Annotated in this window: 51 protein-coding genes and 1 riboswitch (2 of these 52 cut by a window edge); of the genes, 24 read left to right on the top strand and 27 right to left on the bottom strand. The window is 42.6% G+C overall.

What is annotated here, in order from left to right:
- Nucleotides 1-1,022 carry the 3' portion of a TonB-dependent receptor family protein gene (locus AAEY99_RS03595; protein WP_351009208.1) on the top strand. The gene continues 1,114 nt to the left of window position 1, outside the view, so 1,022 of the gene's 2,136 nt are visible here — the last part of the coding sequence; its start codon lies beyond the left edge, outside the window; it ends in the stop codon at nt 1,020-1,022.
- Between the two features lie 302 nt (nt 1,023-1,324).
- Here AAEY99_RS03595 and AAEY99_RS03590 read toward each other — a convergent pair whose 3' ends face one another.
- Together AAEY99_RS03590 and AAEY99_RS03585 are read right to left on the bottom strand one after the other, a co-directional pair.
- A complete protein-coding gene (locus AAEY99_RS03590) occupies nt 1,325-2,728 on the bottom strand; it encodes a methyl-accepting chemotaxis protein (RefSeq protein WP_162024110.1) in 1,404 nt (467 codons plus the stop codon).
- 359 nt (nt 2,729-3,087) lie between these two features.
- Nucleotides 3,088-3,876, bottom strand: a complete 789-nt coding sequence (locus tag AAEY99_RS03585; protein WP_162024111.1) for an AraC family transcriptional regulator — start codon at nt 3,874-3,876, stop codon at nt 3,088-3,090.
- Between the two features lie 103 nt (nt 3,877-3,979).
- On the opposite strand from AAEY99_RS03585, the gene AAEY99_RS03580 reads away from it, so the two are divergent.
- The gene (locus AAEY99_RS03580; protein ID WP_182744062.1) at nt 3,980-5,188 is read left to right on the top strand and encodes an MFS transporter; all 1,209 of its coding nucleotides are present in this window, start codon (nt 3,980-3,982) and stop codon (nt 5,186-5,188) included.
- Nucleotides 5,189-5,372: 184 nt separating this feature from the next.
- Here the strand turns inward: AAEY99_RS03580 and AAEY99_RS03575 are convergent, their stop codons facing one another.
- From AAEY99_RS03575 to AAEY99_RS03565, 3 genes are all read right to left on the bottom strand, one after another.
- Nucleotides 5,373-5,921 (bottom strand): HPP family protein, encoded by a 549-nt coding sequence (locus AAEY99_RS03575; RefSeq protein ID WP_101088546.1) that lies wholly within the window; start codon nt 5,919-5,921, stop codon nt 5,373-5,375.
- A gap of 176 nt (nt 5,922-6,097) precedes the next feature.
- Complete coding sequence (gene yddG / locus AAEY99_RS03570) at nt 6,098-7,006, bottom strand: aromatic amino acid DMT transporter YddG (RefSeq protein WP_351009204.1); 909 nt, start codon at nt 7,004-7,006, stop codon at nt 6,098-6,100.
- An 11-nt stretch (nt 7,007-7,017) separates the two neighbouring features.
- A complete protein-coding gene (locus AAEY99_RS03565; protein WP_182744085.1) occupies nt 7,018-7,794 on the bottom strand; it encodes a class I SAM-dependent methyltransferase in 777 nt (258 codons plus the stop codon).
- Nucleotides 7,795-7,924: 130 nt separating this feature from the next.
- Between AAEY99_RS03565 and AAEY99_RS03560 the strand changes: the two genes are divergently transcribed.
- Nucleotides 7,925-8,770: a 23S rRNA (adenine(2030)-N(6))-methyltransferase RlmJ gene (locus AAEY99_RS03560; RefSeq protein WP_351009201.1), complete on the top strand. Its 846-nt coding sequence runs from the start codon at nt 7,925-7,927 to the stop codon at nt 8,768-8,770.
- 355 nt (nt 8,771-9,125) lie between these two features.
- On the opposite strand, the gene AAEY99_RS03555 is transcribed toward AAEY99_RS03560, so the two are convergent.
- The 6 genes from AAEY99_RS03555 to AAEY99_RS03530 form a co-directional block, all read right to left on the bottom strand.
- Nucleotides 9,126-10,487, bottom strand: coding sequence for a M28 family peptidase (locus AAEY99_RS03555; RefSeq protein WP_392341773.1), 1,362 nt, complete (start codon nt 10,485-10,487; stop codon nt 9,126-9,128).
- Between the two features lie 91 nt (nt 10,488-10,578).
- Nucleotides 10,579-11,274: a lytic transglycosylase domain-containing protein gene (locus AAEY99_RS03550; RefSeq protein ID WP_392341772.1), complete on the bottom strand. Its 696-nt coding sequence runs from the start codon at nt 11,272-11,274 to the stop codon at nt 10,579-10,581.
- Between the two features lie 298 nt (nt 11,275-11,572).
- Nucleotides 11,573-12,112, bottom strand: coding sequence for a hypothetical protein (locus AAEY99_RS03545; RefSeq protein ID WP_162024116.1), 540 nt, complete (start codon nt 12,110-12,112; stop codon nt 11,573-11,575).
- 418 nt (nt 12,113-12,530) lie between these two features.
- Nucleotides 12,531-15,686, bottom strand: coding sequence for an efflux RND transporter permease subunit (locus tag AAEY99_RS03540; protein ID WP_101088551.1), 3,156 nt, complete (start codon nt 15,684-15,686; stop codon nt 12,531-12,533).
- A gap of 9 nt (nt 15,687-15,695) precedes the next feature.
- A complete protein-coding gene (locus AAEY99_RS03535; RefSeq protein WP_101088552.1) occupies nt 15,696-16,844 on the bottom strand; it encodes an efflux RND transporter periplasmic adaptor subunit in 1,149 nt (382 codons plus the stop codon).
- Between the two features lie 327 nt (nt 16,845-17,171).
- Nucleotides 17,172-18,281 (bottom strand): MBL fold metallo-hydrolase, encoded by a 1,110-nt coding sequence (locus tag AAEY99_RS03530; RefSeq protein WP_351009199.1) that lies wholly within the window; start codon nt 18,279-18,281, stop codon nt 17,172-17,174.
- Between the two features lie 96 nt (nt 18,282-18,377).
- Here AAEY99_RS03530 and AAEY99_RS03525 point away from each other — a divergent pair, with 96 nt between their 5' ends.
- On the top strand, nt 18,378-18,995 hold the full coding sequence (locus AAEY99_RS03525) for a TetR/AcrR family transcriptional regulator (protein ID WP_192116172.1): 618 nt from the start codon (nt 18,378-18,380) through the stop codon (nt 18,993-18,995).
- A 17-nt stretch (nt 18,996-19,012) separates the two neighbouring features.
- On the opposite strand, the gene AAEY99_RS03520 is transcribed toward AAEY99_RS03525, so the two are convergent.
- Both AAEY99_RS03520 and AAEY99_RS03515 read right to left on the bottom strand, forming a co-directional pair.
- Nucleotides 19,013-19,699: a DNA-3-methyladenine glycosylase I gene (locus AAEY99_RS03520; protein ID WP_351009196.1), complete on the bottom strand. Its 687-nt coding sequence runs from the start codon at nt 19,697-19,699 to the stop codon at nt 19,013-19,015.
- Between the two features lie 97 nt (nt 19,700-19,796).
- Nucleotides 19,797-20,327: a thioesterase family protein gene (locus AAEY99_RS03515; RefSeq protein ID WP_101088556.1), complete on the bottom strand. Its 531-nt coding sequence runs from the start codon at nt 20,325-20,327 to the stop codon at nt 19,797-19,799.
- Between the two features lie 275 nt (nt 20,328-20,602).
- Nucleotides 20,603-20,773: riboswitch (FMN riboswitch) on the top strand.
- A 94-nt stretch (nt 20,774-20,867) separates the two neighbouring features.
- Here AAEY99_RS03515 and ribB point away from each other — a divergent pair.
- The 3 genes from ribB to AAEY99_RS03500 all read left to right on the top strand — a co-directional run bounded on the left by ribB (nt 20,868) and on the right by AAEY99_RS03500 (nt 22,682).
- Entirely contained in the window at nt 20,868-21,524 is a 657-nt protein-coding gene (gene ribB, locus AAEY99_RS03510; protein ID WP_182744069.1) for a 3,4-dihydroxy-2-butanone-4-phosphate synthase, read from the top strand.
- Nucleotides 21,525-21,723: 199 nt separating this feature from the next.
- Complete coding sequence (locus tag AAEY99_RS03505; protein ID WP_101088558.1) at nt 21,724-22,152, top strand: GNAT family N-acetyltransferase; 429 nt, start codon at nt 21,724-21,726, stop codon at nt 22,150-22,152.
- A gap of 143 nt (nt 22,153-22,295) precedes the next feature.
- The gene (locus AAEY99_RS03500; protein ID WP_101088559.1) at nt 22,296-22,682 is read left to right on the top strand and encodes a VOC family protein; all 387 of its coding nucleotides are present in this window, start codon (nt 22,296-22,298) and stop codon (nt 22,680-22,682) included.
- A gap of 63 nt (nt 22,683-22,745) precedes the next feature.
- On the opposite strand, the gene AAEY99_RS03495 is transcribed toward AAEY99_RS03500, so the two are convergent.
- The 4 genes from AAEY99_RS03495 to prlC form a co-directional block, all read right to left on the bottom strand.
- Nucleotides 22,746-23,609 carry an alpha/beta hydrolase gene (locus AAEY99_RS03495; protein WP_350998241.1) on the bottom strand — a complete coding sequence of 288 codons (864 nt, stop codon included), beginning with the start codon at nt 23,607-23,609 and terminating at the stop codon, nt 22,746-22,748.
- Between the two features lie 15 nt (nt 23,610-23,624).
- Nucleotides 23,625-23,834 (bottom strand): helix-turn-helix domain-containing protein, encoded by a 210-nt coding sequence (locus AAEY99_RS03490; RefSeq protein WP_011639279.1) that lies wholly within the window; start codon nt 23,832-23,834, stop codon nt 23,625-23,627.
- Nucleotides 23,834-24,409 (bottom strand): DUF2975 domain-containing protein, encoded by a 576-nt coding sequence (locus AAEY99_RS03485; protein WP_351009191.1) that lies wholly within the window; start codon nt 24,407-24,409, stop codon nt 23,834-23,836. The genes AAEY99_RS03490 and AAEY99_RS03485 overlap by 1 nt, the downstream gene beginning before the upstream one ends.
- Before the next feature lie 281 nt (nt 24,410-24,690).
- Nucleotides 24,691-26,730 carry an oligopeptidase A gene (gene prlC, locus AAEY99_RS03480; protein ID WP_351009188.1) on the bottom strand — a complete coding sequence of 680 codons (2,040 nt, stop codon included), beginning with the start codon at nt 26,728-26,730 and terminating at the stop codon, nt 24,691-24,693.
- A gap of 368 nt (nt 26,731-27,098) precedes the next feature.
- Between prlC and AAEY99_RS03475 the strand changes: the two genes are divergently transcribed.
- The 3 genes from AAEY99_RS03475 to gorA all read left to right on the top strand — a co-directional run bounded on the left by AAEY99_RS03475 (nt 27,099) and on the right by gorA (nt 29,919).
- Nucleotides 27,099-27,863: a hypothetical protein gene (locus AAEY99_RS03475; RefSeq protein WP_351009185.1), complete on the top strand. Its 765-nt coding sequence runs from the start codon at nt 27,099-27,101 to the stop codon at nt 27,861-27,863.
- A gap of 78 nt (nt 27,864-27,941) precedes the next feature.
- Nucleotides 27,942-28,487, top strand: coding sequence for a hypothetical protein (locus AAEY99_RS03470; protein ID WP_351009184.1), 546 nt, complete (start codon nt 27,942-27,944; stop codon nt 28,485-28,487).
- Nucleotides 28,488-28,563: 76 nt separating this feature from the next.
- Nucleotides 28,564-29,919: a glutathione-disulfide reductase gene (gene gorA, locus AAEY99_RS03465; RefSeq protein ID WP_351009181.1), complete on the top strand. Its 1,356-nt coding sequence runs from the start codon at nt 28,564-28,566 to the stop codon at nt 29,917-29,919.
- Nucleotides 29,920-29,964: 45 nt separating this feature from the next.
- Here gorA and AAEY99_RS03460 read toward each other — a convergent pair whose 3' ends face one another.
- A complete protein-coding gene (locus AAEY99_RS03460; RefSeq protein ID WP_101088566.1) occupies nt 29,965-30,597 on the bottom strand; it encodes a TetR/AcrR family transcriptional regulator in 633 nt (210 codons plus the stop codon).
- Nucleotides 30,598-30,718: 121 nt separating this feature from the next.
- Here AAEY99_RS03460 and AAEY99_RS03455 point away from each other — a divergent pair, with 121 nt between their 5' ends.
- Entirely contained in the window at nt 30,719-31,585 is an 867-nt protein-coding gene (locus AAEY99_RS03455) for a LysR family transcriptional regulator (RefSeq protein WP_101088567.1), read from the top strand.
- Nucleotides 31,586-31,685: 100 nt separating this feature from the next.
- On the opposite strand, the gene AAEY99_RS03450 is transcribed toward AAEY99_RS03455, so the two are convergent.
- The 3 genes from AAEY99_RS03450 to ardA all read right to left on the bottom strand — a co-directional run bounded on the left by AAEY99_RS03450 (nt 31,686) and on the right by ardA (nt 35,165).
- A complete protein-coding gene (locus tag AAEY99_RS03450; RefSeq protein ID WP_351009177.1) occupies nt 31,686-32,987 on the bottom strand; it encodes an anaerobic C4-dicarboxylate transporter in 1,302 nt (433 codons plus the stop codon).
- A 275-nt stretch (nt 32,988-33,262) separates the two neighbouring features.
- Nucleotides 33,263-33,616, bottom strand: coding sequence for an acrylate reductase cytochrome subunit ArdB (ardB, locus tag AAEY99_RS03445; RefSeq protein ID WP_124016726.1), 354 nt, complete (start codon nt 33,614-33,616; stop codon nt 33,263-33,265).
- A 28-nt stretch (nt 33,617-33,644) separates the two neighbouring features.
- The gene (gene ardA, locus AAEY99_RS03440; RefSeq protein WP_351009174.1) at nt 33,645-35,165 is read right to left on the bottom strand and encodes an acrylate reductase flavoprotein subunit ArdA; all 1,521 of its coding nucleotides are present in this window, start codon (nt 35,163-35,165) and stop codon (nt 33,645-33,647) included.
- A 331-nt stretch (nt 35,166-35,496) separates the two neighbouring features.
- Here ardA and AAEY99_RS03435 point away from each other — a divergent pair, with 331 nt between their 5' ends.
- The 6 genes from AAEY99_RS03435 (at nt 35,497) to AAEY99_RS03410 (ending at nt 40,877) form a co-directional block, all read left to right on the top strand.
- Nucleotides 35,497-36,354, top strand: a complete 858-nt coding sequence (locus tag AAEY99_RS03435) for a hypothetical protein (protein WP_351009171.1) — start codon at nt 35,497-35,499, stop codon at nt 36,352-36,354.
- Nucleotides 36,351-36,983 carry a type 1 glutamine amidotransferase gene (locus AAEY99_RS03430; RefSeq protein WP_182744920.1) on the top strand — a complete coding sequence of 211 codons (633 nt, stop codon included), beginning with the start codon at nt 36,351-36,353 and terminating at the stop codon, nt 36,981-36,983. The genes AAEY99_RS03435 and AAEY99_RS03430 overlap by 4 nt, the downstream gene beginning before the upstream one ends.
- A 275-nt stretch (nt 36,984-37,258) precedes the next feature.
- Nucleotides 37,259-38,068, top strand: a complete 810-nt coding sequence (locus AAEY99_RS03425; RefSeq protein ID WP_351009168.1) for a COG4705 family protein — start codon at nt 37,259-37,261, stop codon at nt 38,066-38,068.
- Nucleotides 38,069-38,093: 25 nt separating this feature from the next.
- Nucleotides 38,094-38,852 (top strand): COG4705 family protein, encoded by a 759-nt coding sequence (locus AAEY99_RS03420; protein WP_351009165.1) that lies wholly within the window; start codon nt 38,094-38,096, stop codon nt 38,850-38,852.
- Between the two features lie 43 nt (nt 38,853-38,895).
- Complete coding sequence (locus tag AAEY99_RS03415; RefSeq protein ID WP_351009163.1) at nt 38,896-39,573, top strand: response regulator transcription factor; 678 nt, start codon at nt 38,896-38,898, stop codon at nt 39,571-39,573.
- Nucleotides 39,537-40,877 (top strand): sensor histidine kinase, encoded by a 1,341-nt coding sequence (locus tag AAEY99_RS03410; protein ID WP_351009160.1) that lies wholly within the window; start codon nt 39,537-39,539, stop codon nt 40,875-40,877. The genes AAEY99_RS03415 and AAEY99_RS03410 overlap by 37 nt, the downstream gene beginning before the upstream one ends.
- A gap of 76 nt (nt 40,878-40,953) precedes the next feature.
- Here the strand turns inward: AAEY99_RS03410 and AAEY99_RS03405 are convergent, their stop codons facing one another.
- Entirely contained in the window at nt 40,954-42,489 is a 1,536-nt protein-coding gene (locus tag AAEY99_RS03405) for a DUF3612 domain-containing protein (RefSeq protein ID WP_101088576.1), read from the bottom strand.
- Nucleotides 42,490-42,642: 153 nt separating this feature from the next.
- On the opposite strand from AAEY99_RS03405, the gene AAEY99_RS03400 reads away from it, so the two are divergent.
- Nucleotides 42,643-43,155 (top strand): aldolase/citrate lyase/malate synthase family protein, encoded by a 513-nt coding sequence (locus tag AAEY99_RS03400; protein ID WP_049763561.1) that lies wholly within the window; start codon nt 42,643-42,645, stop codon nt 43,153-43,155.
- Between the two features lie 172 nt (nt 43,156-43,327).
- Here AAEY99_RS03400 and ccoG read toward each other — a convergent pair whose 3' ends face one another.
- The 3 genes from ccoG to AAEY99_RS03385 all read right to left on the bottom strand — a co-directional run bounded on the left by ccoG (nt 43,328) and on the right by AAEY99_RS03385 (nt 47,253).
- Nucleotides 43,328-44,791 (bottom strand): cytochrome c oxidase accessory protein CcoG, encoded by a 1,464-nt coding sequence (ccoG, locus tag AAEY99_RS03395; protein WP_351009157.1) that lies wholly within the window; start codon nt 44,789-44,791, stop codon nt 43,328-43,330.
- A gap of 172 nt (nt 44,792-44,963) precedes the next feature.
- A complete protein-coding gene (locus AAEY99_RS03390) occupies nt 44,964-46,406 on the bottom strand; it encodes a sigma-54 interaction domain-containing protein (protein ID WP_351009155.1) in 1,443 nt (480 codons plus the stop codon).
- A gap of 208 nt (nt 46,407-46,614) precedes the next feature.
- Nucleotides 46,615-47,253: a paraquat-inducible protein A gene (locus tag AAEY99_RS03385; RefSeq protein WP_351009152.1), complete on the bottom strand. Its 639-nt coding sequence runs from the start codon at nt 47,251-47,253 to the stop codon at nt 46,615-46,617.
- 154 nt (nt 47,254-47,407) lie between these two features.
- On the opposite strand from AAEY99_RS03385, the gene AAEY99_RS03380 reads away from it, so the two are divergent.
- From AAEY99_RS03380 to AAEY99_RS03365, 4 genes are read left to right on the top strand one after another with little or no spacing between them, the layout of a single operon-like run.
- Nucleotides 47,408-48,079: a methylamine utilization protein gene (locus AAEY99_RS03380; protein ID WP_162024143.1), complete on the top strand. Its 672-nt coding sequence runs from the start codon at nt 47,408-47,410 to the stop codon at nt 48,077-48,079.
- Nucleotide 48,080: 1 nt separating this feature from the next.
- Nucleotides 48,081-50,396 (top strand): putative bifunctional diguanylate cyclase/phosphodiesterase, encoded by a 2,316-nt coding sequence (locus tag AAEY99_RS03375; RefSeq protein WP_351009149.1) that lies wholly within the window; start codon nt 48,081-48,083, stop codon nt 50,394-50,396.
- 15 nt (nt 50,397-50,411) lie between these two features.
- Nucleotides 50,412-51,254 carry a DUF3034 family protein gene (locus tag AAEY99_RS03370; protein ID WP_351009146.1) on the top strand — a complete coding sequence of 281 codons (843 nt, stop codon included), beginning with the start codon at nt 50,412-50,414 and terminating at the stop codon, nt 51,252-51,254.
- Entirely contained in the window at nt 51,254-51,685 is a 432-nt protein-coding gene (locus AAEY99_RS03365; RefSeq protein ID WP_101088583.1) for a group I truncated hemoglobin, read from the top strand. The genes AAEY99_RS03370 and AAEY99_RS03365 overlap by 1 nt, the downstream gene beginning before the upstream one ends.
- Nucleotides 51,686-51,713: 28 nt before the next feature.
- On the opposite strand, the gene AAEY99_RS03360 is transcribed toward AAEY99_RS03365, so the two are convergent.
- Nucleotides 51,714-52,907 carry a cyclic di-GMP phosphodiesterase gene (locus tag AAEY99_RS03360; RefSeq protein ID WP_101088584.1) on the bottom strand — a complete coding sequence of 398 codons (1,194 nt, stop codon included), beginning with the start codon at nt 52,905-52,907 and terminating at the stop codon, nt 51,714-51,716.
- 318 nt (nt 52,908-53,225) lie between these two features.
- Here AAEY99_RS03360 and AAEY99_RS03355 point away from each other — a divergent pair, with 318 nt between their 5' ends.
- Nucleotides 53,226-54,608 carry an isochorismate synthase gene (locus AAEY99_RS03355; RefSeq protein WP_351009142.1) on the top strand — a complete coding sequence of 461 codons (1,383 nt, stop codon included), beginning with the start codon at nt 53,226-53,228 and terminating at the stop codon, nt 54,606-54,608.
- 306 nt (nt 54,609-54,914) lie between these two features.
- Complete coding sequence (locus tag AAEY99_RS03350; RefSeq protein WP_101088586.1) at nt 54,915-55,595, top strand: 7-cyano-7-deazaguanine/7-aminomethyl-7-deazaguanine transporter; 681 nt, start codon at nt 54,915-54,917, stop codon at nt 55,593-55,595.
- A 714-nt stretch (nt 55,596-56,309) separates the two neighbouring features.
- Here AAEY99_RS03350 and AAEY99_RS03345 read toward each other — a convergent pair.
- A protein-coding gene (locus tag AAEY99_RS03345) for a sensor histidine kinase (protein WP_351009244.1) crosses the window boundary here: on the bottom strand, nt 56,310-57,671 show its 3' portion. 729 nt of this gene lie beyond the right edge of the window; 1,362 of the gene's 2,091 nt are visible here — the last part of the coding sequence; its start codon lies off the right edge, out of view; the stop codon is at nt 56,310-56,312.

Here is a 57,671-nt window from a genome sequence, read left to right as displayed (position 1 = left end):
TGCTTATTGATGGTGATATTAGTCAGCACATTATCGCCGGCGCTCGTTATATTAATGAAGACATTAGCTACCAACTCAACCACATAGAAAAATCGACTCAAACAGCAACTCGTCCGCGTGACTGGCAAATGGATACCAATGCCATGGCCTATTATGTGAGTAATAAAGTGGGATTCTTTGACGACACACTTTCGGTTACCCCTGGCATAAGATATGAAGATGTGCGCATGACCTTCACCAATGTTGGCCAAGATTATAGCCAAGATAATCACGTAACCGAGTGGCTTCCTGGCATCACCTTGGGTTATGAGTTCAGTTCAAATTGGTTTGCGTATACTAATGCTCAACGCTCATTGAGAACCCCGCAGATTTCGCAATTATGGCCTAAAGATCAAACTCTAGAATCAGAGCTATCTTGGAACTATGAAGCAGGCGTACGCTTTACCCCAACAGAACGCAGTAATTTAAGTATTGCCGCTTACCGTATCGATTTTGAAAATAAAATCGAGTACGACGGTGACGTTAGTCTGTTCGTCAATATTGGCCAAACTCGTAATCAAGGTATTGAGCTAGAAGGCACTTACTCACCGATGTCGCTACCAGATCTGGTTCTAACGGGTGCCTACAACTATTTAGATACTGAACAACTTGATGGAGAATTTGCCGGTAACGAATTGGCTTATGTGTCTAAACATCAACTTTCTGCCAGCGCTTTATACAGTATTAAGGATGTCGATTTAGGATTAATGGCATTTTATTACAGCAAATCATTTGCCGACCTGGCTAACACAGTTGCAGAGAATGTATCTGGTACATCGGGTGAAGTGCCTGCGTATACCGTGGTTAACTTCAATATTGGGACTGAGTTTTTCAAACAAGATAATCACGGCCTAAAAGTGGGATTATCCGTCAATAATCTATTTGATAACGAATACTACTTTAGAGGCTTAGATGTGTCTCCTGCAGGACGAGTGCCTGCATCAGGAAGATCACTGAGCTTAGATGTCGGTTACACCTTCTAATCGAGCAAGGTTGTTAAGATGGATGTCTTTAGCTTTAACTGAATAATAGTCAGCATGTTGTAAACCAACAAAGCCTCAACATTAATGTTGAGGCTTTGTTTTGTTGATGATCGTATTGATTGTCGTATTGATGGTCGTATTGATGGTCTTAATGGTTATCGAAACGAGGACATCCAGCTCTTTCATCAATGATAAATAGAAACGGAATTGCCGCCGAGCAGATTTAGATGGCCACTACAGCCACGGTAAGATTAGCAACACACATGCATGCAGCCAATCTAAATAACACCGCCCAATAAACGTTAAACAATCAAATCCTTCATCAACTCTTCCAGCACATCTGCCTGACGGCTCAAACTCTCGATTTCCTTTGCCGTCATATTCACTAGCTCCATCACTTGAATAGAGCTACTTCTAACAGAGTCGACATCATTGGCAATATTATCAGCCACAGCCCCTTGTTCCTCGGCAGCCGCTGCAATTTCCAAGCTTCTATCCGAAATATGCTGGTTTTGCTCTGCTATTTCATTAATATTTTGACTTGCACTTGTCATTAGCTGTTCACTTGATTCAGCTTCTTTTACCGTTTTAGCCATTACGTTCATCACACCACGACTATTGGTCTGCAGCGTTTCAATAATTTTTTGAATTTCAACCGTAGCAGCTTGAGTTCTACCCGCTAAGGTTCTTACTTCATCTGCAACCACTGAGAATCCACGCCCCTGCTCACCGGCTCTTGCCGCTTCAATCGCGGCATTAAGGGCGAGCAAGTTGGTTTGATCAGAGATGGCATTAATTGTTGCTATTACCTCACCAATTTCAGTCGCGCTAGAATCAAGTTCTGCAACAGCAACTGAGGTACCACGAACTTCCCCTGCTAATTGATTAATCTCAACCAAGGTTTTTTTAATCTGAGCTTGGCCTTGTGTGGTTTTCTCAGTGGCGCGCGATATTTGTGTAGATGATTCTTGCGCGTGGCTAGCCACTTCTCGAATCGATACCGCCATCTCTTCCGTTGCGCTCGCTAACGAATCAATACGGTCTTGCTGCACGCTGGCTAACTGAGTATTTTCATCACTACGAACACGTAACTGAGCACTAATTTGTTGGATCAAAGCAACTGCTTCCTGGGTGGTTTTCACCAACAGATGTTCACGTTCTGTGACTCTATCAACCGTTCTTGCAATCAAATTAAATTCATTACGAGCAGGTGTGTAACCAATGCGAGACGCAAGGTCACCCTCGGCTAACCTTCTCAATGCTCCATAAATATCGAATAGACTGCCACCGATGAAGGTATTTACATAATAAGAGCAAACAAACATCAACAATAAACTCAAGCTAATGGCAGTGATGTGCCATAAACCTAACCCAGTCAGAAAACTAGTGTCATCAACATAACTCAATGAATAGTCCAGCCCTGAAACCTGTGCGGATATATCTGTATTACGGCCAATATTAATCGCTGTATTTTGCAGTAAGGGCGCCAAATCAGATGCAGATAGCTGAGTCGCCGATGCCAATTTGGCAATCACATCCACTTGTTTTTGTGCTTCTACTGTTCTTTGTGAAGATGCCGCATCGACAAAACAAACACCCATGACAACAACGGCAAGCACAGCCGTAAAAAAAAGAACAAGAAAATTTTCATGTAATTTTACGTTAATTAAATACTTATCTATCCAACGAAATGCAACTTGTTTCACGATGATATCTCCAATAAAAATGATCAGTGATTACCGAGAGTGGCGCATTACCTATCTTGTTCAGCAGGTAATATTGATATAAGAGAAGACGTCATTCGGTCAATTATCAGAAATAATATATGACTGTCGTTAGCAGGTATTTCTAAATGACAAAACTGGCATCTAGATCACGCAAAAAACGGAAAAAAAGACACTTAATGCAACTGAAAAATTACACATTGATAACCTTGCTCAAAAAATCGGCTGAAGTTGTCGTATGACGACCGTTGTTGGTTAAGGAGTAATTGTAAATGTAGATAAATACCGACATAGCTAAACACAAAATAACAATCACCTAGCCAACTTGTGCATACTTATTATCAGTAAGCATTTAACTCGTTCATGTATTTCATCGGTGATATTTTCATTACTTTTTTAAACATGGTAATAAATGCGCTTACCGACTCATAGCCTAATAACTCAGACACCTGTTGCACACTCTGTTTATCTGAAAGCGCTTGCAGTGAAATAATGATATGCAGTTGAGTGCGCCATTTTCCAAATGTCATCCCGGTTTCTTTTGTGATCAGTCGCGCCAATGTACGCTCTGTTAAGGCAAATTGTTTGGCCCATTGCGGCAGTGTTTTTCTATCGTTAGGCTGATTTATCAATTGCTGGCTCATCGCTTGAATCACCACATTTTTAGACAGAACAAAGTCTAAATGTTGAATAGGCATCTCAATGAGTTGCTCAAATAGTACCTGTGCAAGCCGTGCGGTTTTACTGTCTACACGATAATGCTGATCGCTACCAGCAAGCGTGCACATCAACTCTTTAACTAAAGGCGTAATAGCCAATGTACAGGTATTTTGCGGCATTCCTTGCATGCTGCCATCAATAAATACATGACAGAGCTCAGCATTATCTGAGGCGCGATTACTGTGAACTTTATTTGCAGGGATCCAGATAGCGCTATGAGTTGGCACCATCCACATTTTTGCCGATACCTCACAGGTAACATAACCATGCAAAGCTAAAATTAACTGGCCTTTAGGGTGAGTGTGTAAAGGGATCTCATGGCTGGCACAGGCGTGCTCTATCTTGGCAATAATGGGTTGCGGCATATATTCAAAATTCTTTATTTCATCCCAGCCAATTGCTTCAAACATAATTTTGTCAGTTTTTCGTTATTTAATGTCACTATCTCTAAATTATATCGTTCGACAAATCTTTATACTAGCAACCATTATTAAGTGAAATCTAAAGCAGCTAATGACGTTACAAACTGACAATACTAAACCACAGTCTCGATTCTCTGGCGCATTACTCGTCATAGGAATTTTGCTTATTGCAGCTAATTTACGCGCGCCTTTTACCGGCATTGCTCCTGTGCTGGAGCAAATTATTAGTCACTTTGGCCTAAGCGGATCTCAAGCTGGATTTTTAACCACTCTGCCACTAATTGCCTTTGCGATTGTTTCACCTATGGCGGCTTTTTTTGCCCGAAAACAAGGATTAGAACATGCCTTGTTTGCCGCGCTAATACTGATATTGCTCGGTATTGGAGCTCGATTTGTCGACTCATCAGCCATGTTACTCATTGGTACTGCCATTATTGGCGTCGGTATCGCAATTGCAAACGTGTTACTACCCAGTCTGATAAAACGAGATTTTGCCACTAAAATTGCGCTCATGACCTCAGCCTACGTGCTCACGATGGGAGTGGTATCAGGTGGGTTTTCGGCTCTGGTATTTCCGCTTAGTCAACTCAATGGCTTAGGCTGGCAACTGGCACTGGGCTCGGCAGCCATCATCACAGTTGCCAGCTTAATTGTGTGGAGCGCTCAGCTGGGTAAACACACGAAACCAACTTATTCTGCACATCAATCGGCACCCTCGAAAAGTGTATGGCGCTATCTACTAGCCTGGCAAATTAGCTTGTTATTAGGCCTAAACTCATTTCTGAATTACATCATCATTACGTGGTTACCAAGCATATTGACCGACACCGGCCACTCGGCCGTTGAAGCGGGGGCGTATCATGGTGCCTTTCAAATTGCGACAGCACTTCCTGGCTTAATATTAATTCCGTTACTGGCTAAATTAAAAGATCAAAGCGCGCTAAGTTTTATTTTGGCACTACTCAGTGCAGGCAGTGCACTTGGGCTGCTTTACATGCCTCACTTTGCTTTTGTATGGACACTAATGCTGGGGTTTTGCTCTGGGGCCTGTTTTATTTTGGGACTATCGTTTATTAGTTTACGCACCGATGATCCGCACCAAGCCGCATCGCTTTCTGGTATGTCACAAAGTGTGGGCTATTTACTGGCAGCCGTTGGGCCTATGGTGGCGGGCGCGTTGCACACTTCAACAGGCAGTTGGGATGCGCCATTATGGTTATGTGCGATTGCTGGTGTGTTGTGTGCATTATGTGGTTTAGGTGGCGGCAGAAACACCACATTACATAAGTCGGTTAACTAGAAATACACGGCTTGATTACTGAGTGATACACTTAATATCACTATCCCGATCAAGCAAACTTCATTGGAGAAAAACGATATTGAGCAACATCAGGTCAAGCCGAAAATGTTGTAGGTCACTTCAAAAATAAATCATTGAGATAAACGAGTTGCGGTCACGACAGAGTATCTACCGCACCGGACGCTTATACCCAATAAACAGGATAGTGACGCTTGGGGTCTGTGGAAAGGTTATTGACCACTAACGCGACGATCAGGAGTAATACTGTACCTAAAAAAACTGGCATTAAGGCATAAAGAAAGCCTAGCTGATGAACGTTTTCACCACCAATAACAGCAATCAATGCTGTGGCACCGCCGGGCGGATGAAGGGTTCTGGTAAAGTACATTAACGCAATAGATAGTGATACAGCCAAAGCGCAGGCAAGCACGATATAATCAGTAAAGACTTGATAAACTGCAACACCAATTAACGCTGATATTACGCTACCACCTATTAAATTACGGGGCTGAGAAAACTCCGCTAAGGGGGCACCGTAAACCAACACTGCTGAAGCACCAAAAGACCCTATTACAAACATGCTCCCCATAGGATTCGCGGCCGTATAAAACGCTAAGCCTGCAACTAAATAAATACCACAAAATGCGCCAATCCATGACCAAATAATTTTCTTAAGCGGTTGCCTGGGAGGACAAATATCCTTTGATCGCATGCGAGTAAAATAGAATCTCATTATGTTAATCCGAGTGAAATAGAGTGATGCGTTATTAGTGTGTGATCTGCGAAATACGGTTGCGAGCAGCAAATTAGCGCTAAAGAAACACAATTGCAATTACACCTAATCAAAATCCTCTTGGAAATAAGGTAATGCTACTTTAGTGATCTCGTGATGATCTAATGATGTGAATATTAATGAGATAAAGACGGTTTTTTGGTTCTAGTGACTAAAAAACAAATAAGAGAGCCTAACGTGACCAATGCTACGCCCTGCCAAAATGACCCCGTGAGCGAAATCGACAAATAGACAGAAGCAAACATGGTCGAAAACACTGGGGTAAAATATGACAAGGTGCCTAACAATATAATATTTCCACCAATAATGGCTTGGTTCCACAAAGCATAACCGGTGCCGATTACCATACCAGCAAGTAATAGTGTAAAAGTTGATGGTAAGGTGAAGTGTAAACTGGGTTCATTACTTAAAAAATATTGTATCCATAACGTTGTCGCTGTCGCACTAAAAAACAGTGTAATGGCATTTTTTCCGTTACTGATTTTTTGAGTGACTACGCAATAAATCGCCCAAATAAATGCCGCAGAAAAGGCCATAGAATAGGTTAATGGGTTGTCCGAAATATTACTTAACAACAGACTAAGTGAAATACCCTGGTCGCCAGCAATACACCAAGCAACGCCTGTAAATGCCAACAAAATACTCGGGTAAATCAAAACATTCACTTTATTACGACTAATAATAACGCTTAACAATATCGTCAGCGCAGGCCATAAGTAGTTAATAATCGACATTTCCATTGCTTGAAGTCGGCTATTGGCCATGCCTAAAGATAATGCGAGGCAGATTTCATAAGTGACAAATAACCCGCCGCCGATAAATAAATATCGTTTAGGGTAATCTTTTATTTTGGGTATTCCCATAACCGACATTAGAAATAACGCACTGACGGTATACATCATTGCAGCACCAGCAATGGGACTAAATAATTCGGATAAATCGCGGATTAATGCCGTGACGGTACTCCACAGCAAAATGGCAATAACGCCATAAAACGTATACTTATTGTCGCGAATATAAGACACCAAACCTACCGTTATTTCATCGCGGATTTTACATAGACATCAAAGCGGTTTTTTTTCTGCGCTAACACCATACTCGGTTTAACACCATTCAAGTCTTCTGCGTAATCAGGACGCTTTACTACCACGCGCTTAGTGGCGAGTGCTATTGCGGGTGTTAACAGCCCATCGGCATCTAAGTCTGCGCCGACCAGAGTTTGAAACACGCGCATTTCTTTTTTAACCAGTGCTGATTTTTCGCGGTGTGGGTACATAGGATCAAGATAAACAACATCGATCTCGGTGCCAGACGACTTCGCGGCGTCGGCTAACGCGCTGATACTTGAGCCGTGAAATAAGCTCATCAAATCGCGCATCCACTCGCCTATTTCAGCGTCTTCATAAGCGCGGCGTAAACCATCTTCAAGCAATGCAGCCACTACAGGATGACGTTCAACCATAATCACTTTACAGCCTAGGCTTGCCAGTACAAAAGCATCTCGACCAAGCCCTGCGGTGCCATCAACTACGGTGGGCGTTACGCCTTGCTTTAGCCCGACAGCTTTAGCAATCGATTGACCGCGTCCACCACCAAACTTACGTCGATGCGCCACAGCACCAGACACAAAGTCAACGCTAATGCCGTCAAGCTTAGGCTCATCTCGCTTATGCAAACTCAAGCAGTTTTGCTCGAAACGCAATTCAAAAGCGGCGTCTTTGTCCCACACCAACTGCCAGCGCTGGGCTATATCGACTAATGAGGGATACTGCTGATTAAAGAAGATAGGTGTCTGCAACAAGATGATTACCATGTCAATGTAAGAAACTACGCCATTATGCCAAAAGCCATCACCAGTGAACACCTATACCTCGCGCGCTAGAAAACTTATAATGTCGCTATTACACAGTTTTTGCTGTCTCATTTAGTAAATGGAAATGCCCATGCTCAGTTATCGCCACGGTTATCATGCAGGCAATTATGCCGATGTACTTAAGCACTCTATGCTTATTCAAGTATTAAAAGCCATGCAGAAAAAAGATAAACCTTATGTGTATATCGATACTCATGCAGGCGCGGGTGCCTACTCATTAACCGATGAGTTCGCCCAAAAAACCGGAGAGTATCTAGAGGGTGTTGCCAAGCTATGGGACCACGCTAATTTACCCACCGCATTGGCCAACTATGTTGAAACTGTGCAGCACTTTAACGCTGAGTTTGATGGCGAGTTAACCGTGTACCCTGGCTCACCCGCTATAGTAGATGTTGAGCTTCGTCCGCAAGATCGTATGGTGTTACACGAACTCCACGGTACTGACCATGAATTACTGGCAGATTATTTTGTTGAAGACAAACAAGTCAAAGTCATTAAAGGTGATGGTTTACAGGGTTTAATTGCCGCGGTACCGCCATTAGAACGTCGTGGAGTGATATTAATCGACCCAAGTTATGAAATGAAAACCGACTATCAAGATGTTGCTCAAGCCATCATTAAAGCCCACAAACGCTTTGCAACTGGGACATTTCTTTTATGGTATCCAGTGGTCAAACGTGAGCAAACAGAAGCTATGTTAACGCTGCTCAAAAATAGTGGCATTAAGAAACAACTGCGTATTGAGCAAGGCATTAGCGCCGACAGTGACGAGTTTGGTATGACAGCTGCGGGTTTGTGGGTAATTAACCCACCTTGGCAAATGGATGTATTGGCTAAAGAGGCGTTAGATTATTTGACGCCACTATTAGGCCGTGCTGACGGTCATACTACTGTGAAGTGGGAAGTGGACGAGTAAGACTTTCTACCCGCAAAAGATGTGAGTTTATTGTCGTATCAGATCCTAACTATCTTTATTGAAATAAAACACAAATTTCAAATGGAATTAACCTGCAGGCTCAATGGTTCTCCGTCCGAAGTGTCCGAAATAGTGTGATGAAAATGCCGTAGTGACATCATGGATGATGGCACAGGCTCAGGGGTACATGGATGTACCATCTGAGCCGTTAGGCGATTTTTATTATGCTATGAGGATCAACACTTTGTCGGAGCTGTGGGGGAGATCCAAGAGGGGGAAGCAGTTTCCCCCTTCTTGGTCAGGTGTGGGCGAAGCGCCACGACCTTGATGTTATTTATTGACGTATGACTGAGCATTACTTAAAAAACGCGCCTGCCGCACCAGGGAATACCACTGGGCTAACATTGCCATTCGCGGCAACACTCGCAACACCATACAAATAATTGTCGATAACCATATTATCTAACGTGAACTGATTAACCTTGCCGACATAGCGGCTATGAGTCCATTCCGCTACCGTTGTTGAGCGCCAATATACGCGATAACCGACAACGGTTTTGTCGTCACTACTGGCCCAACTTAAGGTGGTACTCGGCGATACTTGCCCTGCAATGGTCACCTTGGTTGGTGGCGCGGGTGCCCATGCTTGTGACGCTAAACTTAGCGCATTAAGTGCAGTCAGTTTGGCGGTAAATCCAAAATCAACACCTTCAATCACATCACCATACGCAATACCATTTTCTACCCGTATATCTTGATGCTGACGATTATAGTTCTCGTTGGTTTCCATAATCCGCACGGCAGGCAAACCAGCCTGATTAAACGGTAAATGATGCCCACCACGACCAAAACGATCGAGTCGATACACCAACATCACCTCTAAATTAGTCATGTACTGGTCGGCTAGCGATTTAATTTTACGAGCTAAATTGCGTGAAGCAGAATCATTTTCGCCGCCACTAAAATAGCGTTCTTTGGCTTCATCTGCGGTTTCGGCAAAACGTACGCCTTCAGAAAACACCCGTACACTGCTGTTATTCACCACGCCATTAATGCCAGATATATTGCCAATCATGTCATTATTTAATACTGCTTGAACCTGCCAATTTTGCGTTTTGGCATAGTCAGCTAAAATATTGCCGCCATACAAACCTTGCTCTTCGCCCGACAATGCAGCATAAACGATAGTGCCGTTAAATTGATATTTTGATAATACTCGTGCAGCTTCTAGCGCCCCAGCCACACCCGATGCATTGTCGTTAGCACCAGGAGAAATTGAGGTGGCATCCAACACATCGCTAACGCGAGAATCAATGTCGCCACTCATCATCACCACACGCTTAGGATCCGTTTTACCACGCTGAATCGCGATAACGTTAACCACTTCGGTTGGATTTTCGATTCGTTTACCTTGAACAGTGTCACTAACCGTTACCACTTCTAAACAGCCACCACACTCTTTGGATATACGATTAAACTCAGCTTCAATCCAGCGCCTAGCGGCACCAATACCTTGGGTATCAGATTGGGTATCCGACAAGGTATGACGGGTCCCGAAGCCAACTAAAGTACGAATATCTTGTTCAATCCGCTTAGCTTGTGGTGCGGTAGCAATGTCGTATAAACGCACATCTTCTTGTGATGGGGCAACAAACGTTGATTTGTCGGCAGCAAATGCTGGCACTGTTACAGCACCCAATATCAGCAACCCGGCCATACCCGCTAAACAATAACCGTTGTTACGACTGAGTTTGACCCGCTTAGGTTGTACTTTATGAATTACATGGTTCATTAATAAATACCTTAAATTAACTGGCTAATGCTTTTTGGTAGCGTTTTAATAATATTTTTACGCGCTTCACATAAGCTTGTGTTTCAGGATAGGGCGGTATACCGCGGTATTGCATCACCGTCGTTGGGCCGGCATTGTATGCCGCACAAGCAAGGTCAATGTCGCCGTTAAATTGGCTTAATAGCTGCGCAAGATAACGACTGCCACCACGAATATTCTGTTGAGCATTGAAAGGATCATCGACGTCCATATCGCTAGCAGTACCTGGCATTAATTGCATTAGGCCTTTGGCACCTGCTTTGGATAATGCGCCAATTTTAAACGCTGATTCTGCATGGATCACTGCTCGAATAAGTGCAGGGTCAAGCTGATACTGCCGCGCGGCTAAAGCGACGTCGGCGGCGAAATGTGAGGTAAATAATGGGATCTTATACCAATCGATAACCGAATCGACCCGGCATGCAAAACATTCATACAATAACACTTGATAGTCTGCATCCAGCGGTTGTTGGTCGCTAAACACCATCACCCCATTGGTTTGTTTGTATTGAAACACTTTACGCTTTTCAACGCCTAAATCACTGACAATACCATTTTCGGAGTAACTGGCTTTAACACGAGGCTTACTCGATACTGTGCCCGCTTTCGTTAACGCATAATTATTGGTTAAGGTACGCGGTTTCTGTTTGTTTCCTACATAGCCTGCATTCAACGACAGCTGATCATTAATTGATTGCTCATCGGCAGGCTTAGTGTTGCGGCGACTCAACACGTTATATGTTTCTATAGTCGGCGCTGGGTGATTTTCAGCTGTGGTAGTTTGAGATTGCTGTAACGATAACTGCTTTTTTGCTGCGGCTTGCTGAGGAATATACTTAGCTTTGATTTGCGGCTTTTCAACGTCTTCCACGGCAGGATAAACCACTTGCTTGGCTTGTATAGGGACACAAATACAAGCCAACAAGGTAGCTATACCCAATAGCGTCTGCCGATTACGCCATGTCATGTGACTATTCCTGCACTTGATCGAATATAGGCATCGGCGCGATACGGGCGAATTTTGCCACCGCCGAACCTGGGAAAATTTTAACCCCACTGTTTAACTCATCTACGGCTTTACGGTAAAAGTCTTCTGCGTGGACAAAGTCGAGCTCTAGCTGTATATATTCAGCGAGCTGATCCGCACTCAGTTTGTCTTTATTCACTGTAGCTAATAGCGCTTCTAAACCTTGATCAATCTGCTGCCAAGCGGCTATCGATACCGACAAAGAGCCACCAGCCATATTTGACTCTTCAATCGGTTGTTCCCAATCATGTTCGGGCTGTAACAGTTTTAGTTGCTCCAACTGGGCTTGTTGGTCATCTGTTAAAGGGCGTGGATAAGATGGTTTTTCCTGACATAGCTCGGTAAACAATGTCAGTCTTTTATCAATTTTTGAGTCGATCACTTTCAGCGCTTCAATGGCTGAAGTGCGTTTTTTAAGTAAACTGGCATACCAAAGATAAGCCAGAATAGCGGCTAAAGTGAGGCTTATAAACAGCGCCTGCATGGTGACATCCTTTATTATTGTTATTCACTATCATAATCATTATTTAATCAAAAGTTCATCTTTATTGGCGATACCTTTGCTAAAAATAAACCACAAAAGAGTAAGCCAAACACCAATAGATGTTAATAAACTGTTTTGATTCAGATCTTAACTATAACACAAAAAACAGTACTAGCACGGTTGAATACTATACAGTTAAAATTTTAATCTTTAGTTTTATCAACTACCTAAAAGCATTCGCACAAGAGTGTTTTTTAAACACATTTACAGTTTCCCCTGCACAAATAATCAAAATATCGTTTAATAATGCTGACTTAACACCATTAAGGTTATTTATTAGCAGCTGCATCTATAGAGAAACAATAGTCACAAAAAAGCCCAGCAAAACTGGGCTTTTAACAATCAATAATGTAAAAAATTAAATGTCTTTTCTATCATTATCAACTTTTTCATTTTCCTCTTCAGTGGGTTTTTCACGCTTACTGAAAATGCGTTCAACCACCACAAAGAATAACGGCACAAAGAAGATACCTAAGAAGGTGGAGGTCATCATACCGCCCAATACCGCAGTACCGATGGCATTTTGGCTACCAGAGCCTACTCCTGAGCTAATCGCTAATGGCACAACACCTAGACCAAATGCTAAAGAGGTCATTAGAATTGGGCGTAAACGTACTCTAACAGCATGCAAGGTTGCCTCAATTAAGCCTGAGCCTTTCTCGTAGTATTCCTTAGCAAACTCGACAATTAGAATGGCATTTTTAGTCGCCAAGCCCACCGTGGTTAGCAAGCCTACTTGGAAAAATACGTCATTAGGCAGACCACGGGCACTCATTGCCAGTAAGGCACCAATAATCCCGAGTGGAACAACTAAAATGACCGATAATGGTACCGACCAGCTTTCATACAATGCCGCTAACACTAAAAATACGATTAAAATAGATAACGCATATAAGCTAGGCGCTTGGTTACCCGATAAACGCTCTTCGTACGACAAACCATTCCACTCTAAGCCATAGCCAGGTGGAAGCTTCTCAGCCATTTTTTCAAGTGCATCCATCGCCGCACCGGTACTGTAGCCCGGGACTGTAGCGCCCTGAATGTTAACCGCAGGCACACCGTTAAAACGTTGTAACTGAGGTGAACCAAACTCCCAGGAACCTGATGCGAATGCTGAAAACGGCACCATTTCACCATTATTGTTACGCACATACCAAGAGTCTAAGTCGCCAGGTTGCATACGGTATTTAGCCTCACCCTGAACATAAACTTTCTTAACTCGGCCACGGTCGATAAAGTCATTCACATACGACCCACCCCACGCGGTACCCAAGACACTGTTCACACTATTAATATCAATGTCTAAAGCACGTAATTTGGCGTGATTAACATTAATTTTATAGATAGGCGCATCTTCTTGTCCATTTGGACGAACCCCTACAAGATTAGCGTTTTGCGCAGCCATGCCCAATAATTGATTACGCGCCTCAATTAACTTGGCATGTCCTTGACCGTTTAAGTCTTTTAAGTAAACGTCAAAACCATTTGCGGTACCAAGTTCAATCACTGATGGCGGCACAAAGGCAAACACTAAGGCTTCTTTAATTTGCATAAAGCGACCCATAGCTCGACCCGCTAACGACTTAACATCTTCACCCGGCGCTTCACGTGTGGACCAATCTTTTAGGCTCACAAACGCAATACCCATGTTTTGACCAGAACCCGCAAAACTAAAGCCCGCCACAGTAAACACTGAATTTACGAGTTCTTTTTCTTCGGTAAGGTAATAGTCGGATACCTCTTTTAAGACCTTAACCGTGCTTTCTTGGGTTGAGTTGGTTGGCAAAATAGCTTGGGTAAACAAGATACCTTGGTCTTCGTCGGGTAAAAATGCAGTTGGCATGCGTAAGAAAATCCAGGCCACTGCGATAACCAAACCAACGTAGATCAACATGACACGAAATGAACGCTTTAAAATACTGCCAACACTTGATTCATAACGTGATGTCATGGCATCAAATTTACGGTTAAACCAACCGAAGAAACCGGTATCTGCATGAGTATGGCCTTTTTTAACAGGCTTTAGCATGGTGGCACATAACGCAGGCGTTAGTACAATTGCCACAAACACCGACAAGGCCATAGCCGATACAATGGTGATCGAGAACTGACGATAAATAACCCCTGTCGACCCAGACATAAATGCCATTGGTACAAATACAGCTGACAGGGTCAAACCAATACCCACTAACGCACTGGTAATTTGGTCCATCGATTTACGGGTGGCTTCCAGCGGACTTAAGCCTTCTTCCGACATCACGCGTTCGACGTTTTCCACCACCACAATCGCATCGTCCACCAGCAAACCAATGGCCAACACCATGGCAAACATGGTTAAGGTGTTGATGGTGAAACCTGCTGCTGATAGCACCGCAAACGTACCTAGCAATACTACTGGTACAGCGATGGTAGGAATAAGCGTTGCTCTAAAATTTTGTAAGAACAGATACATAATCAAGAATACCAACACAATGGCTTCTATCAATGTGTGCACTACACCTTCTATCGATTGCTCTACGAATGGCGTTGTATCATAGGGATAAACGACTTCAAGTCCCTGAGGAAAAAACTCTTTCATCTCATTAACTTTGGCTTTAATGCCTTCTGCCGTGTCTAACGCATTCGCGCCTGTAGCCAGCTTGAATGCAAGGCCCGACGCTGGTTTACCATTGTAATATGAGTCTACTGCGTAGCTTTCTGCACCTAACTCAACTCTGGCGACATCGCCTAAATAAACATTGGCACCTGATGAGTCAGATTTAACAATGATTTGCTTAAATTGCTCTGGGGTTTGTAAGCGGCTCTGTGCTGATACGGTCGCGTTAAGTTCTTGACCCGCAACCGAAGGGGCACCACCTAATTGTCCTGCTGATATCTGGGCATTTTGCTCACGTATTGCCGCAATAATATCAATACTGGTTAATTTGTATTGAGTTAACTTAAACGGGTCTAACCAAATACGCATCGCATACTGCGCACCAAAAAGCGTGAGTTCACCCACACCAGGTACACGGCTCATTGGGTCTTGAACGTTGGCAGCAACATAATCAGAAATATCGCTTTTGCCCATCGAACCGTCAGAAGACACAAAACCAAGTACCATTAAAAATCCAGAACTGGACTTGTTAACTTGTACACCTTGCTGTTGAACTTCAGTAGGCAACAATGGCGTAGCCGCTTGCAGCTTATTCTGAACTTGTACTTGAGCAATATCTGGATCAGCCTCAGCATTAAACGTTAGGGTAATCTTCGCATTACCAAAACTGTCACTGGTTGAAGAAATATAGCGTAAGTGATCAAGCCCAGTCATGCGCTGCTCAATCACCTGAGTGACAGTGTCTTCCATGGTTTTGGCCGACGCACCAGGATAGAAAGCACTGATCACTACGGTTGGCGGTGCAATACTTGGATACTGCGCAATGGGTAAGCCTCTGATGGCTAACACACCTGCAAGCATAATTAATAGTGCAATCACCCACGCAAAAATAGGGCGATCAATAAAAAAACGAGCCATAATGATTCCCTACTTTTGTGGTTGGTCAGCCGTTAACACCTGTGCAGAAACCGGTGCACCAGGGCGGATTTTTTGTAATCCTTCGACAATTAACTTATCGCCAACAGACAAACCATCGACAATACGCCATTGATGACCAATCACTTCAGCGGTTTGTACCACGCGCATTTCAACATTACTGTCTTGGTTTACTATCATTGCAACCGCTTGGCCTTTGGAATTACGGGTAATGGCACGTTGAGGCACTAAAATAGCTTGTGGGTCTTGGCCAGCATTTAATAGCGCACGCACATACATACCGGGTAACAAGGTACCGTCAGGGTTAGGGAACTCGGCACGTAACGTCACTGAACCGGTAGTTTCGTCTACATTCACTTCAGCAAATTGTAATATACCTTGTTGATCGTATGTTCTGCCGTCTTCAAGAATTAAGGTCACTTTAGCATTGTCACTTTTCAATAACTGGCCTGAACGTAAATTGGCTTTTAAACGCAATAATTGTGCACTTGACTGAACGATGTCGATGTTAATCGGATCAAGCTGTTGAATTGTCGCTAAGGTATTACTTTGATTAGCGGTCACTAACGCGCCAGCAGTAACAGATGACTTACCAATACGACCAGAGATCGGTGCTTTAACTTCAGTATATTCGGTGTTGATGGTCGCGGTATTAATAGCGGCTTTCGCTACCGCTACTGAAGCTTGTGCTTCTTTAAATAACGCTTCCGTCTCGTCAAAATCTTGCTTACTGACTGCATTGGTTTTGACTAATTTGGCATAACGCGCCGCTTTGGCTTTTGCTGAGGCTAAACCCGCATTTGCGCTAGCAAGATCGGCTTCTGCACTCACTAATGCCGCTTTATAAGTGGCTGCATCAATTTGATACAGAGATTGACCTTGTTTAACTTCGGTGCCTTCGGTAAAAGCACGCTTAGTGATAATACCTGACACTTGTGGACGCACTTCAGCTTCTAAAAAGGCACGGCTTCGACCCGGTAATTCAACCTTAATCGCTTGCGAAATTGCTTCAACTGTCATCACGCCAACGGGTGTAGGTGGTCGCGGTTGCTGTGACTGGGCATTTTCATCCCCTTGACCACATGCGGTAATCCATAATGCAGCAGAAATAACTGCGGCGACTTTCAATGCTTTGTGCATGAGTGCTCCTACTCCAATTTATTTTCAATATGACACCTCAGTCTTGAGGAATTTCATTTGAAAATAGCTAAAATTAAACTGTTAAATTTTCTGTGTACTTTATCGCATAGGTATAAAATTCAAACAACTAAGCTAATGCGAATAAATTGTAAATAAATAATAAGTTTCAGTTAAATATATTGAATATGTTATCAAACTGTAATCGATACGCAGGTAATCAAACAAACATTACCTATTAAGTCATAAAATACACTACCTGGTAACATGCTGGTAAAGTCAATTTATGGATTAACTATCCATGCCTACGTACACTGTTAATACATTAACTTAGTTATTGTTGATGACAACCTTATTTAATTCATCTGTTTTTTGTGGCTCAAGCATAATGGCACGCCACCACAACTCGCTAGCTTGCGGATTGGCTAACATCACCGCTTGACCAAATTTTGGCGTTAACAAGGTGACATTTTGCTGTTTAGCTAACAGGTTGATACGTTCAAAAGGCTCAAACCAATCATGTAACGCTAAATCAAAAGTGCCATTGTGTACTGGCATCATTGCCTTTGCTTTAACATCAATATGCGCCTGTAGGCTTTGCTCTGGCAACATATGAATATCACTCCACAATTCATTATAGGCGCCCGTTTCAATCATGCTGAGATCAAATGGCCCATAACGCTCACCAATTTCTTTAAATCCATTAAAATAGCCGCTGTCTCCGCTAAAAAACACCTTATGTTGTAAACCTTGAATAACCCAACTCGCCCATAAGGTTTGGTTCCGATCAAGCAAGCCACGGCCTGAAAAATGTTGCGCTGGTGTCGCGGTAATACTCAAGCCATTTAATTCAACAGACTGCCACCATTCCAGTTCGGTCACTTGAATAGGATCAACGCCCCAAGCCGTTAAGTACTTACCCACTTTAAGTGGGGTAACAAAATGTTGCACCTTGGTAGCCAATTGCTCAATGGCAGCGCTATCGAGGTGATCGTAATGATCATGGCTAATAATCACCGCCTTTATTGCCGGTAAATCAGCAATACTGATTGGCGATTGATGAAAACGTTTCGGTCCTGCCCACTGCACCGGTGATGCTCGCTCGCTAAATACCGGATCAATCAATAAATATTCGCCATCAAGACGCATCAATAACGTCGAATGACCTAAACGATAAACGGTATCTTGTGTCGATTGAGCCAATATCTCTGGGGTTAATGCTTCTAATGGGATCACACCTTGGGGAATGGGCGCTTGACGCTTTGTCGACCAATAGGCTTTGGCAATTGGCCATAAGCTGCTAATACCCGCTTGATAGACTTTCTCGGTATTGCTGAAGATTTGTGTCTTATTTCCACGCGATTCAGTCCAATATTTATTGATCAAAATAATCACAATCAATGCACCAAGCGCGACTAAAAGACTCATTAATATTTTCATCTATCGCTTCCAAAAGTAAACTACACGGTGTAGTTTAATAATCCCTTGTTGAAAAGTAAACTACTCAGTGTAAAATATTACAATAAGATTGATTAGATGAAACCAATGAACACAGAAAAGCAAACACGCAGCCAGATTAAACGCGCCGCGATTATTGAAGCAGCTAGAACAACCTTTAAAGAATTAGGGGTTGCGGCAACGAGTATGGATAAATTAGCCGAAGTAGCTGGAGTGTCTAAGCGAACAGTGTACAACCACTTTGCCACCAAAGAAGCTTTGGTGATGACCTTGATGACTGATTTATGGCAACAAGCATTATCTCAACCCTCTGTGGTATATGACTCACATCAACCTTTGGCTGAACAACTGCAACAGTTGGTGCGTTTTGATATGGATTATATTCAATCAGAAGAGCACGTTGAAGTATCGCGAATGGTGATTGGCCATCTGTTTTATACCACTGAAATGCAAGAAGAATTACAAAAGGTAATTAAAGAAGAAACGGCTATTTTGCGCTGGATAAAAGCAGCAACGCTGGACGGACGCTTAACAGTGAAAAATGTTGAACTGGCCCAAACAGAAGTGCAAAGCTTGATTAAAGGCCAATGTTTTTGGCCATTAATATTTCAAGTCGAAGAGCCATTAAACGAACAACAAAAAGATGACATTGCCGCAAGCATCGTTACCATGTTTTTATGTCGTTATCAGGCATAAGTCCATTGTTGGCTACTCTACACTCGGTTATCACCCACACCGAATGAAATAATACGGCTGATATGCGCTAAACTCATGCCAGATTCTTGTTGCCAATGATTGAATGCAGCTTGGGTTTGGCGTAAAGCGGTTTGCGATGTAAAGCCAGCATCAACGACGTTATGAGCAGTTAAATATGACTGCACATCTTGGCTTAATAAAAAGGTATCTTTACCTATTGCACGTAAAAAATAAGGCCCAGTATTGCCACCTAAACGGGTGCCGCGCTTTTTAAGCACTTGCCACAAACCAGTAATGTCATCGCTTGGCCAATGAGCAATAAATTCCGCAAAACTGCCGTGTTCTGCATTAATCTGCTGGATCATATAAGCGTTATCAACAATCGCCTGGGTTTTCTTTTGATGCCGAATAAGCACTGGGTCGGTTGCCCGCTGTTGAATTTGATCGGGTGACAGCATCAGCACCTTCATTGGTTCAAAGTCAAAAAAGGCTTTTTCATACGCAGGCCATTTGTTATCAACCACTCGCCACACAAAGCCACTTTGAAACACGCGTTTACTCATAATAGACAATAACTGCGCATCAGTATATTCGCCGATTTCATCGGCATCGAGAGTGCCAGGCAGCAATGACTTAACTGCCGCTGGCCCGCCTTTACGCTCACATGCTCGCGCCCAAATATCACTGAACTTTTCTAATGCCACCGCGTAGCTCCTTTAACCCAAGCAATAATCTGCCAATACGGCAGATAAAGGCTTGTTGATCTTTAAACATTAACATTGATACCAAAAACAACTAACGCTATATATTACGTTCTTTTTTAAGTTGTAAAAACTGTTTCCATTTAACCACTTCAGCAGGCATTTCAGGTGTGTCACCTGTGTAACCGGCAGCAGCAATTAAGGTTTCAATAGGCACTTGTTTACCTCGACATACAAACACACCACGAACATGCGCAATGCAATGTAAACCACGGGCGGTAACCATACGATGCTCAATATAAAAGTATTTTTCGTCCCAACCAACGATTTTAGTTTCAATGGTAAACTTTTCAAACGGCTTAATATCGCGGATATAAGTAAACTCTGCCGCATTCACTATCGGTAACCATTTGTTTTTTAGAAACTGTTTCATCAAACCCATTTCGGCAATCAAATAGGTGCGCGCTAAATCCATAAAAGCAGGATAACGCGAGTTAGTTAAATGCATATTGATATCGCAATCTAACGGTAAAGCACGATAATCAATTCGGCTAGTGCCTAAAAAACCAATACTTTTACAATGACCTATTCGCCATAAAAACAACAAAATAATACGAAAATACAGATTCATGCACGGTTACTCCTAATGTAAGCGCGACAGGCTAACAAAGGTCATACCAGCGAGCAAGCGGCTTTAGCTGTATTTGGTAGCACAAAATTGGCATTACACTTTATTTGTTACTCTTTTTGAGACTTATCCCCCTTTTCATCTGTGGCTTAACTGATTAACATAGCGAGGCGTTTTGATTAAATTGACAGTGAGTTAACTGAGTTTCACCTAACTTACTAACAATAACGCCGTAGTCGTTGAGTCGATTACAGCCAAATCAGCGCAAACACATTGTTTATAATTCTCAGGGCGGGGCGCAATTCCCCACCGGCGGTAAACTTGAAAAAGTGAGCCCGCGAGCGCTCGATTCGTCGAGGTCAGCAGATCTGGTGACTTAGGTATTTACTCATGAGTAATGTCTAACAGTCCAGAGCCGACGGTTACAGTCCGGATGAGAGAGAATAGAGATACATCAATTAGCCCCGGCTTGTTGATGCAATTTGTTTTGGATTTATATCCCTCTTTACAAGCCCTGATTCTGGTCATTTTAGGAGTACAACCATGAATCAGTTATCACTACTTGCCGAATTTGGCGATCCAATCACCCGAGTAGAACTCGCACTAGCCGCGCTAAGAGAAGGCCGAGGCGTATTATTGCTAGACGATGAAGATCGTGAAAATGAAGGCGACATTATTTATTCTGTCGAGCATTTAACCACAGCCCAAATGGCATTAATGATCCGCGAATGCAGCGGCATTGTGTGTTTATGCTTAACTGACGAACACGCCAACAAGTTACAATTGCCGCCAATGGTTATTAATAACAACAGCGCCAATCAAACTGCGTTTACCATCTCAATTGAAGCAAAGCACGGTGTTACCACTGGCGTTTCCGCACAAGATCGCGTGACCACCATTAAAACAGCCGCAAACCGCGATGCCAAAGCATCTGACTTGGCTCATCCTGGACACGTATTCCCATTACGTGCTCGCGCTGGCGGAGTGATGTCTCGTCGCGGTCATACCGAAGGCACTGTCGACTTAATGCAAATGGCAGGCTTAATGCCAGCTGGCGTATTATGCGAACTGGCCAACGAAGATGGCAGCATGGCCAAAACACCAGAAATTATCGCCTTTGGCCTTAAGCACAACATGCCTGTACTCACCATCGAAGACATGGTGATGTACCGTAACCAGTATGATTTAAAGCTGGCGTAATTAATAAAGTCATTAATAGGCTGTCACAAGAGTGACGCACTATCAGATAAAAATAAGAGGCGCATTATTAAATGGCGCCTCTTTTTTTACATCTAATAAGTTATAAAAAAATATCTTAAATATAGAATAAGTTCTATTTGGCTTATAGTAATGTCATATTACAAGTCAAACGTCATAACCGATGCGCAACGAGGTATAAATGAGATGTGAATTTATTCCCGCCACCGAAAAAGACAAAACCTACCTACTCGATTTACGTAAATTAACCATGGTTGAGCATTTAGAAAAGTCTGGGCAGTTCTTGTCTGATGCGCAACATGAATATAGATTAAACGATGCTTATGAATGCTCTTATCTGGTCATGTACGCCAACGAGTTAATCGGGACGTTAAAATATCGAGTCAGTGAAGCTACAGTCGAAATCATGCAGATCCAAATCCATCCATTGTTTCAAAGGCAAGGATTTGGTCAAAAAATATTACAACAAATTATCACAGACTCGAAGCCAAAATTGATTGAGTTAACTGTATTAAAACAGAACCCTGCGTTGCAACTATACAAAAGGTTAGGGTTTGAAATTACCGGTGAAGATCAGCACGAATATTTTATGCAAATTAGCAGCTCATAGACTCATTCCAACTCACATAAAAAATTGGTTATAACACTTTAAAAAAAGCATATTTGTAACGTTAACATATTACTCAGCAACCAATATTAGGACACTAGCCCTATAGCAGAACATGGTTTTAAACATGATATATGGAGGTTCACATGAAACGCGTCACTGGTATCGGCGGCATATTTTTTAAAGCAAAAGATGCACCTGCATTGCAGGCTTGGTACAAGCGTCATCTGGGCATTGATGTTCAAGAATGGGGCGGCGCGGCTTTTTCTTGGAGCGACTCAAATAACAAGCCCGTAGGTGGAACCACTATCTGGGCGGTGAGTTCAGAGAAAAGCGACCAATTTTCCCCAAGCCAAGCCCCATTTATGATCAACTATCGCGTTGAAGACCTTCACGCTGTCATAGCAGCCCTCAAAGCAGAAGGCTGTAATGTCCTCGATAAAATAGATGAATCTGAATACGGCAAGTTTGCGTGGGTCATCGATCCTGAAGGTAATAAAGTCGAGTTATGGCAGCCGCCTTTAGGTCAATAGCAACTATTGTGGCTTAATGAATCTGTTCACATCCATGTGAAATTAATTTGGAGACAAACTAAATCACAATGCAGTAATAAACGTTTGATACTGACTCATGGTATTGGCATCGTCTAACATGCCTTGATGGCCAACGTTGGGCACCATAATTAACTGCTTATTGGCTGACTGACTAGCGACAAACAGTTTTTCAGACAGTTCAGGCGGGACTTCTTCATCATCTTCTGCCGCAATCACCAATAATGGCCCTTGATAATATTGCGCGACCACTTGCTTATTATCTGTTTTACGAAAATCTTCTGACATTTCCAAAGTCATAAACGGTGCCATATACCACGGTGTTTTTTCATCAACCCAGTCGTCGGCATTAGTTGCTGAACCGTGTAAAACCAGCGCATCTATTTTATTATTTTTTGCTAAATCAGCGGCAATAAAACTGCCTAATGAGTAACCGTGCAATATCACTTTTTCAGGCTGATATTGCTGATGTAAATAATCCAGTTGTTGCTGAGCATCTGCAATAATATTGTTAATGCTTGGTTGACCCTCACTTGCCCCTAATCCACGACGATCCATTACTAAAATATCGGTATTGAGCGTTGATAATGTGGTCAGTACCGACAGGCCATGTGGTTCGATTTTCATGCCGTTGCCTTGATAAAAGACCAAGGTTGTAAGGCTATTGGGGTTATCGATATAAAAACCATTTAACTTAACGTGATCAATTGACTCTAAGCTGACTGGGGTAATCAAATGATTAGGCATCGCCTGCTGTAATTGTTGAGTAAACTCAGCGGTAAAGGCTGTGGGGACTTCATCGCTGGCAATAAAGGTGCTTTCACTTAGGCGCATAGTACACCCTGAAGTAACCAGCATTGTGGTGCCTAACATTGCTACTGTGGTTATTTTTTTAAGCAAATTTTGCATATTATTGTCCTTAATTTATTCATCGTCCTTGTGGACTAAAATGTCACCTGGCGAGCATTGTAAATGCTGGCAAATAGCGTCTAGTGTCGAAAATCGAATCGCTTTTGCGCGGCCACTTCTAAGCACCGACAAATTTTGAGGGGTTATACCTATCAATTCAGCTAGTTCAGTGGACTTCATTTTTCGCCTTGCCAACATCACATCCAGCTCAATAATTATGGCCATTAAATTGTCAACTCCGCCTCTTCTTGAAGCTCAGTTGCATGCTTCATTACCCATGCCACACAGTAAAAAATCATTCCGAAAAGTGCATACTTTAATTCTTGACTGCCAAGGCTAAAATAAACAGGTACCGCACTAGATGTACCACTAAAGTGCAATGTAAATGCGATGATCATCGGGTAGAAAAGGCTGAGTAAAATCCAGACTAAAAATACTAAGGCAATACGGCTCAAGCAGCGGAAGTTACGTGGAGTAAACACATGACCTTGCTGATACAGGCCAAAAAGTTGGTAGAGAAAATAGTAAATAAACAGGTAAGGTAGAATTTCAACACTGCCCAGAATGATCCCAGGATGAAATCCCGCATCATAAAGGCTTTGAGCGAGTGCTTGCCAAGGTGTACCAAAGTCGACGGCTAGATAGCTGCTAAACCAACCCCACCAATCAATGGTTAACACATATTCACCCGCTTGGAATTCTCCGAACACCATAGTGCCGCTATAACTAGTGACTTGTAATAAAGCTAAAAATACAATCAGCAATTTAATCCATTTACTTAACGAGACAATTCTATCCATGATCATTCTAAGCTGGTTAATGTTAAACTGAAGTTAACACACAAACCTTTTATCAGCAATAAATTATCGATAAACGATACTTTTAAGTTTGTCGTAACAATATATATAACGTGAACAGCAAGATCAGTTTGTTGAATTTAATACCTAAAGTAGATGCTGTAGTTTACTGGCTGTGATAAATTTAGTGCGAAATGGGTATACTTATTGTCGATTGAACAGCAAAAAAAAAGCATAAACTCGCGTTTATGCTGTTAATTTTTTAACCATGTATTTTGCTTGGTTTACACTGCAATACCACTGTGACGCAATAAAGCATCTGTATTGGGTTCACGGCCCATGAAGCGTTTAAATAGCTCCATTGGCTCTTCACTTCCCCCCATTTCAAGAATGTTATTTAGGAAGCTTTTACCTGTTTCAGCATTAAAAATACCTTCGGCTTCAAAACGCGAGAACGCATCTGCCGATAATACTTCGGCCCATTTATAGCTGTAATAACCTGCGGCATAACCACCCGCAAAAATGTGGGCAAAACCGTGTTGAAAACGGTTAAAGCTTGGCGGGGTTAATACCGCAATTTGGCTGCGAACTTGGTCTAAAATACCTTGGATATCGACGCCTTTAGCGGGGTCAAACTCGTGGTGCATTCTAAAATCGAACAGTGAAAACTCAAGTTGGCGCACCATCATCATGCCCGACTGGAAGTTTTTGGCCGCTAGCATTTTGTCTAACAATGCTTTTGGTAATGGTTCGCCCGTTTCATAGTGGCCAGAAATTTCCGCTAATGCTTCTTCTTGCCAGCACCAGTTTTCCATAAACTGACTTGGCAGCTCTACTGCATCCCAAGGTACACCATTGATACCCGACACTCCGCCCACATCCACTTTGGTTAACATGTGGTGAATGCCGTGGCCAAACTCATGGAACATGGTGGTGACTTCGTCATGGGTAAACAACGCCGGTTTGCCATCGACAGGACCATTAAAGTTACAGGTTAAATAGGCCACCGGCTTTTGCAAACCAGTAGAGGTAACCCGGCGACTGCGACAATCGTCCATCCATGCGCCGCCACGTTTACCGCTACGAGCATACAAATCTAGGTAGAAGCTGCCACGATGTACTTTATCGGCGTCATGAATATGGAAGAAACGAACATCCTTATGCCAAGTGTCTACGCCTTTTTGTTCGCTAATAGTTAAACCAAATAAGCGATTAACGGTATAGAACAAGCCTGACAAGACTTTGTCTTCTGGGAAATACGGACGCAATATTTCTTGCGACACTTCGTACTTGTGTTGCTGCAGTTTTTCAGCGTAAAAACTCAAATCCCATGAGGCCATTTCGGTCACGTTGTAATGGTCTTTGGCAAAGGCACGCAGTTCGGCTAATTCAGTTGACGCTTGGTCTTTAGACCGTTCGCCTAACTCGTTTAAAAAGCCCAATACTTGTGCTGGATTTTCTGCCATTTTGGTGGCTAACGATTTATCCGCGTAGCTAGCAAAACCGAGTAAATTGGCTAACTCATGACGCAATGCCACAATTTCATTCATGTTATTGGTGTTATCAAACTCACCAGCATTAGGACCCTGGTCAGATGCGCGAGTCACAAATGCACGGTAACACTCTGCGCGTAACTCACGGTTTTCGCTATAGGTCATCACAGGCAAATAAGACGGAAAATCTAAGGTGAATAACCAACCTTTTTGCTCTTTAGCGTCGGCCATAGCTTTAGCTGCGGCGATGGCTGACTCAGGTAAACCCGCTAAATCTGCTTCGTCGGTAATAAGCTTAGTCCACGCTTCGGTGGCATCTAACAGTTGATTAGAAAAGTTACTGGTGAGTTCAGATAAGCGTTTAACCATTTCGCCATAGCGCGCTTTTTGACTGTCATCCAAGCCAATACCCGACAATTCAAAATCACGTAAGCTCTGCTCTATCACCATTTTTTGCGCTTGAGTTAACAGGGCAAAGTCTGTCGATTCATGAATCGATTTATACGCCTCGTACAAACCTTGATGCTGGCCAACATAGGTGCCGTAATCTGACAACAACGGCAAACAAGCATCGTGAGCATCACGTAATTTATCACTACTGATCACCGAGTTCATGTGCGACACAGGCGACCACATTTTGCTTAACTCATCGTCAACATCTTCAAGAGGCTCAATGAGATTGTCCCAAGTGTATTGGCTATTTTTTGCTAATAGTACTTCAATAGTCTCACGACATTTGGCAATGGCTTGCTCAACTGCAGGCTGAATGTGTTCAGGTTTAATTTTTGAAAATTCTGGTAATTCTGCGCTACTTAGCAATGGATTGCTCATAAAGATTCCTCGAAATATGTCGCGTGAGTATTTAGCCTATATTGGGTTAAATGTTGCCGTTTTCAAGCGTAAAAACAATTTATCCTAATAAATATAACCTCGGTTTCGAGGCGACGATCTGACCTTCTTATCGCCAAATTTGACTATATTATCGTTGATTCAACTTATAACCAGCTCTACCCCCTAGCTGGTTTATTCAATAAATAGAGTGACTCAGGTCCCAATTTAACTTTACACTTCATTTACACAATCAATATTGACAGGCTGATCCCAAACGAGACTGATTATCATTTATTTTCACGTTAAAAGGACTACCATTCGCTTTATTAAAAGCACTGTTCCATTTTTCTATTATGAGTTCAATAAACATGACCTTTGATTTTTGCCTATCAAACCGTAACCATTGTAGCCGCGCCTTTTATCGCACAATGGCTATTATGATGTGTTTACTGACAACCTCGTCAGCATTCGCCACGGCAGAATACCAGCCGACTGCGGGGTTTGATGTTGCTTGGGAAAATAATTACGTCACTCAAGGTCGTGACAATTTAGATCATGGCGGTATTGCATGGGCAGTGGCCAATATTGAACAAAACGACCTCGCTGTTTATGCCATTGTAGGTCGAGCAGACCAGGTGAACTATGTGGAATGGAACCTAGGGTTAGAATATACCTTACATCTCACTAATAATATTGATGCCACAGTAGGCTATCAGCGCTTAGAATTTTATGGTGATGAGCGCTGTTCTGATAATGAATTTTTCGGCGCGTTAACGGTTAATGGATTAACGTGGTTTGTACCCGCGGTTAACTACACTTATGCAACCGAAGCTGGCGGCTATTTCATTGAACTGAGCATACATAGTCCATGGGAAATCACTCAACACTTCACTTTGACACCTTACATTGTTCAGGGGTTTGATTTTCAATACAGCAGTGAAGAACACAACGGTGCTAACCATTTCCAATTTGGACTAGAAGCCGAACAGAAACTTAATGATTCAATGGCATTGTCTGCGCACATTAGCCACAGCATCGCTCAAGGAGACATTAAGCAACAAGCCAGTGCCGACGATATTCAAGGCAGCTTAGATCAAACCTATGCAGGGGTGCATTTCAAACTGAGTTTTTAAGCTTTGCTAGCATTTTAGCAATCCAAGACTAGACTAAAGGGGCTACTGGATGCCACCTTTACTCAAGCAAGGAAGCTTATGTTAACTCGACTTATCAATATGCTATTTGTATTATTTACTGTTTGGATGATGCTACTCAGTACCTCATTACTTGCCAGCGAGCTCACCAAACTAATTATCAAAGAGCCCGATAAACGCCCCCCATTAACCAATGACAATGCCAACTCACTCCCGTCGCAATATGCGACCGATCATCAAGGTAATGTGATTATTATCCCCACCGAGCAACGCTCAGCGTTAGAATATCGAGCCGACGATATTTACCTTAAACCAAGCCACAAAAAACCAACAACCAAACAAAACAACACGCGCTCATCAATCTCAAAGCACTCCACCATAACCAACACGGCTATAGCCAGTAAAACAATCGCCAATGATCCAAGTTGTCGCTGGCTCAATAACCGCATAAAACATCTTCAGAAAAAACAACGTCAGACCCAAAACAGTCAATTTAGTCATTATCAAGATGAAATTGATATTAGGGAAAGCGAGTGGACCTGTCTTAAGTGCGCAACCAGCGGCCCTAATAACGTTGACCGTGGTGAATGCCAACATAAACGTTAACAATGCATTGGTTTAACGACTAGATTGCAAACACAATCCCCCCTACAATGGATACATTAAACTAGTGGAGATCATCATGGCTCAACATTTTGACTATATCGCGCTTGGCGCAGGCAGTGGCGGCATCGCCTCAGCAAACCGTGCAGCAATGCGTGGCGCAAAAGTATTAATTATTGAAGCAAAACACGTTGGCGGCACTTGTGTTAACGTCGGCTGTGTCCCTAAGAAAGTCATGTGGTATGGCGCTCATGTCGCTGAAGCGCTGAACCTCTACGCTAAAGACTATGGTTTTGATGTTACCGTCAATAAATTCGATTGGAGTACACTCGTCGACAATCGTGAAGCCTACATTAGTCGCATTCATGATGCTTATAGCCGTGGATTTGCGAGCAATAAAGTCACTTTATTAAATGGCTATGGTCGCTTTATTAATAACAACACCATTGACGTTGATGGCGAGCACTACACTGCCGACCATATTGTGGTTGCCACTGGCGGAACACCAACAATTCCTAACATTCCTGGTGCACAATACGGTATCGACTCAGACGGTTTCTTCGCATTACGTGAACAACCTAAGCGTGTAGCCGTTGTGGGTGCCGGTTATATAGCTGTTGAAGTTGCGGGTGTGTTACATGCACTAGGCAGCGAAACGCATTTATTAGTACGTAAGCATGCACCACTACGTAACTTTGACCCAATTTTGACCGACGCATTAGTTGATGCTATGGCCGCCGATGGCCCAACGCTTCATACTCACAGCGTACCTAAATCGGTCACCAAAAATGCTGATGATAGTCTGACGTTACTATTAGAAAATGACCAAAGCTTAACGATTGACTGCCTAATTTGGGCTATTGGTCGTTCACCATCAACGGGCAATATCGGCTTAGAAAATACCGATGTGCAGTTAGATGCTAAAGGCTATGTCATTACTGATGAGCAGCAAAATACCACCGCGAAAGGTGTTTATTGTGTTGGCGACATTATGGCGGGCGGTGTTGAATTAACTCCCGTCGCGATTAAAGCGGGTCGTTTATTGTCAGAACGTTTATTCGGCAACATACCTGATGCCAAAATGGATTATAGCTTAATTCCGACAGTGGTATTTAGCCATCCACCCATCGGCACCATGGGCTTAACTGAACCAGAAGCCGCTGAAAAGTATGGCCAAGACAATATTAAGGTTTACGCCTCAACGTTTACCTCTATGTACTCAGCTGTTACAGCACATCGCCAAGCCTGCAAAATGAAACTGGTTTGTGCGGGTGATAATGAAGTGGTTGTCGGTATTCACGGTATCGGTTTTGGCATGGATGAAATACTGCAAGGTTTTGGCGTGGCAATGAAAATGGGCGCAACCAAAGCAGACTTTGACTCAGTTGTTGCGATACATCCTACTGGCGCAGAAGAGTTTGTTACTATGCGTTAAGTTACTAATAGTTAATAAAAAGCCGTGTTATTAAACACGGTTTTTTTATGCCTTTTTGTCAGCCAACCACTGTACAAACACCTTAATATTAGGTGGACGCTTTTGTGAATGCCCCATAAGTTGCGTCATAGCAAAACTATGTTGATAGTACATTTCTGCATCGTTATAGTGCTTTTGCGCATCATCACTATTGATCATCGCACCGCGTAAATAGTCACACAGTAACTCACTGCGGTTAAAGCCACTGACCTCACCAATTTCCGTTAAGGTTTGTGCATTCCACTGTTTATATTGTTCAAGCACGCGATCAAAGCGCTCACGATAGTAATCACTCGCTTGTGATAAAACGGCCTCGTTAGGAACCACTCGGGCAATGACAAATGCTTGCTCAGACAAAATACGATACAAACGTTGGCAATGATGAAAAATAAACCGTAAATAAGGGTCGCTATACTGCTGCGTGTCTTGTTCAGCTTGCATCAGCCAATTGCGGTAGTCCGCACAGGCAACGGCAATAATTAAGTCGGCCTCTGAGGTAAAGTGATTGTAGATGGTGCCTTTAGATATCTGGCTAGCTTGAACTAAATGCGAGCGGCATAAATCAAAGGTTTTATGCCCTTTTAAACAACGTTGTGATACTTCTATCAGATAGTTGCCACGTTGTTCCCAGCTGCTCATTTCGGGCCCCATCTTATTTTGGTTAATAAAGCGTTAACAGTTCACATTTACACTATAGCAAGCTTTGTGGATACCCTTTATTGAGTAATACTGATACCACTATGAACTTATTCAATAGCCCATGTTAAAAATAGAATTATTAGAAAGTTTTATTGCTATTGCTGAATGTGGCAACTTGTCTAAAGCAGCCGATAAAATTTGCCGAACCCAATCAACACTTAGCCTACAAGTTAAAAAACTTGAAGAAAGTGTCGGCCAAACCTTGCTGATTAGAGACAACAAAGGCGTGACCTTGACCGAGTCTGGTGAAACGCTGCTTAACTACGCCTATAAAATGATGCAACTTAATTCACAAGCTATTGATGAGTTAAAAGATTGCCAAAACCGTGAAGTGATCCGCCTTGGTGTACCCACCGACTTTATAAAGTGCTACTTAAGCAGCTGTTTATTAGAATTTATCCGCGAATTTACTAACATAGAGCTTGTTATCGACACTGACGTAAGTGGTAACTTATACAAACGCTTACACCAAGGGGAATTTGACGTCATTGTCGCAACCCATTGGCAACTACCGACTAACGGCGAATTACTCTTTACTCGTCGCTTTAAGTGGGTTGCGGCGGTCGAAGGCAAAGCTCATAAGCGCAAGACGATCCTGATGGGTTTATATCCAGAAAATTGCCCGATTAGAGCGCAAGTGTTTGCTAACCATCGACTCTCGATGCGGCCCATTAATGTATTGCTGTCGACCCCATCACCACAAGCCTTATGCATGGCTGTCGAGAACGACTTAGTGATTGCGCCAATAGCCGAATTTAGAATCACCGACCAAATGCAGGTGCTAGACCCGATTGAACATGGATTACCTATACTGCCCATGTTTAATGAATCGCTTTATCTCAACCCAGATACGCAAACCTACGCTACGTTACAGCTGATTAATTTGATTAAAGCCAATGTCGAGCACAAGGGCTATCAACTCGACTAGCCAGTTCTCACATCAACCAGCTCTGCCTGCTCTACTATTTACATACCTACATATCTACATATCTACATATCTACATATCTACTCTCGTTTCTACTGTGACTTACAACATTAGGCTGCCAAACAAAAAGGCCAATAACACGCTCGATGTAATTGTCACCACGCCAGGAATCAAAAATGGGTGGTTAAAAACCGCCTTGCCAATCCGCGTTGAGCCAGTGTCATCCATCTCTACGGCAGCCAACAGCGTTGGGTAAGTAGGTAATACAAATAACGCGCTAACCGCTGCAAATGAGGCTATCGCCGTTAATGGACTCACTCCAATCGCCAATGCAGCAGGCATTAACGCTTTAGTGGTTGCCCCTTGTGAATACAATAACATTGAGGCAAAAAATAACGCTACCGATAACAGCCAAGGCTGACTTTGAAGTAAGGTTCCTGCAACGTTTTTAATTTCGTCAATATGATTAGACACAAAAGTGTCACCCAACCAGGCTACACCCAGCACACAAATACACGCCGACATGCCAGACTTAAATGTTGATGCGTTAGAAATTTTACTGGCATCTAAACGGCAAAACCACGTTATTGCTGCTGCGGCAGAGAGCATAAACAACATAATAGCCACATCGCGCGACAGCACTGGATGTGTAATTAAGCCCACTTTGTCAGATATCGCAGTGGCATAAGACATCACCGCCACTATCGCAATCAAGAATATGGCAACCGATCGCTTAGCACCCGGTAATAACGTGACTTGAGTTTCACCACGAGTTTTCACCAATCCGCTGGCTAAACGCTGCTGATAAATAGGATCTTGTGCTAGCGGTTTGCCGAGTATCGACGCAACTGCTGCACCGATTAAACAAGCAATAAGCGTCGATGGAATACACACAGCCAACAACACTAAATAATCAACTCCGAACGGTTCTAAAATACCCGAAAAAAACACCACAGCAGCTGAAATGGGTGATGCTGTAATCGCCACTTGTGAGGCGACAACCGCTATAGATAACGGCCGAGATGGACGAATACCTTGCTCTTTTGCTACTTCAGCAATCACAGGCAGCGTCGAAAATGCTGTATGACCAGTTCCGGCAAATAAGGTCATAGTGTAAGTCACTATTGGTGCTAAAAAAGTAATGTGTTTCGGGTGCTTACGCAGCAATTTTTCTGCAATAGACACCAAATAGTCCATGCCACCCGCTTCTTGCATCGAAGCGATGGCGGTAATAACCGACATAATAATCAGCATCACATCGATGGGGATAGCACCTGGCGTTAACCCTAATCCAACGGTAAGAATTAATACCCCTACACCTCCAGCAAAACCTATCCCTATACTGCCCATTCTTGCGCCGAGGTAAATCGCCCCAAGCACAATAATTATTTCTAATATCATCATAGTGTTAACTCTATTTAAAACCTAAATGTCTTGAATGAAATAGCAGGGATTACTGCTTTAGAGATCGTGATAGTACTCTGTTGGGATTTTACGAATGTAGACGTGGATCAATTAACTGCATTGCAAGCCAAAAGAGGTGTTTTGTCTGCAGGTTTATTGGTCAGTTAACTGAAAAATCTGTGATGGAGCAGAGATGTTAACGGGGATGAAAATAGAAAAATGCCAATCAATGATTGGCATTTACACGGAAATGAATAGATAGAATGAGCTGTGGTTTACCCTTTATGCTTATCAAACTTAAACGTATGACAGTTACTGCATAATGGTTTTTTAGGTGTATGTTCGCCATGACACTCTTGGCAAGGTACATCTTTACCATAGTGAAGGTTATTGTGTGGGTTTTGCCACTTGTCTTCTTCACTTCGGGCTGTTTTCTTTGCTAAGTCATCGACATCATGACACTGCAAACAGGATTGGTCAGATGGAAACTGCTTGATGCCATTATCATGACAGGTTTTACAGTCTTTACCGATAACCTCTTTATGGTAGTCACGGATCTCTGCTGACTGTACTGATAAACTGGTTAATCCAAGTAGTACCAGCCCAAGTATAATATTAAAGTTTTTCATTAATGATTCCTCTTGTTCACTGGTCTAGTTAAACGTTCATAAGACTTCTAGCAGCAGTCATGCCCATCACCATACATTCTGGGATAGAACAACTGCCTAAACGGCTAACGCCATGAATACCACCACACACTTCACCTGCGGCATAAAGACCTGCAATAGACTTACCAGTAAAACTATCTGCCACTTCGGCATTTTTATTAACTTTTACACCACCTTGACAGTAATGTACTTTTGGCCATAAACGCACAACGGTAAAGGGTGCTTCGATATATTTTCCAGCCGCCTTGAGCATGTTTTTACCAAACTGCTTATCTTCGCCAGTTTTAACATAACCGTTGTATTCAGCAATTTGTGCTTTTAAGCCAGCTAAAGGCACACCAAAGTGTGTTGCTAACTCTTCAACTGAATCGAACTTCCAACCGACATTGTATTTAATCACTTTGTTTGTGTTTGGATGCGCTTTAGAATCTTTAAAACTGGTGATCAACAGCGGTGGTACAGGATTGCCTTGTTCATCACGATTTTCTAATTCAGCATCTGCACGTGTTTTACGATCGGCAATTTCATTCATGAAACGCTTACCGGTTGTGCGGCTAACAGCAATTGAATGAGGTAAGTTGAAAATTGAATAGTTAGACACATAACCAAAGCCACCTTCATCAGGTGAAGCCCAAGGGCCTGATTGAATGTGAGCCAAATGCACAGGAATAGCTCCTAAACGGAACATTTCAAACATGCCCTCGCCTGTTGCACCTGGTGCGTTGGTACAACCAACGTCTGCAGTTAAAGTAGGATCTTGAGCCATACGTAAATCAACATTTTGTGCAAAGCCACCGGTAGCCATAATCACACCACGTTTGGCGCGAATATTGAGGACTTTACCAGGCTGGTCTTCGCCAAAGTGATAATTTTGACGCATTTTAACACCAACAACTTCGCCTTTATTACCAACGAGGAATCCTTCAAATTTTGAACGATTGTGGGTGTTTACACCAATACGTTTACACTCTTTGTACAATGGTTGGGTGATACCAGCACCACAACTTACTGAGGTTTGGTAAGTACGTGCAACCGAGTGACCACCTAGTTGTTGTAAGTAAGGATGGTATTCAGAACCCGCATCTAAGGTCATTTGTAACGCTTCAACCGCATGAGATGCGACATGACGCAATAACCCTTCATCGGCAATGCCACGGCCAGACAATAATTGGTCATTAACCATTCTGTCTACCGAGTCTTCAACACCTTCTTTCTTTTGCATCGGCGTGCCTGGTGCGGCAAAAAGCCCACCGTTAATCGCCGAGTTACCACCAAAATAGGACATTTTTTCAAATATATGAACGTCTTTTGCACCATGTTTGGTGGCTTCGATTGCGGCAGCTAACCCCGCAAAACCAGAACCAATAATGACGATTTCAACTTCTTTGTCCCATTTAACACCATCTGCCTTTTCAGACACTGCCATTGCTGGTGCTACCATCGCTGCACCAGCAGCAATACCTAGACCTGCAATAAACTTACGGCGCCCTAATAGATCTATATTGCTCATAGGTTATCACCCCTTTTTATATTATTGACGCTTCATCATATCGATGGAATCAATTCCAAAACGGGAACTATTGTTAATGTTTGGTGCAAATAACAGCGAATGTCGACTAATCAATTGTAGGTAGGACTTTCAATAAAATTACTGCATAGGTTTGCTTTTGGAACTGAATCCATATTGTGAGTTACCCTGCATAACAACTGGTTAATTATATATTTAATCGATATGATTAACCCATTGAGGACGACCTCAGCCTGACATTCACCACTTTTCATCGACAGGTATTCACATCGGGGACGGCCCCATCTGCCATCTACACAGAAGAGCCGCTAATATGCTATTAAATCGCTATATCACCACACTGTTTTCGCCATTATCCATACGCCGCTTTTACAAGTATTTCAGTCGGGGTTTATTGGCCATTTTGATGCTACTGCCACTGACTACCAACGCGACACAAGTTGATACCTCATCGAATAGCCCTGTAACGCCACAAGTTCGAGTTGGACTTCACGGCATGCTATTGTTTGGCAGTGAATATGGTTTATTTGCCTCGCATTTACCGATGTTTCACCTCCCACATAATGCCCAAGTCGTGTTGCAGCTAACCTTTGATGATCCTCAGATCAACACCGCTGTCATAAATGGCTTAACGTTATCGGCTGCTAGTGGATATCCAATTTGGACCATAGTGCCGCAACAATTTGACCTATCGATGTTATCTCCTGATCACCCTAGCCATATTGAACATTTAAACGTGGATATTGTTAAAGGCCATTTTGAACGCGGCGGTGAAATCCAATGGAAGAACCAAGGGCTAACCGTGACTAGGGTGTTAGTATTCAATGAATTAGATACTCAGTTCGAGCAACAAAAAACCAGCAACAATACTTACCTTAAGGTTAATAACAACCCTAACGATAAAGTGCAGTTTCTTGTTAAACGCCTGACGACTCGACCCGATGCCGATCATATTGTACGCCTCGATAATGTCGGCAATAGCTTACCCGCAGAAATTGTTATTCCTATTGATTCGGCAAAGTTATTTAACAATGAAGCCCAACTTCGTGCTGCATTGCCCGACACAACACCTAGAAACACTTCTCTAGTGGCCCCAAACACAAAGCCAAACATCACTCGTCCAATGACTACGGTTTCAAGAGTGTATATAGAGTTGGATGAACTGAAATGATCCACAAAACTATTGCAGTATTTCAGCATCACCCTGCCGAAGGCGTCGGTAGAATGGCACTGTGGGCTAAACAACACAGTATCGAACTTGAGTGTTTTTATGCACCAGAATCTTTGCCCGAAAATCTCGATGCTTACCGAGGATTAATTATTTTAGGTGGGCCGATGAATGTGGTGGATAACCCTGTTTGGATGCAAACCGAGTCAAGATTAATTAAACAGGCATTAACTCAACAAGTCCCTTTATTGGCCATTTGTTTGGGCGCGCAGTTATTGGCAATTGAACTTGGTGGCCAAGTCATTGATATGCCTAATCCTGAACTGGGTTGGCATGAGGTAACCTTTGCTGATGGTACGATAATGGCTGTGCCGCAGTGGCATTATCAAGCCATTAACTTACCTGACAGTATTGTGTCGCTAGCTCGTTCAGCACAGTGTAATGTGCAAATGTATCACCACCAACAGGCTATTGGTTTGCAGTTTCATCCTGAATGGAATTCCGCGCAAATAGGGCAACTCGTCAGTCATTTTGGTGATGAGTGCCCTGTAACTAACACACCGCACACTCACGCTATGCAAGATACTCTCGAACCGTTCTTTTTTAAGCTACTTACTGAGCACTTTTGTTGAAAATTAGGTGTAATCTATAGCGCAATATATGGCGCCTAGAACTGCATAAAAATTATCAATGCGCCGTAATGGTTCACAAAAGTATTTGATGAAAGTACCTCCGTAAGTGCTTAACGAAATGGTTTATCTATATGTCTTAGTCTAATAACCAAGCCAAACGCTATCGCTAAAAAATAACCGAAAAAAGTCGCTCTATACTTAGCCCTATGTTTGGGCTAAGTATTGCTCGGCATTATATGACTACAGCATGTTTCACTACTGGATCAGGAGTCCACATGAAACCAATAGTCATAACACCAGTAACCCGTCATGCCCCAAGTAGCAGCAATACATCGCAACACGGTTGGCTCAACAAAGTGCCCGAAATCACGTTGATTTTTTGGGTCATCAAAATGATGTCGACCACCGTTGGTGAAACCGCTGCAGATTATCTTAGCTTCCATCTTCACGTAGGCATGATTAATACCAGCATCATCATGGGAGTATTTTTACTTTTCGCCTTATGGGTGCAACTTAAACAAAGCCAATATCGCCCAGGTGCATATTGGAGTGTTGTGGTGCTTATCAGTATTTTTGGCACCTTAGTCACCGACATTCTCACAGACAAACTCGATGTGCCTCTACCGGTATCGACAGCGGTGTTTAGCGCATTATTAGCGGCAACATTTGCATACTGGTTCAGTAAAGAACGCACCTTATCCATCCACTCCATTGTCACGCTTAAACGTGAGCTATTTTATTGGTTGGCCATTCTATTTACCTTCGCACTTGGTACTGCTGTGGGCGATTGGGTGTCGGAAGATATGAATGTAGGTTATGGCATGTCGGCAATCGTATTTGGTGGGTTAATTACGCTGATAAGCCTAGCCTTTTATCGCTTCAAGGCGAATGCCGTATTGTGCTTTTGGCTGGCTTATATATTAACTCGTCCACTCGGTGCATCTATCGGCGACTTACTGTCACAACCCATTCGTAAAGGCGGCCTAGGGTTTGGCACCACCAGCACCAGCATTGTGTTTTTAGTGATTATTATTGCACTTGTGGCATACCTATCCGTTCGCGCCAAACAGCAAAAAAGCCAATAATCTATCAACATAAGTGAGCATCGATATGGACACACTACAAAAGCAGGCGCTGACTAAAGTGCCACAAGTCACCTTAATATTTTGGTTGGTAAAAATACTGGCCACCACCTTAGGCGAAACGGCAGGAGATGCTTTATCGATGTCGCTTAACCTCGGCTACTTAGTTAGCTCAGTTATTTTTATCGGTTTATTCGCGATAGCGGTAGCAATACAAATTCGCAGTAAACAGTATTCTTCGAGTATTTATTGGGCCACCATTATCGCTACAACAACGGCTGGCACAACGATGGCTGATTTTGCCGACCGCTCATTAGGCATAGGTTATACCGGCGGCACATTGTTACTGGTGAGCTTGTTGTGTATGTCATTTTCAATTTGGTACGTCAGTGCAGGTAGCCTGTCTAATCAGTCGATAAACAATACCAAAACCGAATGTTTTTACTGGGTGACGATTTTACTGTCACAAACCTTAGGTACAGCGCTAGGCGACTGGACAGTAGACAGTGCTGGCCTTGGTTATGATGTCAGTGCGTTAATCTTTGGTAGCCTGTTATTAGTGTTATTAGCTGCCTATTTTTGGAGATCTATATCTCGCACTCTGTTGTTTTGGCTAAGCTTTATTTTAACCAGACCTTTAGGTGCAGTAGTGGGTGACTTTTTAGATAAACCCATTAGTCATGGTGGATTAGAATTTAGTCGCTTTAGTGCGTCGGCCGCATTACTCTTTGGTATGGTGTTGTGTTTAATGTTATTTAAGCAGCAAGCCGCGACAACACATCATTAATAAAGACTTTTCACTTTGTGTCATTGTGTCCGATTGAGGTGCTATGCGTATTTTATTAGTAGAAGACGATAAAATGATTGGCGATGCCATGCAAAGCGCCTTAAAAGATGTCGCCTATGCGGTTGATTGGATATGCGATGGTGAAGCGGCACTGCACAGTTTACGTTGCCAGCAATACGATGTGGTGTTGCTCGACCTTGGCTTACCTAAACTGGATGGTTTACAAGTAATGCAATATATTCGAGCTCAGCATCCCGCACTGGCGGTGATCATTATTACCGCCAGAGACAACCTAGAAGACCGAGTCAAAGGGCTCGATTTAGGTGCCGATGATTATGTCGTTAAGCCCTTCGATATAACCGAACTACTGGCACGCATTCGTGCAGTAACAAGGCGCAATGCCAACCAACATACATCAGAATTAACCAATAATATTGTTTGGCTAAACCCAGCCACACATGAAGCAAAAACCCTCACTCAAGATAATATTTTACTGTCTAACCGCGAGTTCGCCTTACTGCAAACATTGCTTATTCGACCCGGCTCGATTCATTCAAAAAGTGATTTAGAAGAACGAATTTATGGCTGGGGTGAAGAGGTAGAAAGTAATGCGGTAGAGTTTTTAATTCATTGTTTACGTAAAAAATTAGGTACAGAAACCATAAAAAATGTCAGAGGTGTAGGATGGATGGTGTCGAAAAACGCCTCAGTAACTCGTTAAAAACACGCTTATCTTATTGGATTTCAGCGGCCATTTTGTCTGTTGCGATCATAGCCGCCAGCTTTACCTTTAGCAGTGCCTTTGAAGAAGCCCATGAGCTCCAAGATGATGTATTGCAACAAATGGCCGTGCTGTTTGACCATTACTCGCTTACGCTAAACAACGGAACACTCACTCCGTTAAGCCAAGATCAGTTGGAGTTTCAGGTTTCTGTGCAGTTATTGGGTAGCAACTCAGCAAGTAATGCCTTAGCCCAAAATACCCTAGCCTTGCCGAGCAATTTAACCGATGGATTTCATACGGTTGATTTAGCCACCCAATCTTGGCGGGTGTTGGTTCGCACCTTGTCATCCACTCAACGTATCGCCATCGCCCAAGATACTGCTATTCGTGACGATATTGCGTTTGAAACCGCGCTGCATACTCTGATGCCATTGTTAGTATTAATTCCGATTTTACTGTTATTACTGGGGTATATTCTAGGTAAAATTCTTGGCCCGATTAGTATTTTAGCCCACGAAGTTGACCGTCAAACTGAGCATGACCTACAGCTAATTCCCACCACTCAATTGCCGAGTGAAATTGTGCCCTTTGTTGAGGCAATTAATCGTTTACTCAGCAAAAATAGCCAGGTTATTGCTAGCCAAAAGCGCTTTATTGCCGATGCCGCTCATGAATTAAGATCGCCCATAACTGCGCTGTCGTTACAGGCACAACGTCTTCAGCAGACAGAGTTAACGGACGATGCGCGCCAGAAGCTTAATGCACTACAAGCCGGAATAGGTCGCAGTATTCATCTACTAGAACAACTATTGTCGATGGCGCGTCAACAAGATAACAGCGTCCAACAACCTCAAACAATATCATTAAAAATGGTGTTCGTTGAGGTGATTGAAGATCTGTACCCACTGGCAGAAGCGAAAGAGATTGATTTGGGCTTTAGCCAAGATAACGACGCCGAACTCAATGCCAATCCCGTTCGTTTAAAAACCTTAATTCACAACCTTATCGACAATGCGATTCGCTATACCCCAAATGGCGGTAAAATTGATTTAAGCATTACTAAAACAGATCAATACATTGAGATGACCATCAAAGACACTGGTCCAGGTATCGCCACAGATGAAGCTCAAAAAGTGTTTGAACCCTTTTATCGAGTCTTGGGCAGTAACGAATATGGCTCAGGTTTAGGATTAGCGATTGTGGCGAGTATTGTGCAGCAAATGGACGCAAAAATTAGCTTAGCGCCAACCGATCCTGTCAATAACTGCGGGCTTTGTATTACGGTGCGGTTTCCTCTTTAACAGGATTGAGGTGCCGTTTAATCACGCCTGTTATACCGCATCAACTTATGCTGATGCGGCATCAACAAAGGTCAAATTAGCCTTGATCTCCCTCGCATAAATTACGCCCTGCGGCATAACAGCTTGGCTGACGTGGGCACACTGCTCCACGCGAGCAAATTAGCTGTGCATCTTTTTTAATCCCACGCTCAATCCAGTTAATATTAAGGATTTTCGCCACACTGATGAGATCCTTTTGGATATGTTTGGGGATAATGATTGAGCCGCCGCCCGTTGAGCAAGCTTGTTTTAATTCATGTGCAATCGACTGCGCATCTTTGCCTTGCGCTTCAATCGCCGGATTTAAATCAATACCCGCACATAACACATGCGGATTACCTGCCGAGTCATCAACCTTAATCGATTCACAGCAATAAATGCGCGGTTCATTACCGACATTTAAAATCGATATTTGCGCAGACGTGCCTGCGACTGGCTCGTTAATCATTCTAAACACGGCCCAGTGCTGACACGGGTCTTCTACCAGGCGCATGTTACCCCAAGGCAAAGGAATACCATTACCACGATAAACCGCTTTTAGCTTACCCGGTGCGTAGGCATCAAAGTAATGCCAGTGCGGATAAGGCGACACTACCGTCATGCGGCGCATAGCAACAGACGCTGACACCTGCAGTTGTTTATGCACGCTAATCTCATAGCCATGTCGGTCAAGTAACTGCCGATACGGCACTTTAGGACACAACAAAGCACCCGCAAAAAAGCTTGATTCAAAATCACGCCACGCATGCAAAATATCTTGTGCATTCAAGGTGTTTGACTGAGGAACCAGCGCATCATCAAAGTCATCACGGCGACCAGACATCATCACACTTTTTAAGCCGTCTTTATTGTGCAACACGCAATGACCTATGTGCACGGCCAAGTCATATCTCAATCTGCTGGGTCTATTTTTCAGAATATTACTGATATAAATGGTTCCCGGTGGCTCAAAAAATGAGGTAACCAACTGCTTAGAACTCAAGCCCATTTCGTTGATAACTTCTTTAGGCGCACGGTCGATCCATTTAATTTTTAAGCCCATACCTTTGGCAATATCGATAATATCTTCGGTGGCAAGCGGCATACGTTTTAAGCCGACTTCTTCGGCCGCACGCTCTAAATCAGGAAAATGGTTTTGATGATGCTCTTGGTGGGCGCGGATCAGTAAATGAGCAAATTGGCGGCCACTGGTGCCGGTTTGCGACAACATTTCAGGGATGGCAATTTGCAAAATGTCATTGGAGAACAAAAAACTCGGCTCTAGCGGCATACCACTAATGCCGCCTTTATTGCCTTTTTCAGGCGTAATCGCTTCATCTTCTGGCACATCATCAAGAAACCATTCCACTTCTTTTTGAAAAACCACTGCAATTACCGCCAACATATCAGCGCTTGGAACACGTTTTCCGCGCTCGATCATTGACAAGTATGACACTGACGGCGAGTTACCTGAGTCAACACGCATACAACGAGCAGATAAGTCTTCCATGGTTAAGTTATTGCGTTTACGCAAGTTTCTTATCTTTGTGCCCAAAAAATGGGTCTTTCGCATTAAGCTTTTATCATTTCTCATTTTGTATAATTCACACTGTAAAATTTTTATTGTGAAATTGTTTGTAAAAATAGCATAGACTAAAAATCAAGCTGCGAACAAGGCTTAATGATAAACAATACTGAAAAAGGTTTTGTGACCTACAACAATACGAAGAGGAATAAGGCGATGAATATGTCTACTCAAGCAAGCGCAACAGCCACCCAAAACCTTAACCGCTTCATTGGTGAGCAATTTGTGGCAACGACGAATCAACAGGATCGCACCACAAACGCCAAAGACTTTTTGGATGCACAATTTCCATTAACTGAAGGCTCGCACCAAGATGTCAGCAGCTATGTAGTTTACTACACTCACTTATTGGCATTTTTAAAAGACGGCTCTCAGTGTGGTTTACAAAATCCATGTCAATTTGTGGCACTGACAGGTCACAAAAGTGAACCAACATCTGTTGTATTAAAGAATAATGATACCCATGTTGAGATTTGTTTCGACCGCCAAGGACAAATGGGTACCACAGACCAGGCTAATATTGAAGACATTCAGGTTGCGATTCCAATCAAGAATTTGCCGACACCATACAAGCAGTGGATTAGCTTAATCCACACAGGCTGTCAGCCAACTGAAGGCAACTGTAAAGTGTTTACTGCTAAAGATGGTAGCGACTACGCGTTACATCAGCGTTAATGGCTTATCGCGATTACACTGCGAACGTTTAGCAAAAAAGGCTTGTCCCATTAATAATGCGACAAGCCTTTTTGTTACTTAACCATTTTGCTGCGTAGCATCCAATAATGCCGACACGCGTTTATGCCGCCATACTGAGATACTCAGATACTCAGATACTGAGATACTGAGATTATGGCCAAAAGAAGCGTGATGTTTGCGAGATCTCATTAGCAGGTTCCGTTGGCGTTGGATTTTCCAAACTTTGAATTTGGGTCACTTTAAATTGCACTGTTTGTTGGGTGCTATCACTCGTGCGGTTACTCAGGCGGCCACTGAGGGTCAACGGATAATCCAGTTGTTCTGCAGGTTTTATCGCAATCAAGCTGTCGGTGACTATTTGCAATATTTGCTTTTGGGGATCGTCATTGCTGATACTGATTTGATAAAAAGCCATTTGTTGAGTTTTATTGCGAATTTTAAGTTGATAACTGTTTTCAACTTTATCGATACCCACTTGACGATACAAGGTTTGGCGGTCGCGGATTACATTGAGCTGTATATGACTTAAGTGACTTAAATCGCTAATAATCAGCACAATCATGATCAGTAATGCACTGGCGTAACCAAGCGATTTTAGCGACAACAGGCTAGCTTTTGGTTGTCCTTTTAAGGCATTTTCGCTGGTAAAGCTGATTAAATTGGGTGCATAGCCAAATTTTTCCATGGTTTGATTACATGCATCAACACAGGCACCGCAGTTAATACATTCGTATTGCAAGCCGTTACGAATATCAATCCCAGTGGGGCAAACGTCAACACACAAATTACAGTCTACACAGTCACCTAACTCCGTTTTTTGTGAGCGCTTACGTGGCCCACGAGATTCTCCTCGCTCAGCATCATAGCTCACGGTTTTAGTGTTGGCGTCAAACATCACCGCTTGAAAACGCGAGTAAGGACAGCAATGCAAACACATCATTTCACGCATCCAGCCGGCATTTAAATAAGTGCATATGGCAAAAAACCACACCCAGGTGCCAGTCCAAAAACCACTACTCATGCTAAAAATATCAACATACAACTCGCGTGCAGGCATAAAATAACCAATAAACCCGCAGCCAGTTAGCAAGGCAAACACCATCCACACCGCATGCTTCGTCACTCGTTTACGCACTTTACTCAGTGACCATGGTGCTTTGTCTAATGCCGCTCGATGATGATGATTGCCCTCTACCTTGGCTTCTACCCACATATATATAAAAGTCCACGCGGTTTGCGGACACAAAAAACCACACCAAACTCGGCCCCAGTAAACCGTGACAAAAAACAATGCAAAAGCCGCGGCCATAAAAAACCACGCTAAAACGGTAAAGTCTTGTGGCCACAAAGTGATATTGAAGAAAAAGAATTGCTGTTCGGTTACATCAAACAGAATGGCTTGTCGGCCTTGATAATTGATAAATGGGATCAGGAAAAAAATCGCAATCAGTAACGTATTACTGTGCTGACGCAGCCGTTGAAATACGCCCTTCTGTTCACGGACATGAATTTTTGTCGACGGCGTAGCAATTTGCACCACTGGAATCCGTTGTGAAACGGCAGCTTTATCAACTGGCACAGTCGCTGCCGGAGTTTGAGATGATGATTTGGGCATAAATGTATTCCTATAACACAATATTGCCCTGTTATAGCAAAGACTAAGCCAACTTAGATATAATTGTAATTATTTGATTTAAAAAGATTAAAATAAAATACTTATAGAATAATGTCACGATATATCACTTTTTACACGATATATCGCGACCTAATAAAACCAATCATCAAAATTAACGTGTAATGGCTAACTTTTTCATTCGAGATCGTAAGGTACTCGCCGGCATATCTAGCATTGCAGCAGCACCAAACGGGCCAGAAATACGCCAGTGGCTAGCATTTAATACCGCAATAATATGCGCAGCTTCGGCTTGTGCCATGGTTAACGTGCTGGTAGCTAACGGTGTGGCAACCGCTACAGGTAAAGTATTAAACAGTAAATGGCCACTTTGCGATAAAATCATTTCTCGCTCGATTAGGTTTTGCAACTCACGCACGTTACCAGGCCAAGCATATTGCTGTAAGTTCTTCAGCCCTTTAGCACTCACCTTAGTGATTTTTTTACCGAGTTTTTTACTCAGTGATGCGACTAAATCACTGACTAATTGCGGAATATCTTCGCAGCGCTCTCGTAACGGCGGCACGGTAATTGGAAATACGTTCAAGCGGTAATATAAGTCCATGCGAAACAAGCCTTGCTCTACTCGCGCGGTTAAATCGTGATGGGTGGCAGCCACTAAGCGAATATTGACCTTAATGGTTTCACTACTGCCAACGCGCTCGAAGCTTTGCTCTTGAATCACCCGTAACAATTTAGATTGTGCCGATAAGCTCAACTCGGCAATTTCATCTAAAAATAAGGTGCCATTATTGGCCAATTCAAATCTGCCTTTGCGACGCGCTGTAGCACCAGTAAATGCGCCTTTTTCATGACCAAACAGTTCACTTTCCAGCAATGCGGTCGAAAATGCGGCGCAGTTAACACTCACCATCGGCTGGTCTTTACGATGACTTAGCCTGTGTAAGTTACGCGCAACTAACTCTTTGCCGGTGCCGTTTTCACCGCAAATGAGTACGGTACTGTCGGTATTAGCGACCAAGTGGATCTGTTGCATGAGTTGATTGATAGGTTGGCTGTTACCCGATATTCCTGACGCGCCTTGCTGACCTTGTAGCTCAGTGAGTAAGTATTGATTTTCTGATGCTAACCGTTCAGACAAAGCCTGCACTTGCGCTAATGCTTGTCTCAATGATTGCTCGGTATGTTTTTGCATGCTTACATCACGAAATATCGCGATAACACCGACGAGTTGTTGCTGATCATATACTGGGGTTGAGCTGTAATACACCGGAAAGCTGCTGCCATCTTTGCGCCAAAATACATCTTCGTTCACTTGCCGAGGAATAGCATCTTGTAAGGTGCGATAAATGGGGCAGTCATGTTGAGGATAATGACTACCATCTGCATGACTATGATGATGGCAGTCGTGAATATTTCGGCCAATTAATTCGGCACTTTTCCAGCCTGTCATTTGCTCTGCTGCGGGGTTAATGAACACCGCATTACCGGCTAAATCAAAACCATACACGCCCTCTGTCATGGCATTAAGCAACAGAGTATTTTTAGGCAAAAAATGATCGGAGCCAATATATTCAGGGGTTGTAGAGTCAGTCATAGCCAATCTTAAGGTTACTAGTACATAGACTCATTATAACCATTGTAAAACATAAGTCGCGAAATATCGCGACTTCGATTAACCATAATGACTTGTTATCGTGATTCACATGAATCATCAAAATAATAAGCTGATTTAAGCCTTTTTTACGTTAACGTCGAATTTCAATGTTGTCAGCTCACAAACCTAGTAGCCTCTGTTGTCTATATTAGCGAGTGGTATTCTGCGACTTTTGCATTTGTGTCATGTCGACCATCATCTGGCTGGCGATTGAAAAAATACAGTAGCCTAAAAAATAATAGAAACCGATTTCAAACTGAGATTGAGTCTTAAGCATATCGCCCATGCCAGCTGACGCATTACCTGCCATGTAAGTCACAATAATTGCGACCACAAAAACATCGGCCATAGACCATTTGCCGATACCACTGATCATTTTGCTCAATCTTTGCTTAATTAAGGGCGGCACTGGCAGTAGTAATATGAGCATGGTGATTAACTTAACGGCAGGGATCACAATACTGAATAACCCGACCAACATGGCAACGACGAAATGATGTGATTGGTATAGTGCTGAAATGGTATCAATGATACTGCGGCTATTACGAAAAACCTCCACTTCGCCTTCTAGCGTATCTAGCCCTAACATACTGGCGGCAATATCCAATATTCCACGGGTATTAGCACGAGAGTCTTCCGTTAAATCTTGGATTAACATATCCTTACCCGTATCCACTAACTGCGACTTTTCAATGGTGCCTGTTATCGTTAACATCGGTTCTGTCACGCCGGGAATAAGCAGGATTAACGATATCAGTACTAAACTGATGGATACATACATTTTCATGAACACCTCGTTTGCTGATGTATACCGAAACAAATAGTCGCATTAAGCTGTGATGATGCTGTATTTTGATTCTTGTAGGTTATGATGCCATATTACGTAGACCATTAACCATTACGCGGCACTCTTGCTACACTCTTAATAATGAGGCCAATACATGCCAATAAATCCATTTACGACATGTTTGTTGTGTTTAACGTATTTTTTTTCAGCGGCAGTGACTGCGGCTACTTTGACGATTAATGTTACCGATGCGCAAGGCGTGATGCTAAGCGATAGCGTGGTAGAGTTAATTTCTATGTCACCATCTAATACAACGCCATCGACCTTAGCTCCTTACCAAATGCGCCAACAAAATCGAGTGTTCTCACCTTTTGTATTGGCAGTGCCGCAAGGTGCCAAGGTTGATTTTCCTAATTTAGATCGCACTCGGCACCATGTTTATTCATTTTCTGAAGCCAAACAATTTGAGTTAAAATTGTATGTAGGCACAACTGAAGACCCGATTACATTTGATAAACCTGGTTTAGTTGCCATAGGCTGCAATATTCATGATTACATGCAGGCCTTTATTTATGTGGCCAGCAGTCCTTATTTTTCGGTGAGTGATACACAAGGTAAACTCCAATTAACAGATTTACCTGCAGGCGAATACCAGGTCAACATTTGGCATCCTTGGCAAATAACGGCAACACCTTCATCTTTGGTCATTGTAAGCAATGACGATAATCAGTTAACGTTTAGCATTGATGTTGAACACCAAGATAAACCATCGTCGCCACCTAGCGGCTTTGGTAGTTACCCTCAAGCAAGCGATGTCACGGGATAGCATGCCTACTAGTTTTCGCAACCGGCTGATAATAGCTTTCCTATTAATACTGACCTTAATGCAGTTAACCACTGCCTTGTTTGTATTAAGCGCAACTCAGCGAGATTTTCGCCAACAGCAAACTCAAAACCTTAATATTGGTTCCAATATTTTTGTCGAAATGTTATCGAACCGAAGCGATCAGCTAAATCAAAGTTTGTCGTTACTCAGTGCGGACTTTGGTTTTAAACGCGCCGTTGCCACTGGCGAGCAAGATACAATATCGTCAGTGTTAGCCAACCATGGCAGGCGCATTAATGCTGGCGCTGCTATTTTATTATCTCCACAGGGAAAACTACTGTCATCAAGCTTGCAAGGGCTCACTGCAGCTAATGTAGATGAGTTATTTGCATTAACCAAGAATCGCTCAACCACGTTCGAAATTTTCAATTATGACCACAGTAGTTACCAATTTGTGTTGCAACCCGTCAAAGCGCCAACATTAATAGCGTGGGTCGGCATGGGCTTCACTATGGACAAGAATGTCGCAGACCAAGCCAAAACCATTACCGGAATTGATATCAGTTTTATCAACCAGTCCGCGGGCAGAATAGAAATTGTCTCGACCCTAGCCCAAGCTCAACAACAAGATGTTTTAGCGCGTATTAACCTATTAGCAAAAACAGTGGATAAGGTCAGTGATGACATACCATCAAACTACTTATCGACCACCATTGCGTTAAATAAAAATAGTGGCCATCAGTGGGCGGTACTGCATCAATCAAATGTTAAGTGGCAGCAAAATTACGATGCCCTGCGCAATAACATGTTAATTATATTCGCGATAACGTGTTTACTGGCGTTTATGATTGCCGCTTGGTTTTCTGGCGGCTTAACGAAACCCATTTATGCATTAGTTAATTTTGCTCGCAAAGTCGGCCAAGGTGAAAACCCTCCGCCGATTAAAGGTGCACCCGCTGAGTTACAAGTATTAGCCAACACCTTATCGATAATGCGTGAAAATATTGAATCGCGCGAAAACGATTTAGTTTATCAATCACAACACGATAACCTCACGGGTTTATATAATCGCTTGGCCGCTAAACAACAACTCAGCCTGCTGCTGAGTAAAATGCATGGCAGTTTAGTGATGATAGACATTAAAAACTTTCGCCATTTAAATAACATCATTGGATTTGCCAATGCCGACGATTTATTGGTGTTGTTTGCCAGCCGTTTAGAAAGCTTATCCCCAACGGCCCAACTAATATCGCGCTTGGATGGCGACTCGTTTTTGTTGCTATTCCAACCGAGTATTCCGCTTGAAAAGCTTGATAACTATCTACGACAATTAACCCATCCATTTTCTATTCAGGGCTCAAAAATAAGTGTCAATGTGCGGGTAGGGATTGTTGATTTATCCAGTGACTATGACTGTAATGATATTGATACTTTAATTCGCCATGCTGAAATTGCATTAAATCAAGCCCGAGTGGAATCCCTAGGCATAGCCACTTATCAACAAGGTGAAGATGAACGCTATTTACGTGAATTAATGATTATCCGTGATTTACCGATTGCCTTAGCACAAGGGCAGTTGCATTTGGTGTTTCAACCTAAAGTGAATATTCAGAGCAATCATTGCCATGGTGCAGAAACCCTGATCCGCTGGCAGCATCCTGAACTGGGGTTTATCCCGCCGGATGAGTTCATTCGTTTAGCGGAAAACTCAGGTAATATCTCGATGATCAGCGACTGGGTATTAAATACTACCATTAAGCAGCTAGCCAAATGGCAGCAACAAGGTATTTCGCTGACGGTGGCGATTAATTTATCTGCCCATGATCTCACTAATCCTCAGCTGCCGTTAGACATTGAACAGTTACTGATTAGCAATAATTTACCGATTAACGCTCTGTCGATAGAGGTGACCGAAGGTGCTGTGATGAAAGATGCACAAACGGTGATTGCTGTTTTACAGCAGTTTAGAAATATCGGCTTAGCCATTGCCATCGACGACTTTGGTACCGGGCACTCTTCATTAGCTTACTTAAAGTTACTGCCCGTTAATGAAGTGAAGATTGATCGCAGTTTTATTAAAGATATTCATACCGATGCAACTGATTTAATGATTGTGGATAGCAGCATTCGATTAATTAAAGGGCTTAATTTATCCGTCGTGGCTGAAGGGGTAGAATCTGTAGAAGGCATCAATATTTTGCGCGAACTTAATTGCGATATAATTCAAGGTTATGTGTATTCAAAACCGCTTAACGCAGATGATTTTATTATGTGGTTCCAGCAATTTAATCAATCTAACAATCAGCCCCCCTGTTAAGGATACGCTACGTTAATGTATCAACTAATGTGCATTCTATTATCGGTGCTATTAAGCCTCATCAGTGCTTCTGCTCACGCTGAGACAAGTAAAGTAATCGCTACTGGTGGCGCCACAACTATTGAGGGTAGTGCCGGTGGAGGAATAGTGTCTTGGGCAGTCATTAATGGCTATGCAAGCTCAGACCAATGGTCTTTCACAGCAATGAATACTGCAGTCTATGTTGACGATTTTACATTACATTCTATTGGCGCATCCTTAAGCATTGATAACCGCTTTGAACTCAGTATGGCTAAGCAAACTTTTGATCTAGACACCCTAGGCGGCAAACTGGGCCAAGATATTGTTGGGGTAAAATACAAACTAGCCGGTGAAGTGCTATACACCGCCATGCCACAAATTAGCTTAGGGCTACAATATAAACGGGTGGACGACTTTGCATTACCGCAAGCTGTTGGGGCAAGGGATGACTGGGGAGTTGATATCTATTTAGCTGCCAGTAAAGTCTATTTTGATGCCATTGCTGGCCGTAATCTGGTGACTAACTTAACCCTCAGAGCAACCAAAGCTAACCAAACTGGTTTGCTTGGTTTTGGTACTGCGACGAACAACGATTACCAACTGCAAGCTGAAGCCTCTATTGCGGTGTTATTAACCGATAATATTGCACTGGGTTATGAATACAAACAAAAGCCTGATCAACTTGGTTTTGCAGAAGAAAATGATTGGCAGGATATTTTTATGGCTTGGTTTGTTAATAAACACCTTTCTGTTGTAGGCGCTTATGTTGATTTAGGCAGCATTGCCGGATTTGAGCAACAGCAAGGGTGGTATTTATCTGTAGAGGGAACGCTGTAATGGTTAATATTATTAAACATCATATCGTCGTTTTGGGCGCATTGTTATTCCTGTCTGTTGCCTGTGCAAGCCAACCCACAACTCTATATCAGCAACTGGGAGGAGATAAAGGCGTCAGTATGATTACCGATGACTTTCTAGCCCATTTATCCCAAGACAAACGCATTCTGCATCATTTTGAACAAACTGATATTCAGATTTTCCGCCAACGGCTTATTGAGCATTTATGTGTAATCAGTGGCGGTGAATGCGTGTACCAAGGTGCATCCATGTTTGATGCACATATTGGATTACACATTAGCCAAGCTGACTTTGATGCCGTTGTGGGTCATTTAATCGAAGCACTTAAACAACAGCATATCCCACTAGCAACCCGCAATGCATTACTGGCTAAATTAGCACCACTGTATCAAGATATTATCGAACATTAGTTGTGCAACCGTTTATGATGATAACCGATTAGTAAAACTGGCTGGGATCGACATCAAGCATACTTGGTGATACGCCACGTTCAATATGCAATTCCGATTTAAGCAAATCAACCATAGTCACTTCAGTGTAGCGCTTATGTTTAATCGAATAAAAACACTTAACAATAGGATGCAACGCATCACGCCCTTTAGAGTCCCATACTATTCCGACTCGTTCATCCGATAGCTGCACCAATGAACCGACTGGATATATTCCCACACAGCGAATGAACTCATAAACAAGCTTTTGATCAAGATGAAATGGGGTCAAGCTTATCAGAATTTTAAACGCTGCCGCCGGGCTCATGGCTTCTTTGTAGCAACGCGAAGCAGTTAATGCATCAAAAATATCAACAATACAGCTCATACGCCCATGTTGAGGAATTTGTTCATCTTTTAAACCATTAGGGTAACCACGGCCATCGAGTTTTTCATGATGCATTAAGCACACATCTTTACTCACTTGCGATAAGCCTTTTGTTTCATTCATGATTTCAATTGCATAAAACTGATGCAATTTCATGTGCTCAAATTCTTCTGGGGTTAGCTTACCTGGTTTGTGCAAAATTTCGTTATCGACCTGGATTTTGCCAATATCATGCAAAATCCCCCCCACAGCCATCTGCTTTAGCAGTTCACGATCAAGCTTAAGATGTTTACCAAAAGTCACCAATAAAAAGGCAACATTAATAGAATGTTCAAGCAAATAAGCATCTTTGGTACGCAGTGCAGAAATACACTTAAATGCATCCGCATCGTCCATAACAGACTCAATCATTTTGTCGGCGACATCTTCAAATTGACTGACTTCAATGGCTTTACCGCTGAAGGTTTCCGACATCACTTTTTGAATTAAGCCTTTTGCTTCAGCAAGTAGCTTTTTTGCCTGCACTTGTTGACCATCTCGAGTGACGGTCGCTTTACGTACCAATAAACTGCTAGCAGAGCTCGATTTACCTGCTGTTTTTAGCCCGCAAGTATCTGAAGATCGATCAACATCAACCCACACAAGCAGAATGTTATTTTTTTTCAGCTTTAAAATTGCATCACGATGTTTGATTTGTCCGGGATTACGAATAGCCACCTTACTTTGCTGATGATCTATTGCCGTCACAAACATGCCTAAAGCAAGTTTATCGATGGGGATTTTAATGACATTGCTTGATTCCACAGAATCATTCATTGTAACAATTACTCCGAAAGAGAACTTTAATAACGGGATCTAGCTCACATAATACTAGCTATATTTTGAACTACTTTAGCTCGTTCGCCTACTTCTTTTAGGGAAATATTACCGTATGGTCACATTCCGATTCACGATCTTTGTAAAAAACCTCAACGAGAAACAATCAAGCTGTTGTTGATGATATTGAGCAACTTGCTGCCGCACCATTTACAGTACAAAGATGCTGGTAAAGAGTACGCTATATTAGCAATTCAGATCACACGCTTTCATCTTGCCAATTGACACAATTTAATAGGTTTATTAACGTTAACTCTTATGTTGTTATACGAGAGGTATAGATTGGCTGGTCACTTTTTTTCATCACAATTTAGCGAGTTAATTACTAAGCTCGAACAACTTCGCAATGTGCCGATCTGTGACCCTATCGTGCAGTTATCTGTAGAGACTGCTGCGCTGCCATTAATATCTTGGTTAAGCGCTCAAACCATATACCCAAAAATCTATTGGCACGGCCGCGATAGAAACGAAGATGTCGCCGCCATAGGCTCATGCAAAACGTTTTATTTTGCCGACCAAGTTGACGACAATGCCCTAGCGCAAATTTATCAACAGCAACGCAATAAAACCAATCATCAAGATATTCGTTATTATGGCGGTTTAGCGTTTGATCGCACTGTAGAATGTTGGCCTGAGTTTGGTCGTGCGCACTTTATATTACCCAGAATTGAATTACGCCGTAGCGGTAATCACGTTAGAGTATTAGTGAATCTTAATTTTGAAAATGGTGAGCCTGAAGACGAAATACAATCTGCCCTAAATGCTATCGCAATGGTGCAAAAGCCACGTCCTTTGTCGCCGCCGAATAAACTCACATTAATGGGTCGGAGTGATTTACCTAATTTTGCACGTTGGAAAGAGTTAGTTGAACAAGTCACTCAAGCAAATTTTATCAACTCAACACCTAAAGTCGTATTATCACGCCACAGCCAAATAGATGTAGATGACAATATTGACCCGTGGACAGTACTAGCATGTTGGCAAGGCCGTAATCCGAATAGTTTTCAATTTGGATTCCAATTTAGCCCTGAACGCGCATTTATTTCTTGCTCACCAGAACGGTTATATTTACGTCGCCAACAGGAACTGTTTACCGAAGCATTAGCAGGAACAACTGTCCGAGGGCTCAATCCAGAAGAAGATAATGTACTGGCACAGGCATTATTAGATGACATTAAAAATAGCCATGAAAATCAGTTAGTCAGAAAACATATTGTCGATGTGCTCACACCGTTAAGCCAATATGTAGGTGCTGATGAGCAACCTAAAATTTTCAAGCTTAATCATATTCAACATTTGCACCGCGCTATTCGAGCGCAGTTAAAGCCGGGCGTTAGTGATTTTGAATTATTACGCGCACTGCACCCCACTCCCGCAGTGGGTGGATTACCGCGCGAGGCTGCACTGAACTTTATTCGCCAGCGTGAAGGTTACGCTAGAGGTTGGTATGCTGGAGCTTGTGGTTATTTAAATCACCATGAATCAGAGTTTTCAGTCGCAATTAGAAGTGCACTGATAGAGCCGAGAAGAATCAATTTATTTGCTGGCGCAGGCATTGTTGCAGGCTCAGATCCTGAAGCTGAATGGCAAGAACTGGAAAATAAGTTAGCCACAGTTCTGTCTATTTTAATCGACTTTTAATCTTCCTAAGCGAACTAAAACCAATAGCGTTATCCTCGACGAAATCTTTCGCTTGTGCAAAGCACATGCTATTATCTCGCCCCCGCGTTTGCCAACACCTTGGTATTGCCTTCAATATGGCCTAACTAATGGATGTGTGTAACGTAAACTCGGCCAATAAACTAAAATAATAATAATCTCTATAACAGACATTAGCTTATCTGTTTAACGGCGGCTAAATAGCCTCGTTAACACCAGTAAATACTGTTAACCAAACTAATAGCGGGTTCCCTCACCCCGCGCTAACCCAATTAAAAAGGCCACAATATGTTGACGTTAACCCAGGCGAAATATCGCCGAGCACTGATGCTATTAGTCAGTTTTCATATCTTAATTATTTGCGCAAGCAACTACCTTGTCCAACTGCCATTTCAGCTGTTTAGCTACCACACCACTTGGGGTGCTTTTAGCTTTCCATTTGTTTACTTAGCAACCGATTTAACCGTGAGAGTGTTTGGTCAGCAAGCCGCTAGAGGCATTATCCTCAAAGCCATGATACCGGCACTTGTAGTGTCGTATTTAGTCGGCGTATTGTTTCATCAAGGTCAATTACAAGCTTTTAGCGCCTTAGCTGAGTGGAATAGTTTTGTATTTCGCATCGCCTTTGCCAGCTTTGTGGCTTACTTAATTGGTCAGCTCATGGATATCACTGTATTTGCAAAATTACGTCAGGCCAAAGCTTGGTGGGTCGCACCTGCTGCATCAACATTAATTGGTAACTTAGTTGATACCTTAGTGTTTTTCAGTGTAGCGTTTTATGCCTCAAACGATGCGTTTATGGCAACACACTGGCCAGAAATAGCCACGGTGGATTACGCCTTTAAGCTGATAGTGAGCCTAGGTTTGTTTTTGCCCGCTTATGGTGTGTTACTAAAAGTGCTGCAAGACAAGATTCTACTTAATGACAGCAACGATAATGACAACGTTGTTATCCAAGTAAGTAAGTGAGCATCATAGTATTTGCGTAAACGTTTAATCTAGATAATAGGTTTAATCTAGATAATAGGTTTAATCTAGATAATAGGTTTATTTAAATGATTGCTTGATTTACATAAGCAGTTAATCAATGTCGCTTACTGTCGGCTTAATTAATTATGCCGACAGTAAGCGACATTGATGCGGCGTTTACAATGTTTTCGACAGCTGGGATGACGACATTCCGTTCTAATTCTCACCTGAGGCTATATAACTAAATAGTGTAGATTAAAGCGGATTTACACAGAACTTCACTCTATATCTCTGCGCAGTAGCTCTAGTAAGGCTAATAGTATATTCCGACAGCACAAACCCATTTGCCATTACGCTAAACAACGCTGAAATCCATATAAAAATAGTTTCATTTAATAAACCCATCTAAATATAATGGCAAAAGGCTAATAGAGAAAATATTTTCCTTATTAATCAATGACTAACCTAATAATTTTAAGAAGTTATATATAAAAATGAAATTTATGACGATAAACACTTGCAAATACAAATGAGAATGATTATTATTAACTTGCGTTCCAAAGCTCGGTTTGCTAAATAGAGACTTCATCACCTTTAATTAGTCTGCAGAGTTCGCAAGCACGACATTGCTCACACACTCTTTGTGGCCGGGTTAATCACCCGGCTTTTTTTTGCCTGTTTTTTGTCTATTTCTTGCCTATTTAGTAAAGTATTTTACTGTGTACTGTCACCAAAATGTAGGCCTTCATAAGGCCCAAGCTGCTGATCATCTTTGGCTTTATGGTAAAGCCCAATGGTAAATATCGTGCCAGTGCCTACCGTCGAATTCACTTCGATCATCCCGCCAAGTCGTTTAATAATCCCATAACTCAGAGATAACCCTAAACCAGTACCATCTTTACGCGTGGTATAAAATGGATCAAAGATACGACTCAAATCTTGTTTCGAAATCCCCATCCCTTCATCTTCAACTTCAATTTTTACCCCAATAGCGATTCCGTCTTCTAGCCAGTCGTAGGTTCGTAGCCAAATCCGTCCTTTATTCTCAATCGCATGGGCAGCATTAACCATTAAGTTAATCAGCACTTGTAATAGCTGAGGTCGATTGACTTCTACTGAACCTGTAGCCGTAAACTCCTTGATCAACTTCACTTCTTGTTGCTCAATAGAGTGACGCGCTAATAACAGCATCTCTTCAACAATTGGCGTCACAGGTTGTAATGTTATCGGCGCATTAAACTCACCAGGACGGCTATATTGCAGCAGGCTACGGATGATAGTCGTTATCCTACCGACTTGTTGAATAACCAATTCAATTTCTTCTTCGACTATCGCAGCATTGTCACCCAGCTCATATTTTAATAGCTCCATGTTCCCCAAGATAACGGCAGTAGGATTATTAATTTCGTGGGCAATACCGGCAATCAGTTCGCCCAGTGCGGTGAGTTTTTCGTTAGTCACTAATTGCTGTCTGGTGGCATGCAACAACGCAACATTACGTTCGAGCTCTTCTGTTTTATCTTGCAAGCTGCGGGTACGTTGTTCTACTTTTATTTCCAGCTGCTCTGCTGCCGCTTGAATCTGAGCATTACGTCGCTGCAACTGATCTAACATCCGGTCAAATTGCTCGGCTAAATGCGCCAACTCGTTATCACCGTTGATGTCTAATTTACCAATTCTGACATTTCGACCAGACTGTACTGCGGTAACAACTTGGTGAATATATTCAATAGGTTGAAGCAAACTATTAGCAGCGCGATAAACTAAAAAACCTGAAATCAATAACACGAAAACTAAAATAGTGCCGAGCTCGATAATATTGAGTAAATAATTATGTAAAAAAGGCGACTCAGAAAAACCGGCATACACCATCCCAATCCTTTTGCCACGAACATCGAGTAAAGGTAGATAACCCGAGATATACCAATCATTAAGTACAAAGGCACGATTTATCCACGTTTGACCTTCTATCAGTACTTGCTGATAAACCTCATCAGACACTAAGGTCCCCATGGCTCTATTGGATTTATTGCTGTCTTTTGGAAACAACTCCATAGGCACGTTGGTGCTAATGCG

Source organism: Shewanella sp. S1-58-MNA-CIBAN-0166 (genome assembly GCF_040310085.1).
Lineage (GTDB): Bacteria > Pseudomonadota > Gammaproteobacteria > Enterobacterales > Shewanellaceae > Shewanella.
Note: the sequence above shows the minus strand (reverse complement) of the source record. Positions and strands in the feature narration are given on the sequence as shown.

Excerpts from the sequence above, each read along its gene's own strand:
- AAEY99_RS03585 (WP_162024111.1), bottom strand. The coding sequence starts at position 3,876 with ATGTTTGAAGCAATTGGCTGGGATGAAATAAAGAATTTTGAATATATG.
- AAEY99_RS03580 (WP_182744062.1), top strand. The coding sequence starts at position 3,980 with ATGACGTTACAAACTGACAATACTAAACCACAGTCTCGATTCTCTGGC.
- AAEY99_RS03575 (WP_101088546.1), bottom strand. The coding sequence starts at position 5,921 with ATGAGATTCTATTTTACTCGCATGCGATCAAAGGATATTTGTCCTCCC.
- AAEY99_RS03565 (WP_182744085.1), bottom strand. The coding sequence starts at position 7,794 with ATGGTAATCATCTTGTTGCAGACACCTATCTTCTTTAATCAGCAGTAT.
- AAEY99_RS03560 (WP_351009201.1), top strand. The coding sequence starts at position 7,925 with ATGCTCAGTTATCGCCACGGTTATCATGCAGGCAATTATGCCGATGTA.
- AAEY99_RS03555 (WP_392341773.1), bottom strand. The coding sequence starts at position 10,487 with ATGGCCGGGTTGCTGATATTGGGTGCTGTAACAGTGCCAGCATTTGCT.
- AAEY99_RS03545 (WP_162024116.1), bottom strand. The coding sequence starts at position 12,112 with ATGCAGGCGCTGTTTATAAGCCTCACTTTAGCCGCTATTCTGGCTTAT.
- AAEY99_RS03540 (WP_101088551.1), bottom strand. The coding sequence starts at position 15,686 with ATGGCTCGTTTTTTTATTGATCGCCCTATTTTTGCGTGGGTGATTGCA.
- AAEY99_RS03535 (WP_101088552.1), bottom strand. The coding sequence starts at position 16,844 with ATGCACAAAGCATTGAAAGTCGCCGCAGTTATTTCTGCTGCATTATGG.
- AAEY99_RS03530 (WP_351009199.1), bottom strand. The coding sequence starts at position 18,281 with ATGAAAATATTAATGAGTCTTTTAGTCGCGCTTGGTGCATTGATTGTG.
- AAEY99_RS03525 (WP_192116172.1), top strand. The coding sequence starts at position 18,378 with ATGAAACCAATGAACACAGAAAAGCAAACACGCAGCCAGATTAAACGC.
- AAEY99_RS03515 (WP_101088556.1), bottom strand. The coding sequence starts at position 20,327 with ATGAATCTGTATTTTCGTATTATTTTGTTGTTTTTATGGCGAATAGGT.
- ribB (WP_182744069.1), top strand. The coding sequence starts at position 20,868 with ATGAATCAGTTATCACTACTTGCCGAATTTGGCGATCCAATCACCCGA.
- AAEY99_RS03505 (WP_101088558.1), top strand. The coding sequence starts at position 21,724 with ATGAGATGTGAATTTATTCCCGCCACCGAAAAAGACAAAACCTACCTA.
- AAEY99_RS03500 (WP_101088559.1), top strand. The coding sequence starts at position 22,296 with ATGAAACGCGTCACTGGTATCGGCGGCATATTTTTTAAAGCAAAAGAT.
- AAEY99_RS03495 (WP_350998241.1), bottom strand. The coding sequence starts at position 23,609 with ATGCAAAATTTGCTTAAAAAAATAACCACAGTAGCAATGTTAGGCACC.
- AAEY99_RS03490 (WP_011639279.1), bottom strand. The coding sequence starts at position 23,834 with ATGGCCATAATTATTGAGCTGGATGTGATGTTGGCAAGGCGAAAAATG.
- AAEY99_RS03485 (WP_351009191.1), bottom strand. The coding sequence starts at position 24,409 with ATGGATAGAATTGTCTCGTTAAGTAAATGGATTAAATTGCTGATTGTA.
- prlC (WP_351009188.1), bottom strand. The coding sequence starts at position 26,730 with ATGAGCAATCCATTGCTAAGTAGCGCAGAATTACCAGAATTTTCAAAA.
- AAEY99_RS03475 (WP_351009185.1), top strand. The coding sequence starts at position 27,099 with ATGACCTTTGATTTTTGCCTATCAAACCGTAACCATTGTAGCCGCGCC.
- AAEY99_RS03470 (WP_351009184.1), top strand. The coding sequence starts at position 27,942 with ATGTTAACTCGACTTATCAATATGCTATTTGTATTATTTACTGTTTGG.
- gorA (WP_351009181.1), top strand. The coding sequence starts at position 28,564 with ATGGCTCAACATTTTGACTATATCGCGCTTGGCGCAGGCAGTGGCGGC.
- AAEY99_RS03460 (WP_101088566.1), bottom strand. The coding sequence starts at position 30,597 with ATGAGCAGCTGGGAACAACGTGGCAACTATCTGATAGAAGTATCACAA.
- AAEY99_RS03455 (WP_101088567.1), top strand. The coding sequence starts at position 30,719 with ATGTTAAAAATAGAATTATTAGAAAGTTTTATTGCTATTGCTGAATGT.
- AAEY99_RS03450 (WP_351009177.1), bottom strand. The coding sequence starts at position 32,987 with ATGATGATATTAGAAATAATTATTGTGCTTGGGGCGATTTACCTCGGC.
- ardB (WP_124016726.1), bottom strand. The coding sequence starts at position 33,616 with ATGAAAAACTTTAATATTATACTTGGGCTGGTACTACTTGGATTAACC.
- ardA (WP_351009174.1), bottom strand. The coding sequence starts at position 35,165 with ATGAGCAATATAGATCTATTAGGGCGCCGTAAGTTTATTGCAGGTCTA.
- AAEY99_RS03435 (WP_351009171.1), top strand. The coding sequence starts at position 35,497 with ATGCTATTAAATCGCTATATCACCACACTGTTTTCGCCATTATCCATA.
- AAEY99_RS03430 (WP_182744920.1), top strand. The coding sequence starts at position 36,351 with ATGATCCACAAAACTATTGCAGTATTTCAGCATCACCCTGCCGAAGGC.
- AAEY99_RS03425 (WP_351009168.1), top strand. The coding sequence starts at position 37,259 with ATGAAACCAATAGTCATAACACCAGTAACCCGTCATGCCCCAAGTAGC.
- AAEY99_RS03420 (WP_351009165.1), top strand. The coding sequence starts at position 38,094 with ATGGACACACTACAAAAGCAGGCGCTGACTAAAGTGCCACAAGTCACC.
- AAEY99_RS03415 (WP_351009163.1), top strand. The coding sequence starts at position 38,896 with ATGCGTATTTTATTAGTAGAAGACGATAAAATGATTGGCGATGCCATG.
- AAEY99_RS03410 (WP_351009160.1), top strand. The coding sequence starts at position 39,537 with ATGGATGGTGTCGAAAAACGCCTCAGTAACTCGTTAAAAACACGCTTA.
- AAEY99_RS03405 (WP_101088576.1), bottom strand. The coding sequence starts at position 42,489 with ATGAGAAATGATAAAAGCTTAATGCGAAAGACCCATTTTTTGGGCACA.
- AAEY99_RS03400 (WP_049763561.1), top strand. The coding sequence starts at position 42,643 with ATGTCTACTCAAGCAAGCGCAACAGCCACCCAAAACCTTAACCGCTTC.
- ccoG (WP_351009157.1), bottom strand. The coding sequence starts at position 44,791 with ATGCCCAAATCATCATCTCAAACTCCGGCAGCGACTGTGCCAGTTGAT.
- AAEY99_RS03390 (WP_351009155.1), bottom strand. The coding sequence starts at position 46,406 with ATGACTGACTCTACAACCCCTGAATATATTGGCTCCGATCATTTTTTG.
- AAEY99_RS03385 (WP_351009152.1), bottom strand. The coding sequence starts at position 47,253 with ATGAAAATGTATGTATCCATCAGTTTAGTACTGATATCGTTAATCCTG.
- AAEY99_RS03380 (WP_162024143.1), top strand. The coding sequence starts at position 47,408 with ATGCCAATAAATCCATTTACGACATGTTTGTTGTGTTTAACGTATTTT.
- AAEY99_RS03375 (WP_351009149.1), top strand. The coding sequence starts at position 48,081 with ATGCCTACTAGTTTTCGCAACCGGCTGATAATAGCTTTCCTATTAATA.
- AAEY99_RS03370 (WP_351009146.1), top strand. The coding sequence starts at position 50,412 with ATGTATCAACTAATGTGCATTCTATTATCGGTGCTATTAAGCCTCATC.
- AAEY99_RS03365 (WP_101088583.1), top strand. The coding sequence starts at position 51,254 with ATGGTTAATATTATTAAACATCATATCGTCGTTTTGGGCGCATTGTTA.
- AAEY99_RS03360 (WP_101088584.1), bottom strand. The coding sequence starts at position 52,907 with ATGAATGATTCTGTGGAATCAAGCAATGTCATTAAAATCCCCATCGAT.
- AAEY99_RS03355 (WP_351009142.1), top strand. The coding sequence starts at position 53,226 with ATGTTGTTATACGAGAGGTATAGATTGGCTGGTCACTTTTTTTCATCA.
- AAEY99_RS03350 (WP_101088586.1), top strand. The coding sequence starts at position 54,915 with ATGTTGACGTTAACCCAGGCGAAATATCGCCGAGCACTGATGCTATTA.